At 61.6% G+C, this 54230-nt stretch carries 58 protein-coding genes (2 of these 58 cut by a window edge); 25 read left to right on the forward strand and 33 right to left on the reverse strand.

Features of this window, described 5'->3' with window-relative positions; translation table 11 throughout:
* Together lpdA and P2081_RS12670 are read left to right on the forward strand one after the other, a co-directional pair.
* Positions 1-1381 carry the 3' portion of a dihydrolipoyl dehydrogenase gene (gene lpdA / locus P2081_RS12665; protein WP_278923237.1) on the forward strand. The gene continues 14 nt to the left of window position 1, outside the view, so 1381 of the gene's 1395 nt are visible here — the last part of the coding sequence; the start codon falls outside the window, past its left edge; it ends in the stop codon at positions 1379-1381.
* Between the two features lie 137 nt (positions 1382-1518).
* Positions 1519-1827 (forward strand): EthD family reductase, encoded by a 309-nt coding sequence (locus tag P2081_RS12670; protein WP_278923238.1) that lies wholly within the window; start codon positions 1519-1521, stop codon positions 1825-1827.
* Positions 1828-1886: 59 nt separating this feature from the next.
* Here the strand turns inward: P2081_RS12670 and P2081_RS12675 are convergent, their stop codons facing one another.
* The 5 genes from P2081_RS12675 to P2081_RS12695 are packed head-to-tail and all read right to left on the reverse strand — an operon-like array spanning position 1887 to position 5023.
* Positions 1887-2117: a hypothetical protein gene (locus tag P2081_RS12675; RefSeq protein WP_278923239.1), complete on the reverse strand. Its 231-nt coding sequence runs from the start codon at positions 2115-2117 to the stop codon at positions 1887-1889.
* A 3-nt stretch (positions 2118-2120) separates the two neighbouring features.
* A complete protein-coding gene (locus P2081_RS12680) occupies positions 2121-2726 on the reverse strand; it encodes a pyridoxamine 5'-phosphate oxidase family protein (protein ID WP_278923240.1) in 606 nt (201 codons plus the stop codon).
* Positions 2713-3453 carry a lysophospholipid acyltransferase family protein gene (locus P2081_RS12685; RefSeq protein WP_278923241.1) on the reverse strand — a complete coding sequence of 247 codons (741 nt, stop codon included), beginning with the start codon at positions 3451-3453 and terminating at the stop codon, positions 2713-2715. The genes P2081_RS12680 and P2081_RS12685 overlap by 14 nt, the downstream gene beginning before the upstream one ends.
* Positions 3450-4349 carry a cell division protein FtsX gene (locus tag P2081_RS12690; protein ID WP_278923242.1) on the reverse strand — a complete coding sequence of 300 codons (900 nt, stop codon included), beginning with the start codon at positions 4347-4349 and terminating at the stop codon, positions 3450-3452. Before P2081_RS12690 ends, P2081_RS12685 begins: the two co-directional genes overlap by 4 nt.
* The gene (locus P2081_RS12695) at positions 4346-5023 is read right to left on the reverse strand and encodes a cell division ATP-binding protein FtsE (RefSeq protein WP_278923243.1); all 678 of its coding nucleotides are present in this window, start codon (positions 5021-5023) and stop codon (positions 4346-4348) included. The genes P2081_RS12690 and P2081_RS12695 overlap by 4 nt, the downstream gene beginning before the upstream one ends.
* Positions 5024-5225: 202 nt before the next feature.
* On the opposite strand from P2081_RS12695, the gene P2081_RS12700 reads away from it, so the two are divergent.
* A complete protein-coding gene (locus P2081_RS12700) occupies positions 5226-6239 on the forward strand; it encodes a zinc-ribbon domain-containing protein (RefSeq protein ID WP_278923244.1) in 1014 nt (337 codons plus the stop codon).
* A 171-nt stretch (positions 6240-6410) separates the two neighbouring features.
* On the opposite strand, the gene P2081_RS12705 is transcribed toward P2081_RS12700, so the two are convergent.
* The 4 genes from P2081_RS12705 to argH form a co-directional block, all read right to left on the reverse strand.
* A complete protein-coding gene (locus P2081_RS12705) occupies positions 6411-9092 on the reverse strand; it encodes a TIGR02302 family protein (protein WP_313790348.1) in 2682 nt (893 codons plus the stop codon).
* A gap of 66 nt (positions 9093-9158) precedes the next feature.
* Positions 9159-10424, reverse strand: coding sequence for a diaminopimelate decarboxylase (gene lysA, locus P2081_RS12710; RefSeq protein WP_278923246.1), 1266 nt, complete (start codon positions 10422-10424; stop codon positions 9159-9161).
* A gap of 571 nt (positions 10425-10995) precedes the next feature.
* Positions 10996-11184 (reverse strand): hypothetical protein, encoded by a 189-nt coding sequence (locus P2081_RS12715; RefSeq protein ID WP_232403172.1) that lies wholly within the window; start codon positions 11182-11184, stop codon positions 10996-10998.
* A 102-nt stretch (positions 11185-11286) separates the two neighbouring features.
* Positions 11287-12681 carry an argininosuccinate lyase gene (gene argH, locus P2081_RS12720; RefSeq protein WP_278923247.1) on the reverse strand — a complete coding sequence of 465 codons (1395 nt, stop codon included), beginning with the start codon at positions 12679-12681 and terminating at the stop codon, positions 11287-11289.
* A 20-nt stretch (positions 12682-12701) separates the two neighbouring features.
* Between argH and P2081_RS12725 the strand changes: the two genes are divergently transcribed.
* From P2081_RS12725 to phbB, 4 genes are all read left to right on the forward strand, one after another.
* Entirely contained in the window at positions 12702-13274 is a 573-nt protein-coding gene (locus P2081_RS12725) for a TlpA disulfide reductase family protein (protein ID WP_278923248.1), read from the forward strand.
* Positions 13275-13507: 233 nt separating this feature from the next.
* On the forward strand, positions 13508-14332 hold the full coding sequence (locus P2081_RS12730) for an EAL domain-containing protein (protein ID WP_278923249.1): 825 nt from the start codon (positions 13508-13510) through the stop codon (positions 14330-14332).
* A gap of 354 nt (positions 14333-14686) precedes the next feature.
* A complete protein-coding gene (locus P2081_RS12735; RefSeq protein WP_278923250.1) occupies positions 14687-15862 on the forward strand; it encodes an acetyl-CoA C-acetyltransferase in 1176 nt (391 codons plus the stop codon).
* A 254-nt stretch (positions 15863-16116) separates the two neighbouring features.
* Positions 16117-16839, forward strand: coding sequence for an acetoacetyl-CoA reductase (phbB, locus tag P2081_RS12740; RefSeq protein ID WP_278923251.1), 723 nt, complete (start codon positions 16117-16119; stop codon positions 16837-16839).
* A 139-nt stretch (positions 16840-16978) separates the two neighbouring features.
* Here the strand turns inward: phbB and P2081_RS12745 are convergent, their stop codons facing one another.
* Positions 16979-17134 (reverse strand): hypothetical protein, encoded by a 156-nt coding sequence (locus tag P2081_RS12745; protein ID WP_278923252.1) that lies wholly within the window; start codon positions 17132-17134, stop codon positions 16979-16981.
* Positions 17135-17248: 114 nt separating this feature from the next.
* Here P2081_RS12745 and P2081_RS12750 point away from each other — a divergent pair, with 114 nt between their 5' ends.
* On the forward strand, positions 17249-18196 hold the full coding sequence (locus P2081_RS12750) for a transcriptional regulator GcvA (RefSeq protein WP_278923356.1): 948 nt from the start codon (positions 17249-17251) through the stop codon (positions 18194-18196).
* On the forward strand, positions 18193-19047 hold the full coding sequence (gene yddG, locus P2081_RS12755) for an aromatic amino acid exporter YddG (protein WP_278923253.1): 855 nt from the start codon (positions 18193-18195) through the stop codon (positions 19045-19047). Before P2081_RS12750 ends, yddG begins: the two co-directional genes overlap by 4 nt.
* Positions 19048-19196: 149 nt before the next feature.
* On the opposite strand, the gene P2081_RS12760 is transcribed toward yddG, so the two are convergent.
* From P2081_RS12760 to P2081_RS12770, 3 genes are all read right to left on the reverse strand, one after another.
* Positions 19197-19376, reverse strand: a complete 180-nt coding sequence (locus P2081_RS12760) for a YdcH family protein (RefSeq protein WP_278923254.1) — start codon at positions 19374-19376, stop codon at positions 19197-19199.
* Between the two features lie 217 nt (positions 19377-19593).
* Positions 19594-20400: a tRNA1(Val) (adenine(37)-N6)-methyltransferase gene (locus P2081_RS12765; protein WP_278923255.1), complete on the reverse strand. Its 807-nt coding sequence runs from the start codon at positions 20398-20400 to the stop codon at positions 19594-19596.
* Complete coding sequence (locus tag P2081_RS12770; RefSeq protein ID WP_278923256.1) at positions 20397-20618, reverse strand: putative signal transducing protein; 222 nt, start codon at positions 20616-20618, stop codon at positions 20397-20399. Before P2081_RS12770 ends, P2081_RS12765 begins: the two co-directional genes overlap by 4 nt.
* A gap of 57 nt (positions 20619-20675) precedes the next feature.
* Here P2081_RS12770 and P2081_RS12775 point away from each other — a divergent pair, with 57 nt between their 5' ends.
* Entirely contained in the window at positions 20676-21674 is a 999-nt protein-coding gene (locus tag P2081_RS12775) for a polyprenyl synthetase family protein (RefSeq protein WP_278923257.1), read from the forward strand.
* Between the two features lie 10 nt (positions 21675-21684).
* On the opposite strand, the gene P2081_RS12780 is transcribed toward P2081_RS12775, so the two are convergent.
* The 4 genes from P2081_RS12780 to soxR all read right to left on the reverse strand — a co-directional run bounded on the left by P2081_RS12780 (position 21685) and on the right by soxR (position 26740).
* On the reverse strand, positions 21685-22506 hold the full coding sequence (locus tag P2081_RS12780) for a 4-(cytidine 5'-diphospho)-2-C-methyl-D-erythritol kinase (protein WP_278923258.1): 822 nt from the start codon (positions 22504-22506) through the stop codon (positions 21685-21687).
* Complete coding sequence (locus tag P2081_RS12785; RefSeq protein WP_417700430.1) at positions 22496-24256, reverse strand: tetratricopeptide repeat protein; 1761 nt, start codon at positions 24254-24256, stop codon at positions 22496-22498. The genes P2081_RS12780 and P2081_RS12785 overlap by 11 nt, the downstream gene beginning before the upstream one ends.
* Positions 24257-24437: 181 nt before the next feature.
* Complete coding sequence (locus P2081_RS12790; protein ID WP_278923259.1) at positions 24438-26087, reverse strand: electron transfer flavoprotein-ubiquinone oxidoreductase; 1650 nt, start codon at positions 26085-26087, stop codon at positions 24438-24440.
* Positions 26088-26260: 173 nt separating this feature from the next.
* Positions 26261-26740, reverse strand: coding sequence for a redox-sensitive transcriptional activator SoxR (gene soxR, locus P2081_RS12795; RefSeq protein ID WP_278923260.1), 480 nt, complete (start codon positions 26738-26740; stop codon positions 26261-26263).
* 109 nt (positions 26741-26849) lie between these two features.
* On the opposite strand from soxR, the gene P2081_RS12800 reads away from it, so the two are divergent.
* The 3 genes from P2081_RS12800 (at position 26850) to P2081_RS12810 (ending at position 29173) form a co-directional block, all read left to right on the forward strand.
* A complete protein-coding gene (locus P2081_RS12800) occupies positions 26850-27233 on the forward strand; it encodes a VOC family protein (RefSeq protein WP_278923261.1) in 384 nt (127 codons plus the stop codon).
* A gap of 260 nt (positions 27234-27493) precedes the next feature.
* Positions 27494-27964 carry a transcription elongation factor GreA gene (gene greA, locus P2081_RS12805; protein WP_278923262.1) on the forward strand — a complete coding sequence of 157 codons (471 nt, stop codon included), beginning with the start codon at positions 27494-27496 and terminating at the stop codon, positions 27962-27964.
* A 129-nt stretch (positions 27965-28093) separates the two neighbouring features.
* Positions 28094-29173, forward strand: coding sequence for a hypothetical protein (locus P2081_RS12810; protein ID WP_278923263.1), 1080 nt, complete (start codon positions 28094-28096; stop codon positions 29171-29173).
* 107 nt (positions 29174-29280) lie between these two features.
* Here the strand turns inward: P2081_RS12810 and P2081_RS12815 are convergent, their stop codons facing one another.
* From P2081_RS12815 to fdhD, 4 genes are all read right to left on the reverse strand, one after another.
* Positions 29281-30537: a molybdopterin-binding protein gene (locus P2081_RS12815; protein ID WP_278923264.1), complete on the reverse strand. Its 1257-nt coding sequence runs from the start codon at positions 30535-30537 to the stop codon at positions 29281-29283.
* A gap of 68 nt (positions 30538-30605) precedes the next feature.
* On the reverse strand, positions 30606-31097 hold the full coding sequence (mobB, locus tag P2081_RS12820; RefSeq protein ID WP_278923265.1) for a molybdopterin-guanine dinucleotide biosynthesis protein B: 492 nt from the start codon (positions 31095-31097) through the stop codon (positions 30606-30608).
* Positions 31094-31729 (reverse strand): molybdenum cofactor guanylyltransferase MobA, encoded by a 636-nt coding sequence (gene mobA, locus P2081_RS12825; protein WP_278923358.1) that lies wholly within the window; start codon positions 31727-31729, stop codon positions 31094-31096. The genes mobB and mobA overlap by 4 nt, the downstream gene beginning before the upstream one ends.
* Before the next feature lie 148 nt (positions 31730-31877).
* On the reverse strand, positions 31878-32771 hold the full coding sequence (gene fdhD, locus P2081_RS12830) for a formate dehydrogenase accessory sulfurtransferase FdhD (RefSeq protein WP_278923266.1): 894 nt from the start codon (positions 32769-32771) through the stop codon (positions 31878-31880).
* A gap of 55 nt (positions 32772-32826) precedes the next feature.
* Here fdhD and P2081_RS12835 point away from each other — a divergent pair, with 55 nt between their 5' ends.
* Positions 32827-33582, forward strand: a complete 756-nt coding sequence (locus P2081_RS12835) for an AzlC family ABC transporter permease (protein WP_278923267.1) — start codon at positions 32827-32829, stop codon at positions 33580-33582.
* Complete coding sequence (locus P2081_RS12840) at positions 33579-33911, forward strand: AzlD domain-containing protein (RefSeq protein WP_278923268.1); 333 nt, start codon at positions 33579-33581, stop codon at positions 33909-33911. Before P2081_RS12835 ends, P2081_RS12840 begins: the two co-directional genes overlap by 4 nt.
* Positions 33912-33991: 80 nt before the next feature.
* Here P2081_RS12840 and P2081_RS12845 read toward each other — a convergent pair whose 3' ends face one another.
* The 5 genes from P2081_RS12845 to P2081_RS12865 form a co-directional block, all read right to left on the reverse strand.
* Positions 33992-34645: a hypothetical protein gene (locus tag P2081_RS12845; protein ID WP_278923269.1), complete on the reverse strand. Its 654-nt coding sequence runs from the start codon at positions 34643-34645 to the stop codon at positions 33992-33994.
* Positions 34646-34654: 9 nt separating this feature from the next.
* Positions 34655-34789: an aa3-type cytochrome c oxidase subunit IV gene (locus P2081_RS12850; protein ID WP_278923270.1), complete on the reverse strand. Its 135-nt coding sequence runs from the start codon at positions 34787-34789 to the stop codon at positions 34655-34657.
* Positions 34790-35013: 224 nt separating this feature from the next.
* Positions 35014-35514 carry a DUF6173 family protein gene (locus P2081_RS12855; RefSeq protein ID WP_278923271.1) on the reverse strand — a complete coding sequence of 167 codons (501 nt, stop codon included), beginning with the start codon at positions 35512-35514 and terminating at the stop codon, positions 35014-35016.
* Positions 35515-35550: 36 nt separating this feature from the next.
* Complete coding sequence (locus P2081_RS12860) at positions 35551-36597, reverse strand: MBL fold metallo-hydrolase (RefSeq protein ID WP_278923272.1); 1047 nt, start codon at positions 36595-36597, stop codon at positions 35551-35553.
* Between the two features lies 1 nt (position 36598).
* On the reverse strand, positions 36599-38302 hold the full coding sequence (locus tag P2081_RS12865) for an acyl-CoA dehydrogenase (protein WP_278923273.1): 1704 nt from the start codon (positions 38300-38302) through the stop codon (positions 36599-36601).
* Positions 38303-38483: 181 nt separating this feature from the next.
* On the opposite strand from P2081_RS12865, the gene P2081_RS12870 reads away from it, so the two are divergent.
* The gene (locus P2081_RS12870) at positions 38484-39458 is read left to right on the forward strand and encodes an L-threonylcarbamoyladenylate synthase (RefSeq protein ID WP_278923274.1); all 975 of its coding nucleotides are present in this window, start codon (positions 38484-38486) and stop codon (positions 39456-39458) included.
* A 20-nt stretch (positions 39459-39478) separates the two neighbouring features.
* On the opposite strand, the gene P2081_RS12875 is transcribed toward P2081_RS12870, so the two are convergent.
* Entirely contained in the window at positions 39479-40036 is a 558-nt protein-coding gene (locus tag P2081_RS12875) for a YqgE/AlgH family protein (RefSeq protein WP_278923275.1), read from the reverse strand.
* A 156-nt stretch (positions 40037-40192) separates the two neighbouring features.
* Between P2081_RS12875 and P2081_RS12880 the strand changes: the two genes are divergently transcribed.
* Together P2081_RS12880 and P2081_RS12885 are read left to right on the forward strand one after the other, a co-directional pair.
* The gene (locus tag P2081_RS12880) at positions 40193-41107 is read left to right on the forward strand and encodes a protein-disulfide reductase DsbD domain-containing protein (RefSeq protein WP_278923276.1); all 915 of its coding nucleotides are present in this window, start codon (positions 40193-40195) and stop codon (positions 41105-41107) included.
* A 10-nt stretch (positions 41108-41117) separates the two neighbouring features.
* Complete coding sequence (locus P2081_RS12885; protein ID WP_278923277.1) at positions 41118-41582, forward strand: NUDIX domain-containing protein; 465 nt, start codon at positions 41118-41120, stop codon at positions 41580-41582.
* A gap of 40 nt (positions 41583-41622) precedes the next feature.
* Here the strand turns inward: P2081_RS12885 and P2081_RS12890 are convergent, their stop codons facing one another.
* The 4 genes from P2081_RS12890 to P2081_RS12905 form a co-directional block, all read right to left on the reverse strand.
* The gene (locus P2081_RS12890; RefSeq protein WP_278923278.1) at positions 41623-45027 is read right to left on the reverse strand and encodes an efflux RND transporter permease subunit; all 3405 of its coding nucleotides are present in this window, start codon (positions 45025-45027) and stop codon (positions 41623-41625) included.
* Positions 45028-45030: 3 nt separating this feature from the next.
* Positions 45031-46503 carry an efflux RND transporter periplasmic adaptor subunit gene (locus P2081_RS12895; RefSeq protein ID WP_278923279.1) on the reverse strand — a complete coding sequence of 491 codons (1473 nt, stop codon included), beginning with the start codon at positions 46501-46503 and terminating at the stop codon, positions 45031-45033.
* A gap of 116 nt (positions 46504-46619) precedes the next feature.
* The gene (moaB, locus tag P2081_RS12900; protein WP_278923280.1) at positions 46620-47162 is read right to left on the reverse strand and encodes a molybdenum cofactor biosynthesis protein B; all 543 of its coding nucleotides are present in this window, start codon (positions 47160-47162) and stop codon (positions 46620-46622) included.
* 47 nt (positions 47163-47209) lie between these two features.
* Positions 47210-48010: a uracil-DNA glycosylase gene (locus tag P2081_RS12905; RefSeq protein ID WP_278923281.1), complete on the reverse strand. Its 801-nt coding sequence runs from the start codon at positions 48008-48010 to the stop codon at positions 47210-47212.
* Between the two features lie 185 nt (positions 48011-48195).
* Here P2081_RS12905 and P2081_RS12910 point away from each other — a divergent pair, with 185 nt between their 5' ends.
* Genes P2081_RS12910 through plsY form a run of 5 tightly spaced genes read left to right on the forward strand, consistent with a single transcriptional unit; the run spans position 48196 to position 52029 of the window.
* Positions 48196-49179 carry an aspartate carbamoyltransferase catalytic subunit gene (locus P2081_RS12910; RefSeq protein WP_278923282.1) on the forward strand — a complete coding sequence of 328 codons (984 nt, stop codon included), beginning with the start codon at positions 48196-48198 and terminating at the stop codon, positions 49177-49179.
* A gap of 4 nt (positions 49180-49183) precedes the next feature.
* Entirely contained in the window at positions 49184-49720 is a 537-nt protein-coding gene (locus tag P2081_RS12915; protein WP_278923283.1) for a hypothetical protein, read from the forward strand.
* A gap of 1 nt (position 49721) precedes the next feature.
* Entirely contained in the window at positions 49722-50117 is a 396-nt protein-coding gene (locus P2081_RS12920) for a hypothetical protein (protein ID WP_278923284.1), read from the forward strand.
* Positions 50114-51424 (forward strand): dihydroorotase, encoded by a 1311-nt coding sequence (gene pyrC / locus P2081_RS12925; protein ID WP_278923285.1) that lies wholly within the window; start codon positions 50114-50116, stop codon positions 51422-51424. Before P2081_RS12920 ends, pyrC begins: the two co-directional genes overlap by 4 nt.
* Complete coding sequence (gene plsY / locus P2081_RS12930) at positions 51424-52029, forward strand: glycerol-3-phosphate 1-O-acyltransferase PlsY (protein WP_278923286.1); 606 nt, start codon at positions 51424-51426, stop codon at positions 52027-52029. Before pyrC ends, plsY begins: the two co-directional genes overlap by 1 nt.
* A gap of 100 nt (positions 52030-52129) precedes the next feature.
* Here plsY and lfb1 read toward each other — a convergent pair whose 3' ends face one another.
* Positions 52130-52492, reverse strand: coding sequence for an LIC10280 family protein (gene lfb1, locus P2081_RS12935; RefSeq protein ID WP_278923287.1), 363 nt, complete (start codon positions 52490-52492; stop codon positions 52130-52132).
* A 413-nt stretch (positions 52493-52905) separates the two neighbouring features.
* Between lfb1 and P2081_RS12940 the strand changes: the two genes are divergently transcribed.
* Complete coding sequence (locus P2081_RS12940) at positions 52906-53379, forward strand: YHS domain-containing (seleno)protein (RefSeq protein ID WP_278923288.1); 474 nt, start codon at positions 52906-52908, stop codon at positions 53377-53379.
* A gap of 87 nt (positions 53380-53466) precedes the next feature.
* Here the strand turns inward: P2081_RS12940 and P2081_RS12945 are convergent, their stop codons facing one another.
* A complete protein-coding gene (locus P2081_RS12945) occupies positions 53467-53724 on the reverse strand; it encodes a hypothetical protein (RefSeq protein ID WP_278923289.1) in 258 nt (85 codons plus the stop codon).
* A 124-nt stretch (positions 53725-53848) separates the two neighbouring features.
* Between P2081_RS12945 and P2081_RS12950 the strand changes: the two genes are divergently transcribed.
* On the forward strand, positions 53849-54230 hold the 5' portion of the coding sequence (locus P2081_RS12950) for a GbsR/MarR family transcriptional regulator (RefSeq protein ID WP_278923290.1). Its footprint extends 155 nt past the window's final position; only the first 382 of its 537 coding nucleotides appear in the window; its start codon is at positions 53849-53851; its stop codon lies beyond the right edge, outside the window.

The following is a 54230-nucleotide window of genomic DNA, read 5'->3' on the forward strand; positions in this document are numbered from 1 at the left end:
CGTCATCATCATCGGTGCAGGCCCCGGCGGCTATGTCAGCGCCATTCGCTGTGCCCAGCTCGGCCTGAAAACAGCCATCGTAGAGGGGCGCGAAACCCTTGGCGGCACCTGTCTCAATGTTGGCTGCATCCCCTCCAAGGCGCTGCTGCATGCAACGCATATGCTGCACGAAGCCGAACACAACTTTGCCGACATGGGCCTCAAGGGGAAATCCCCCTCGGTCGACTGGAACCAGATGAAATCCTATAAGGAAGACGTCATCGGCCAGAACACTGGCGGCATCGAATTTCTGATGAAAAAGAACAAGGTAGACTGGATCAAGGGCTGGGCCTCGATCCCTGCTGCGGGCCAGGTCAAGGTCGGCGATGACACCCATGAGGCCAAGAACATCGTGATAGCCTCTGGCTCGGTGCCGTCCTCCCTACCCGGGGTTGAGATCGACGAAAAAATCGTCGTCACCTCCACCGGCGCGCTGGATCTGCCCAAGGTGCCTAAAAAGATGGTCGTCATTGGCGCCGGCGTTATCGGGCTGGAACTTGGCTCGGTCTATGCCCGCCTCGGCTCAGAGGTCACCGTGGTTGAATATCTGGATGCAGTCTGCCCCGGAATGGACAAGGACGTGCAGCGCGGCTTCAAACGCATCCTGGAAAAGCAGGGCCTGACCTTCATCATGGGCGCCGCAGTACAGGGCGTTGACGCCACCAAGACCAAGGCCAAAGTGAAATACGCGCTGAAGAAAACACCTGACACCGAGGAAGTCATCGATGCCGATGTGGTCCTGGTTGCCACCGGTCGCAAACCCTATGCCGAAGGGCTTGGCCTGGATGCATTGGGCGTGAAAATGACCGAACGCGGCCAGATCGCCACAGACGCCCAGTGGCGTACCAATGTGCCTGGCGTCTTTGCCATCGGCGATGTGATCGAAGGCCCGATGCTGGCCCACAAGGCCGAGGACGAGGGCATGGCGGTTGCCGATGTGATCGCGGGCAAACATGGCCATGTAAACTACGGCGTCATCCCCGGCGTGGTCTACACCACGCCCGAGGTCGCCACTGTTGGCGCCACCGAAGACGCCCTGAAAGCCGAAGGTCGCAAGGTCAAGGTTGGCAAGTTCAACTTCATGGCCAATGCCCGCGCCAAGGCGGTACATCAGGCCGAAGGTGGCTTTGTCAAGATCATCACAGACAAGGAAACCGACCGGGTGCTGGGCGCGGCCATCATTGGCCCCGGTGCCGGCGATCTGATCCACGAGATCTGCGTAGCGATGGAATTTGGCGCCTCTGCCGAAGATATTGCCCTGACCTGCCATGCCCATCCAACCTATTCCGAAGCGGTGCGCGAGGCCGCTCTGGCCTGCGGCAATGGCGCGATCCACAGTTGATCCTGTTCAGCAGCAAGACCCAAGGGGCAGCCATCCTGGCTGCCCTTTTTATTTCCACCTGATCGTGACCGTGTTTTTGATGGAATTTGGCCCCCATTCGCGCTCTACTCTCTGTGACCCATAGGGAAGGAATACGGATGTCCGTGTCACTGCAGGTAATCTACCCAATCAGCGAAGGCACAACCTTCGATTATGGCTACTATAGCCAAACCCATATGAAACTGGTGGCAGAACACATGGGGCCACATATCGAGAAAACGCTTGTCACCAAGGGGGTTGCAGGCGGACCGGATCTTCCGCCGCCCTTCTATGCAATTGCCACCATCACCTTTGCCGACCAGGCGGCTATGGGCGCAGCGCTCAAGGGGGCTGGACCGGTAATGGCTGACCTGCCAAATTTCACCAATGTTCAGCCCCAGATGTTGATCGGTGATGTAATCGGCTGACCCTGGTCGCGTGCGTATCGCTGCCCAAGGATCAATAGCGCTGCCGGTTGCCCCGTTGATCAGCCGCCAAGGAACAGGACTGACACCGCGAAGTAAGCCAGGCTGAAGGCCGCAAACAGGATGTTTTGCCGCCAGAACCGCAGGCCAAGCGGATCCTTCAGGGTGATCCAGTCAAGAAAGCTCTCGCGGAACTGGCGCGACAGCCACACAAGCAGCAGAAAAACGGCGAGATATCCAGCCAGCCAGGCTAAAAACGCCGTGGCCTCGGGCTCTGTCGGGACCGGCTCCATCGGCTACCACATGGTCGCGGCAGCGCGCGCCCCCCAGGCTTGATCGTAGTCATGACCACCTTCCTCGCCATCGGTCTGTTCAGCGATGATTTCGCCAATACTGGGCAGGGTGGCGCTTTCATCGCCGGCGTTCCAGGTGCCTGCACGCATCAGGGCGCGGGCGCATTGGCAATAGATTTCATCGATCGATATGACAATCACCGTGGCTGGCTGCCTGCCACCGCGGTCAAATTGTGCCCGTAGATCGGCATCGGCGGTGACAGCAGCGGTGCCATTCACACGCACCACATTGTTTGACCCCGGCACCAGAAACATCAAGGAAACCCGCCCGTCACGGATAATATTGCGCAGGGAATCCAGCCGGTTGTTCCCCCGCCAATCCGGCAGCGCCAAGGTACCCGGATCAAGTTCCAGCACCACAGGGCCATCGTCGCCGCGCGGACTGTCATCCGTTCCTTCCGGACCAACCGTGGTCAACATGCACAGCCGCGACGCCATGATCCATTGACGATAAAGCGGCGTCATACGTCGCGCTACCTTGCGCAAAGACGCTGCCCCCGGCGCACCATAAAGCGCCTCTAGGTCATCAATTGTCTTAAGAAACTGCATCCGGATCAAACCCCAATTCACGCATCAACGCATCTGATTTTGCTTCCACCCGCTCTTCAAGAACAGCCATAAATTCCTTCCGATCCATGCCAGCCTCAATTGGGTCCAGAAATTCGACCACAGCAACACCAGGTTTGCGCATGATTCCGGTGCGCGGCCAGAGCACGCCCACATTGGTCGCCACTGGCACACAGGTCTGACCAAGCTGTTCATAAAGAACTCCGGTACCAATCTTGTAGTCCGCCTTGACGCCGGGGGCGACCCGCGTGCCTTGCGAATAGATGATCAACTGGCCTGCCTCTTGGTGGCCCGTCTTGACGTCCTGCACCATCTTGTCGATGGCCGCGCCGCGCTTGCCACGATCGACCGCCACACAGTCCAGCAATTTGGCATATTGGCCAATCACCGGCGTGCGCAGGATTTCCTTTTTCATGATAAACTTGGCCGTTGGCAGTGCCGTGAAAATCATCATGATATCAAGGAAAGACTGATGCTTGGCGGCGATCAGGACCTCTCCCTGTGGTGGAGTGCCGCGCACTTCGCAGCGGATGCCGACCATCAGCCGTGCGGTCCAGAAGACCCAGCGCGAATAGCTTTTACAGCAGAGCCGCGCGCCGCGTTTGCTGAAAATCGCCCAGGGCGCAAAGGCTAGTCCAAAGATCGGCATCATCAGATAGATCTGAAAAACAAAAAGAAGCGACCGCAGCCACTGGAATGCAAATCTCACGCTAAATCTCCAAGACGTTTTTTCGCGGCGCGACTGGTCGCAACAAAGGCCACCAATGCCCCCAGCGGCGGGATCAGCAGCGGTAGGCCCCAGGTCCAGCCCTGAAAGCCCAAGCCCGTCAGGAAACCGCCTTCATTCGAGGCGGCCGGCATCAGCCAGACACCAATCATCCCCAGCACCATGCCAGCCGCAGCACCACCCAGGGCGCGCAGGGTAAAGCGGCGGATAAAGGCATGGGCGATATAACTGTCCAGGGCGCCCACCAGACGCAGCACCTCGATCACCTGGGCATTGGCTGCAAGGGCCGCATTGGCCGCCAGGGTGATCATCGCCGCCGTCGCCCCCGCAATCAGCAGGATCGCAACCGTCCCCAGCCGTCGCAGCGCCCGCGCGGCATCCACCAGGGGGGCGCGCCAGCGGGTGTGATCGTCCAGCACCGCACCGGGGACTTCGGCCTGCAGGCGCAGGCGCAGCCCGGTGCCGTCATAGCCCGGATCATCTTCGATCACTTCGATCAACTGCGGCACCGGCAGGCCGTCAAGCACGAGCGAAGACCCGAACCAGGGCGCCAGCAGCGCGGCCTGTTCCGTATCGCTCAGGGCGCGGGCCGAGGCCACACCGGGGGTTTGCTGCAAAATGGTCAGCGCCGCCTCGGTCTGGGCCAGACGTTGTTCGGCGGGTGCATTGATACGCAGTGTTGCCGCCCGGGCCAGCTCATCCGCCCAGCGGGTGGCCAACCGTCCCGATGCCAGTGACAGCGCCAGGGCAAAAACCGCCAGAAAGGCCATCGCCCCGGCAACAAACAGCGTCAACTGCGCGGTGAACCCGCTTGGCGGCACAACCCGATCGGCCTGGGCATCGCCCATAATCAACTTGCGCAGGCGTCCTTCGCTCATAGATCTGCCCCCGCTTGGTGCAATTGTCTGGCTGAAATCCGCAGCACGCGGGCCTGCACCTGTTTCTTGGCGGCCCGGATCAGCGACATATCATGGGTTGCCACCAGGATGGTCTTGCCCATGCGGTTCAGCTCGACCAGCAGCTGCAGCAGGCGCTGTGACATGTCCCAATCGACGTTGCCGGTGGGTTCATCGGCGATGATCACATCCGGCGACAGAATCACCGAACGCGCCAGGGCCGCCCGCTGTCGTTCCCCACCAGACAATTCTGGCGGCAGCGCATCAGCCCGCTGCGACAGGCCAACCCAGGTCAGCAGCTCCCGCAGGTTGGCGTCTTCCTGGCTCAGATCCTTGCCCGCGACAGTCAGCGGCAGCGCAATATTTTCGATCACCGACAGATGATCGAGAAACCGGCAATCCTGATGCACCACGCCAACGCGACGGCGCAGATGCGCCATCTGGTCACGATCCAGCCCGCGCACATCCATGTTCATGGCCCGCACCCGTCCCGAGGTCGGCGTCAGCGCCCCATAGCAGAGTTTCAACAGGGTGGTCTTGCCCGCGCCCGATGGCCCTGTCAGGAAATGAAACGATCCCGGCGCCAGCTTTACCGAGACATCGCTCAGCAGTTCCCCGCCTCCGTAGTTGTAGCCAACGTTTTCCAGCTCTATCACGACGGTCCCCTGTTTGCGCCAGCCAGTTTTGCCCCAGCAGCCCGCCAGTTTCAATGGGCCATGGGGCAATGCCGCCAAACCAAGCCGCACAACGCCAGGACAAATCGCAATTCACCCTTTCGCGACAGCCCCGAACTGCCTATTGTTATTTAGAAATACTGCCGACAGTTACCCGGATGCCTCCGGGGCCAAGGAGATCTTTATGCGCCTGACCTGCCCGAATTGCGGTGCCCAGTACGAAGTGCCGGATGACGTCATTCCACCAGAAGGCCGTGATGTGCAGTGCTCTAACTGCGCCGATACCTGGTTTCAGCATCCCGTTGGTTTTGTGGCTGACACCGATCCCGGTGAGGCAGATACCACCGCTGCGGCACAAACGCCGCCCCAACCAGAATCCCAGCCAGATCCAACGCCAGTACCCGCACCGGAGCCAGAACCTGAAGCCCCGGCGGCAACGGGGGCCGAAGCCACCGATCAGCCCGCAGCCTCGCACCGCGATGCCGACGCAAAGGACGCAGCCCCCGAAGCCGAGGAACCAGCGCCCGCACCTGCGGAGCCGGAAGCCCCGCCAGCGGCAGCCACCGCTACCCCGGAAGCAGCCCCAGAGGCGGCAGATCAGGACAGCACTGCGGCGAGTGACGAAACCAAGGACGCAGCAGACCCTGCACCGAAACCGCGCAGCCTTGACCCCGCGCTAAGCGACATCCTACGCGAAGAAGCCGAGCGAGAAACCACCCTGCGCGCCGCCGATCAGGGCAAGCCGCGGCCACAACCGCTAGAGACCCAGTCCAATCTGGGGCTGGATGACCTGCCTGAAGACGGGGCGGCCCAGCGGTCCCGGCAGGCGCAGGACCGCATGGCACGTCTGCGCGGCGAAGATCCACGCCGCCTCGCTGCCGAGGCCAGCGGGTTAAAACGTGGCGTTCTGCCCGACATCGAAGAAATCAACTCAACCCTGCGCACCGCAGACACGCCAATGCCGCCGCCCGGCCCCAACGAACAATCCGCGCCACGGCGTAAATCGGGATTTACCCGCGGGTTTGCCTTGGCAATTCTTCTCGTCGTGGTGCTGGTCATGACCTATAGCAATGCATCGCAAATCGCCGAGGCCGTACCCCAGGCCGACCCCTATTTGAGCAGCTACGTCACCTGGGTGGATCAGGCGCGGCTTTGGCTTGATGCCCAGGTCAGCGCGCTGCAACAGCCACAGATCTAAGCGGCCCCTCTGCGCCGCAACCGCTGGCGACCCAGGGCTATCAAGCAGAGGCGCACTCCTCGAGTATGCCGCTCGGGAGAGGCGCCCAGTTTAGAGCGATACGTAAAATCAAATAGTCAGAGCCAGTCGCGCGACTGCAAATGAACGCGACGGGCTTTTAGCTTGGTCGGTTCAGAACTGTTCCAGCAGGCGCTCAAAATAGTTGCGTTCTTCTTCGCTGCGCTCCATCTCGCCGGCCCGGCGGCGCAGTTCTTTCAACAGATCCCAGGCGCGACGATGTCCGCTCCCTTCGCCAAACTCTGAATTGCGCTCATCTCCCAGCCCCGAGCCATTGCGGTCGCGGCCCAGGGGATCAGCCTGCGCCGAGGGGGAGGCTGCGCCCTGTCCCTGTCCGGGCTGCTGATTTTCCGCCAGGGCCTCGCCCAAGGCGCGCAGACCTTCACGCAAGGCTTCCATAGCTTCGGACTGCTGGTCGATCGCCTCGGCCAGCTCCCCCCGGCGCAGCGCCTCTTCGGCACCATCCATCGCCCGCCCGGCGCGATCCAGCGCCTCGGCTGTGGCTGCCCCATCAGAGCCCTGCCCCAGAGGCAGCCCCTCTTGTTGGCGGCGCAGCGCCTCGCGCAGCGCGCGTTGCTGCGCGGCCAGGCTATCGGCACTTGGGCTGCCCGCCTGGCCACCACTGGGGTCACTGCTGTCGCCCCCAGCCTGGCCGCTACCGTTCTGGCCCGCACGGTCGCCTGACTGGCCGTCTTGCCCCTGCTGGCCCGCGCCGTTTTCGCCGCCCTGACCGCCCTGGTGCTGTTGCCCCCGGCCCTGTCCGCCGCTGCGGCCTTCGTTCTGCTGGCTTTCACCGGTCTGGGCATTGGGGTTGAACTGTTCCTGCAAATTGCGAAAGGCCTGATCCGAAAGACCCTGCTGCTGTTGCAGCCTCTCGCCAAGATCTTCCATCGCCTGTTGCCCGTCAGAGCCACCCTGCCCCTGCTGGTTCTGGCTCATCCGCATGTTTTCCATCATCCGTTGAAACTCTTCCAGGGCCTGCTCAGCCTCGGCCATACGTCCCTGTTCCATCAGTTCCTGAATCCGGTCCATCATTGCCTGCAAATCCTGCTGGCTAAGCGTGATAGCGTTTTCCGGCGACTCGCCGCCCGCCCCGCCGTCCCGCTGGGCCTGACGCTGCAACTGGCGCATATAGTCCTGGGTTGCTTCACGCAGTTTTTGCATCAGCTGGGCAATCTCTTCGTCGCTGGCCCCGTCGCGCATTGCCTGGCTCAGGCGTTCTTTTGCCTGCTGCATCCGCGCCAGCGCATCGCCGATATCGCCCTCCTCCAGGCTCTGCGCCAGCGCCCAGAGCGCGGCAGCCGCCTCGTCCCGTTCATCTGTGCGGATCAGGGGCGGCTTGGCGGCAGTCAGCGCGGCGCGCTGCATTGCGGCCTCCAAGCGACGCAGAATAGCCCGCATCTGCAAATAGTTACCCGCCGCGCGAAACAGGGTCTGTGGGCGGTGCGACAGCGCCCGCAACAGCTGCGTCACCCGCCGCGTATTGGCGCGCGCCCAAAGAAGATCCCGCCGCTGTTCCGCCACAGCGGCCGCCAATGGATCAAAGAAACGCGGTGCCACCAGCGGCGCGCCCAGCACCGCAGACTGCGAGCTCTGGCCCGCCGCATCCTGCAGCGACAGATGAAAGGTCACCGGCAGATTGGCCCAGGGATGGGCGGCAAAATCCTCGATCAACACCTCTTCAAAGGTCTGCCGAGAGCCACTGACAGGCAGGGGCAGGTCGAGCACGAGATCTTCGGTCTTTTCGGGGTCCGCAGCCAGGCCGTGGTGACGGGGTACCGCCAGCAGATCCAAAGCGATCCGCACCTTGCCACTGGTAACACCATAATCATCCTGCGCCAGAAACCGCAGCGACAAGGCGCCCTCTTCCGTCAGCTCGGGCAGGCCCATGATTGCAATCTGCGGCGGCTGATCCGGCAACATCGCAACAGTCCAACTGCGCCCGCCTCGCCCCTGGATTTCCAACTGACCAGAGCGCTGAACCATCACTGCATGGTCCATCCTGCCAACGGTCTCTTCTGCAGCGGTTTCAGCAGGCAATGCCTCTGCGTCGGGAGCTGCCAGGCTCTGCTTCAGTTGCAATGCCCCCTCGCTGCCATAAAAGCGCAGGGTAATCCGGCTGCCCTCAGCCAGCTCCAGCCGCTCTGCCGCCTGATCATTCAGATAGAGCACCGGCAAGCCGGTATAGCGCGGCGGCTCGATCCAGCCCTCCCAGGACGGGCCCGTCGCGCCCAGATCCCCGCCGCCCGGCACCATCGCCGTCAGGCTGCCAACCCGCCAGAGCGAGCCAAAGATCAGCGCAATCACCAGCGCAATCAGCGCAACATAGCGCAGCGCAAAAGGGTCAGCCGCAGCAATCCGCAGGTTTGGTGCCGCGGGTTTGGCCGCAGCCGCCGCCTGCGCCATACGCGCCTGATGCGCCTGCCACAGCGCCGTAGCCCCCGCATCGTCCTGGCCAATCGCCTGGGTGTCCAGCAAGGCGCTGACCGGGCGCCCTGGCAGGTTGGCATCCAACCGCGCCAACGCTTCGTTCCGGTGCGGCCAGCGAAAGCGCCACAACCCAAAGGCCAGCGCCCCCAGCGCCGCCCCCGCGGAAAGCACAACCGCTATCCAGAAAAGAACTGGCGCAACAAGATCATGCAGGCCTAGCATCAGCGCCGCAATTGCCGCCATCACAACAGAGGCCAGGGGCCAAAAAGCACGCAGGGCGCGTTCGCAAAGCATACCCGCCTGCGTCAGCCGAAGCGGCCATCGCAGGGGATGCAAGCGTGGATCAGCCTTGCCGTGTCGCGCCATCAGAGCTCTGCCTCCCTTGGGCCTTGCCTTAGGTGGCGTCTCTCGCCGGGACATCTGCCCGTGCGGCTACAACCACTCTGGGATGGTATCGCGGTTTATCATTTCGTCAAAGTCCGGACGTGCGCGAATAACCGCAAATTGATCCCCATTGACCAGAACCTCCGGGATCAGCGGCCGTGAATTATATTCGCTGGCCATCACCGCGCCATAGGCCCCGGCACTGCGAAAGGCGATCAAATCCCCGGCCGCCAGTGGCGGCATGGTGCGTTCCTTGGCAAAGGTATCGCCACTTTCGCAGACCGGGCCAACAATGTCATAGGCCAGGCTTTCGATCCCCGGCGCCGGTTCATTGACCGCAACAATATCATGGTAGGCCTCATACATGGCCGGGCGGATCAGATCATTCATCGCGCCATCAATGATCAGGAACTGGCGGTCTTCGCCCGATTTAACATAGATCACACGGCTGACCATCAGGCCCGCGTTGCCGGCAATCAAGCGGCCTGGCTCGATCTCAATTTCACAGCCCAGATGCCCGAGGGTCTCCTTGATCAGCTGGCCATATTCGATCGGCAGCGGCGGTGCCTCGTTCGAGCGGGTATAGGGAATGCCCAAGCCACCGCCCAGATCCAGGCGGCGGATGTCATGGCCATCAGAGCGCAGGCTTTCGGTCAGCTCAGCCACCTTCTCATAGGCCTTGCGGAAGGGCTCCAGATCGGTCAACTGCGAGCCAATATGCACGTCAATCCCCACCACCTGCAGCCCCGGCAGACTGGCCGCATGGGCATAAACAGCGCGGGCCCGCGCAATGGGAATGCCAAATTTATTCTCGGATTTTCCGGTGGCAATCTTGGCATGGGTCTTTGCATCCACGTCCGGGTTAACCCGAATGGTGATCGGTGCCACCTGGCCCAGCTCCTGCGCGATGGCGCTGATCACCTCCATCTCCGGTTCGCTCTCGACATTGAACTGTCGAATGCCGCCGCTCAGCGCGGTGCGGATTTCCTCGGCGGTCTTGCCAACGCCGGAAAACACGATCTTGTCACCAGACACCCCAGCCGCCTTGGCGCGCAGATATTCCCCCTGGCTGACCACATCCATCCCTGCACCCGCCTGCGCCAGGGTCTTCAGGATCGCCTGATTGCTGGCCGCCTTCATGGCATAGCATACCAGATGATCCATACCTTCCAGCGCCTCGTCAAACAGGCGGAAATGGCGCAGCAGCGTCGCCGAGGAATAGACATAAAACGGCGTGCCCACAGCAGCCGCAATCTCGGCAACTGGCACATCTTCGGCGTAAAGCGCGCCGTCGCGGTAAAGAAAGTGATCCATAAAAGGCGATTAGACCAAAACAACGATCTGTGGCAAATGATTCCCGCCCCCAGCCCCGCGGGTCAAGGGCCGCTCTGCGGCGGCGCCTGGGCGCCGTTTACCCTTGAGGCGCCTCCTGAAACACAGTTGAACTGGCTCTTTGAGGGCAAGCCTGCCCCTCAAAGACCTCTCAGCAAAGAAAAACACCGCGCGTCAGCGCGGTGCTCGGCCCAACTCTGCGCGGGGCCCGTCAGGGCATCAAGTCAGCGGCGGGAGCCCCCCGCCAGACCTGGACGCCCCCTTCAAAATCGATGCGACACGCCCACCCTGCCATAGCCAGACACCCGTAGGCCGGACGCCGTCGGCGCGGCCTGCTCCGCAGCTGGGGGCTGGGCATAGGATTGCGGTAGATCACAGGCAGAAAGGCTGAGCACAGAGGCCGCCAAAAGCCCAATCAGCAAGCGAGAAGGGATCATAGGGAACGGGCCTTTTCCGGTTTCAGGTTGTCGTTCAGCGCGCCCCATCGGGGTATTCAAACCAGCCCACGGGCCAGCTGTTCAGACTGGTAAATCTGATCGGTCAAACATGTCGGTCAAAACCCGAGATAGACATTCAACGGCCCCTTGTGCAGCCCAACGGACCCACCCGCGTGCACACCGCTATTGGACACACCAACCCCCGCGTTCAATGAGGGGCGCATCGGCTCTCCGTCAACGCCGCAGGCGCTCACACTGGCACCCAAACCGGTGATTGCTATCACGTTGAGCATCCATCTGCGCATTGTCTCGCCTCCAAAACGGTCTGGCTCACCACCAGACAAAATGGTGATCATGGGCCACAAAACAAGGTGGCGCATGATCAAATTCACGTCCCCAACACCCGATCAGGCGTCAAGCATCGCCGTCCAGCGGGCCACCTGGGCGCGCACCTGCGCGGGCGCGGTGCCCCCATAGGACAGACGCGAGTTTACCGAATTCTCAACGCCAAGAACAGTAAAGACATCCTGAGTGATGGCGTCGTGGACGCCCTGCATATCCGCCAGTGTCAGATCCGGCAGGTCGCAGCCGCGACCTTCGGCAAGGGCAACCAGCGATCCGGTGATGTGGTGGGCATCACGGAACGGCAAACCCAGCACCCGCACCAGCCAGTCGGCCAGATCCGTCGCGGTCGAAAAGCCCGATCCAGCGGCCTCGGCCAGTTCAGCGCGGTTGGCGCTCATGTCTTTCACCATGCCTTCCATCGCCGCCAGCGCCAGCATCCAGTGATCGGCTGCATCAAAGACCTGTTCCTTGTCTTCCTGCATGTCCTTGGAATAGGCCAGTGGTAGCCCCTTCATCACCATCATCAGCGCTGTATTGGCACCAAAAATCCGTCCTACCTTGGCGCGGATCAGCTCGGCTGCGTCCGGGTTTTTCTTTTGCGGCATGATGGATGAACCGGTGGAAAAGCGATCCGACAAGGTGACAAAGCGAAACTGAGCTGAGGACCAGATCACCAGCTCTTCGGCAAAGCGCGACAGATGCACTGCGCAGATCGAGGCACAGGAGAGGAACTCCAGCGCGAAATCACGATCCGACACCGCATCCAGCGAATTGGCGGCCGGACGGTCAAAGCCCAGCGCAGCGGCGGTCATTTCGCGGTCAATCGGAAAGGAGGTGCCGGCCAGGGCAGCGGCGCCCAGGGGGCTTTCGTTCATGCGTTTGCGGGCGTCGCGGACGCGGGACAGATCGCGGCCAAACATTTCCACATAGGCCATCATGTGGTGGCCCCAGGTCACCGGCTGCGCCACCTGCAGGTGGGTGAAACCGGGCATTACCCAGTCGGCGCCTGCCTCAGCCTGTGTCAAAAGCGCGCGGATCAGCGCCAGCAGGCCAGTTTCCGCCGCATCCAGCTGATCGCGCACCCAGAGTTTAAAGTCGGTGGCCACCTGGTCATTGCGAGACCGCCCGGTATGCAGACGACCTGCGGGTTCACCAATCACCTCTTTCAGGCGGGCCTCGACGTTCATGTGGATGTCTTCCAGCGCGGTGGAAAACTTGAATGTGCCATTCTCGATCTCTGACAAGACCGTGAGCAGCCCTTCCCGAATTGCCTCGGCGTCGTTATCGCTTATAACGCCTGTTGCGGCCAACATCGCTGCGTGGGCCCTGGAGCCAGCAATGTCCTGGGCAGCCATTCGCTTGTCAAAACCGATCGAGGCGTTGATCGCCTCCATGATCGCGTCTGGACCAGCGGCAAAACGGCCGCCCCACATCTGGTTCGAGGCTTGATCTGTCATGGTGGAATCCCGGAGATAATATGCGTCTGTTACGTCACCTTTCCCTTTATATCGCCCTGAGCTTGGGTGCAAATGCGGCGATTGCCGCGGATGTCGCCGAACTGGAGGGCCTGCGCGCCGACAGCCTGAAACGTCTGGTGGTACACGCTGAGCCCCGTAGCGTTTCTAATGCTGCGTTCTTCCTTGAAGACGAAGGCGGCACCACAACGCTGCAGGATTATCGCGGCAAGGTGGTCTTGCTGAACTTCTGGGCCACCTGGTGCGCGCCCTGCCGCAAGGAAATGCCGCAGATCGCAGAACTGCAGGAAGAGTTCGGCGGCGAGGATTTTGAGGTTCTGACCATTGCCGCCGGGCGGAACTCCCCATCCGGGATCGTAAAGTTCTTTGATGAGAACGGCATCACCAACCTGCCCCGCCATCAAGACCCGAAACAGGCGCTGGCCCGCGAAATGGCGGTGGTTGGCCTACCAATCACCGTGCTGTTGAACCGTGAGGGCGAAGAGGTTGCGCGCCTGATCGGCGATGCAGAATGGAACTCTGACAGCGCCAAGGCCATCATTGCCGCCATGATTGCCGATCCGGGCGACAGCTAAAACAGCCGCGAAAACCACGGCCAAAATACACGACAAAAATACTGGCCTGGCCCTTTATTGGGCCAGTCGCGACAGAGACCACCCCTTTGAGCAGACAACGCGACCACCGGCAGGTCGCTAAAATTTTATATTTAAGCCTCACTTCACCCTTTTGCGCCACAGTCCCGGATAACGCATAGTTTTAGCGTAAGGCACCAGCTCCAGGAGGCAAACAGGTGGTCAGCAAACGGAAAATGAGACGGGCGAACATGGCCGAAGGCTCTGAAGATCCGCTATCCGCTGCCGTGGTCGCACGCGATCACAGTACCCTGGACATGGTGGCAGAGGCGGTCAAGCACGACCAATCCATGCTGGCCTTTCAACCGGTTATGCAGGCGATGCCACCCCATGGTGTTGCCTTTTACGAAGGCTATATCCGAGTGTTGGATGCCACGGGACGGGTGATTCCCGCCCGTGATTTCATGCATGTGGTTCATGACAAGGAAATCGGCCGCGAGCTGGACTGCCTGGCGCTGCAACATGGGCTGCGCGCCTTGATGAAATCGCCGCAAATTCGTCTCTCAATCAATATGTCTGCCCGCTCTATCGGCTATAGCCGCTGGTCCAAGGTGCTGGACACCTTCCTGAAGAAGGACAAGACAATCGGCGAACGGCTGGTGCTGGAAATCACCGAGGCCTCAGCCATGAACGCACCAGAGCTGGTGATCGATTTCATGGACCGGATGCAAAAGCACGGCATTGCCTTTGCGCTGGATAATTTTGGTGCCGACACCACTGCCATTGGCCACTTTCGCGAATTCTTCTTTGATGCGGTCAAGATCGACGGCCAATTCATTCGCGGCATCTGTGACAACCACGACAACCAGGCCGTGGTTCGCGCGCTGGTCGGCATTGCCAAGCAGTTCGACATGCTGGTGGTCGCTGAATCGGTTGAAACCCAGCAAGAGGCAGAATTCCTGATCTCTATTGGCGTCGATTGCCTGCAAGGCTTTCTCTACGGTGCGCCGACGGTTTCGCCGCCCTGGCTGGAAGAGATGAAAAAACGTAACCGCGCCTGAATGATAGCACCGCATGGTCGTACCGCGCTGCCACTGCCCAGGCTGGGTGGTTGCGCTGCGCCTTTTGCTCTGCCTGCCCAGACGATCGAAGCTGTGCGCCTGACGCTGCATTGCGGCAAACTATGCGCCGCCACCTGCTTGCCACCGTCGAACCGTCGGCGGTTTTTCTCGTTTACGACATATGCGAGTTGACACCGCCCCGGCCCCTGGGACACCCTGTCAATTGCTGCAACTGCAGCAAGACGCTATATCTCTCCCGGAGAGGGAGGTGAAAACGTAACGGCCACGTCATAGGCTGGGGCCCCCGTGCCTGCGTTTTCATCAGATATTTTGATGGCAGAGGACCATAAATAAATGACCAATGTTGTAATTGCATCCGCCGCGCGTACCGCTGTCGGCAGTTTTGGCGGTGCCTTCGCCAATACACCCGCCCATGATCTGGGCCGGGCCGTGCTCGAAGCGGTGGTGGCGCGCGCAGGTGTAGATAAGGCCGAGGTTTCTGAAACCATTCTGGGGCAGGTGCTGACCGCAGCCCAGGGCCAGAACCCGGCCCGCCAGGCCCATATCAACGCTGGCCTACCACAGGAAAGCTCTGCCTGGGGGATCAATCAGGTCTGTGGCTCTGGCCTGCGCGCTGTTGCCCTTGGCGCACAGCACATTCAGCTGGGCGATGCGGCAATTGTCTGTGCCGGTGGCCAGGAAAGCATGACACTCTCGCCCCATGCCGCCCATCTGCGGGCAGGCCATAAAATGGGCGATATGACCTATATCGACACCATGATCCGCGACGGTCTCTGGGATGCCTTCAATGGCTATCACATGGGGCAAACCGCCGAAAATGTTGCCGATAAATGGCAAATCTCGCGCGAGATGCAGGATGAATTCGCCGTCGCCAGCCAGAACAAGGCCGAAGCGGCGCAGAAGGCCGGCAAATTCGCTGATGAGATTACCGCCTTCGCCATCAAGACCCGCAAGGGCGAAACTGTCGTTGATCAGGATGAATACATCCGCCACGGCGCCACCATGGCGGCGATGCAAAAACTGCGCCCCGCCTTCGCCAAAGAGGGCTCTGTTACCGCGGCCAATGCCTCGGGGCTGAACGATGGCGCGGCGGCCACCCTGTTGATGAGCGCCGATGAAGCCGAAAAGCGCGGCATCGAGCCGCTGGCGCGAATTGCCTCTTATGCGACCGCAGGCCTGGATCCGTCGATCATGGGTGTGGGACCGATCTATGCTGCGCGCAAAGCGCTGGACAAGGCCGGCTGGACTGTAGCTGATCTGGATCTGGTCGAAGCCAACGAAGCCTTTGCCGCCCAGGCCTGCGCCGTGAACAAGGAAATGGGCTGGGATCCAGAGATCGTCAACGTCAACGGCGGCGCAATCGCCATTGGTCACCCCATCGGTGCCTCAGGGTGCCGGGTGCTGAACACGCTGCTGTATGAAATGAAACGGCGCGGTGCCAAAAAGGGGCTCGCAACCCTGTGCATCGGCGGCGGCATGGGCGTTGCCATGTGCCTGGAGCGCCCATAAGGGCTGCGGATATTGACATAGAACAGGGCGCCGATTTGGCGCCCTTTTTATTACGGGGTGTCCCAGAATGCCGCGCACGATCATGGCCCGATCACGTTTTCGACGGGCAGTTTCTTGTTTTCTGATGGGCACTTGCTGCGGGTGCGACAATTTATGCGGCAACGCAGATAAATTTACTACGCAATATTATTGCGCACCACGCAATCAAACGATAACAACATTACAAAGAGAATTTTGAACTGGAGGAACACAGAATGGCACGTACTGCACTCGTTACTGGCGGCTCTCGCGGCATTGGCGCAGCAATTTCAAAGGCTCTGCAAGACCAGGGCTGCACCGTCGCGGCCACCTATGCCGGCAATGACGAAGCGGCCGCAAAGTTCACCGAGGAAACCGGCATCAAAACCTATAAATGGAATGTTGGCTCCTATGAGGAAAGCCAGGCAGGGATCGCCAAGGTCGAGGCTGATCTTGGCCCCATTGATATTGTGGTTGCCAATGCTGGCATTACCCGCGATGCGCCGTTCCACAAGATGACCCCACAGCAGTGGCAAGAGGTCATCGACACCAACCTGACCGGCGTGTTCAACACGGTCCACCCGATCTGGCCAGGCATGCGCGAGCGTAAATTTGGCCGGGTCATTGTGATTTCTTCGATCAATGGTCAGAAGGGCCAGTTTGCCCAGGCCAACTATGCCGCGACCAAGGCCGGCGATCTGGGCATCGTCAAATCCCTGGCGCAGGAAGGCGCGCGGGCTGGCATCACCGCCAATGCGATCTGCCCTGGCTATATCGCCACGGAAATGGTCATGGCGGTGCCGGAAAAAGTGCGCGAATCGATCATCAGCCAGATCCCGACAGGTCGTCTGGGTGAACCGGAAGAAATTGCCCGCTGCGTGGCCTTCCTGGCCTCGGACGATTCGGGCTTTATCAATGGCTCCACCATCTCGGCAAACGGCGGTCAGTTTTTCGTCTGATCCCTGGCGCGCCAATTACCCCAGTCATGGCGCGGGCCAAGGCTGCACATAAAACAAGGGCCGGTCTTGTCGACCGGCCCTTTTGCATCCCGTAAGGACAAACGCGTTTTGCCCAGCGGGAAAACTCGGTGCGAAATCTCTACGCCAGACCTGCGGCCTTGCCGAGCCGTTTGCCAGCGGTCGCCGCGCGGCACAGGCCAAACAGCCAGGACACACCGGAAAACAACGCCTGGCTGCGGCTCGCATGGGCCTGTTCCATCGCCTGTTTGATCTCGCTATTTGCAGAATATCCCATCGTTTCAGCCTCCGTTCGGATCAAAATTGTCTATCTGAAACCACTATGGCCTTTTACTGAAAAACCGACAAACGAGACTTTCCAACCCTTCAGTTAAGGTTTACTTGTGTGAACATGCCAGATCGTCTGCCCCCTCTGACCGCCCTGCGTGCCTTTGATGCGGCCGCGCGTCATATGTCCTTTGCCCAGGCCGCTGCGGAGCTGAACGTGACGCCTGCGGCCCTGTCCTTTCAAATCAAATCGCTGGAAGAGCACCTGGGCGCGCCGCTGTTTCGCCGCCTCAACCGCGCGGTAGAACTAACCGAGGCAGGCCGCACCCTCGCCCCCGGTGCCGCAGAGGGGTTTCAAACCCTGTCCGCCGCCTGGATGGCCACGACGCGCTTGCAGGACAACAGCTCTCTGACCGTGACGGCCGGTCCGGCGCTGACCGCAAAATGGCTGGCGCCCCGGCTCTATGAATTTGCCCGCGCCCACCCCGAAATCGACCTGCGATTTTCCGCAACCCTGCGCAATCTGGATCTAGAGCGTGACGATGTGGATGTGGCAATCCGCTTTGGCTATGGCCAGGATGATGGGCTATATTCGGTGCCCGCGCGCAAGGAATGGCTGACGCCGGTGATGTCGCCAGAGCTGGCCGCCCAGTTTCCAACCCCCGAAAGCCTGTTGCAAGCGCCGCTGATCTTTGATGATTCCATCGATTTTTTGCAACCCCCCTGCGACTGGCCTACCTGGTTTCGCGCCTGCGGGATTGACTTCACGCCCCTGCATGGCACCCATTTTTCCAATGCAGATCACGCCATCAATGCCGCGGTTGCCGGCATGGGCGTGGCGCTGGGACGACGTCCGATGATCATTGCCGATCTACAAGAAGGTCGCCTGGTCGCCCCCTTCAAAGTGGCGATTGAAACCAAGGCGCGGTTTCGCTTTCTGTGTCTGCAGGGGGCGGAAAACCGACCTCAGATTGCGGCCTTTCGTGATTGGTTCCTGGCAGAAATCGAAAAAACCGCGCATATTTCCGATCGCTTCACCATACTCCCGGTTGAGGACATTCCTGCCCTATGACCCGTTCCAGTGCGACCGCCACGGGGTTCATCGCCGTGCTTCTCTGGGCCTTTCTGGCGCTGCTGACTGTCGGGTCTGCGCCGATGCCGCCGCTATTGCTGAATGCGATCTGTTTCACCCTTGGCGGCGCCTTGGGGCTGATCTGGACCTTTTGTTCTGGCGGATTGGGTCAGCTGCGCGCCGTTTCCTGGCGGGTCTATGCCTTTGGCTCACTTGGGCTATTTGGCTATCATGCGCTCTACTTTTCAGCCCTGCGCCTGGCGCCCGCTGCCGAAGCCGGGTTGATTGCCTATCTCTGGCCGCTGCTGATCGTGGTCTTTTCCGGCCTGCTCCCGGGGGAGCGCCTGCGGCGGGGCCATCTGATTGGTGCCACGCTTGGCTTTGTCGGGGCGGCAGTGCTGATCACCGGCGGCGCAGGCGGCTTTCAGACCGCCTTCCTACCCGGCTATCTGCTCGCCCTGCTCTGCGCCCTGTGCTGGTCCGGCTATTCCGTGCTGTCGCGGCTGGTTGGCACCGCGCCGACCAGCTCGGTTGCGGTGTTCTGCCTGCTGACCGCGCTGGCCTCCTGGGGGCTGCATTTTGCGCTTGAGGACACGATCTGGCCGCAGGCCGTGCTGGGCTGGGTCTCGGTGCTACTCTTGGGGTTGGGGCCTGTGGGGCTGGCATTCTATGTCTGGGACATCGGGGTCAAACAGGGGGATATTCAGCTCTTGGGGACCAGTTCTTATGCGGCGCCGCTTCTGTCAACCCTGATACTGGTGCTCGCCGGAGTGGCTGATGCAAGCTGGAGCCTGGCCCTGGCCGCAGTCCTGATCACCGTGGGCGCTGTGGTTGCCGCCAAAACTGTCTGAATCGTCAAGGCAGCGTGATGATTGGCCTCCATGATCGCTCTCAGGCACGGGTACCAAACTAAAAGGGCCGCCACGACTGGCAGCCCAAAATTTCAACTATCGTCCCATTTACCACTGTCTGCCCTGATGGCAACGCGCGGCACTTGGGCTTATGCGGATTCAGTTTCGTAGCTCAGCCGCTTGATTTCTTCTTTGAGTTTCAGCTTCTGCTTCTTAAGCCCGGCAATCACCAAGCCATCGATACTGGGGGATCGTTGGGCCGTCTCTACTTCCATACTAAGGTGGTCATGCTTCTTTTTCAGTTCGGTCAGATGCGAGCTGAGGCTCATGGCGTTCCTCCTTTAAAGCGAGATATGCAACCCCGAAACGACGGGGTCAAAGTGAGTGGAGCACAAGTTTTACCATCTGTCACGCTGCAGACGCATATTTTTGTCATGAAATTGTCATATCGGCCAAAGCCCGCCAAAAGCTATATTTCTATAGGCAAAAACACCAATAAATGCTGTCATTTTTACAGGCATCGATTGCAAAGTGGGTGCTCGATACTTACTTTGGCGCGGGCCAGATCAGCGGCGCACCCTCGCGCAGGATGGCTCGCACTTCGGGGCGATAGCTCTCTGCGTCGGCCGTGTGATGCAGACCCTCATGCAGGATCAACGGCGCGTGCAGCCGAAAATCAGCCCGCCCGCCCTTGCGCGCGCGCAGCAAAACCAGCTCGGCCGGGCGGCCCTGCCGCGGTGCCAGCGGCAAAATTTCAAGCGAGCCAAGGCAGGCCTGACAAGCGCTGAGCATTTCCGGCAGACGATCTGCCCGCTGGATCATGTGCAGGTATCCCTTGTAGACCAATCGCCGCGCCGCAGTTTCAATCCAGACCGACAGCGGGGTGTCGCCCCCCAGGGCGATCTGCCGCCCCGCATCCAGCGCCGGACTATGGGCGCCTGTGCGGTAGTAGGGCGGGTTGGCCAGCACGTGATCAAACTGGCGCTGGCGCAGCTCTTTCGGCAGGTTCGCCAGATTGGCCTCGACCACCTCCAGCACCTGGCCATTCTGGCGGCCATTGCGCCGCGCAAGATTGGCGTAATCGGGCTGTAGCTCTACCCCGGTCAACCCCAGGCCGGAGACCCGCGCGCCAAGGCACAACAGGGCCTGACCGCCACCGCAGCCCAGCTCTAGCACCTGCTCGCCCTCACGCGCAGGCAGGGCCGCCGCCAAAAGCACGGGGTCCACCCCGGCGCGGTAGCCCCCTCGCGGCTGCCACAGCTTGACCCGACCACCAAGGAAATCATCCAGCGACAACGCCTCATCAGCAAAACTAAGCCCTGCCACAGGCCCGGCTTTGCCCGTGCCACTCATGTCGCCTGGCCAAGCGGGATATCATTGTCCCGCATCGCACGCAGCGCCAGGTCGTAGTCCCCTTCCCGTACCATCAGACGGCGCGGGAAAATTCCAATGCCACCTTCAAGGATGCTCATATTTACGTCCATCTGAAAGCAGTCTATATCCTCACCCTCAAGAAGGGCGGATGCAAAGGCCAGGACAGTCGGATCGGTGCTGCGCAAAAGTTCTTTCATGGGGATGGATCTAAGGGCAAGGCACAGGCCTTGTCGAGCCTGAAAGCCGGGGAAGCAATGAACCAAATCACAACGCAAAAACCACATGACTTGCTTGCCGCGACCCTGAGTTCAGAAATGGACGCGGTCAACACATTGATCCAGACCAGAATGGCGTCAAAACACGCCCCCCGGATCCCCGAGGTGACCGCCCATCTGGTCGAGGCCGGCGGCAAGCGCCTGCGGCCGATGCTGACCCTCGCGGCCGCGCGGCTCTGTGGCTATGAGGGGGCGCATCATGTCAAACTGGCAGCCACCGTCGAATTCATCCACACAGCGACCCTGCTGCATGATGATGTGGTTGACGAAAGCGGCCAGCGCCGTGGCCGCCCTACCGCCAATCTGTTGTGGGATAACAAAAGCTCGGTTCTGGTTGGCGATTACCTGTTTTCGCGTAGCTTCCAGTTGATGGTGGAAACCGGCTCGCTGCGGGTCCTGGACATACTTGCCAATGCCTCTGCCACCATCGCCGAGGGCGAAGTCCTGCAAATGACCGCCGCCTCGAATCTCTCTACCGATGAAGCGGTCTATCTGCAGGTGGTGCGGGGCAAGACCGCCGCGCTTTTTTCCGCCGCAACCGAGGTCGGCGGCGTGATCGCCGAGGCCCCTGCCGATCAGATCAAGGCGCTCTATGACTATGGCGATGCCCTGGGCATTGCCTTTCAAATTGCCGATGACCTGCTGGATTATCAAGGCGACAGCAATGCAACCGGCAAGAATGTCGGCGACGATTTTCGCGAACGCAAACTGACCCTGCCGGTGATCAAGGCGGTGGCCCAGGCCACAGAGGAAGAGCGCCGGTTCTGGCAGCGCACCATCGAAAAGGGTCAGCAGGCCGAGGGCGATCTGGAACAGGCCCTTGCCTTGATGGCAAAATACGGCACCCTAGAGGCCACCCGTCAGGATGCGCTGCATTGGGCGGAAACCGCCACCAAGGCCCTGACCGCGCTGCCGGATCATCCCATTCGTAAAATGCTGCATGATCTGGCCGATTATGTCGTGTCACGCCTGAACTAGCCTGGTTGCGTCAGGTCAGGCTGACAGCCCGGATCCACCAGTCGGGGTGCTCGGTGCCGATCTGATAGGCGGCCTTATGGGCCGCCTTTTTGCTGGCATAAAGCGCAAAGCAGGTGGCACCGGACCCGGACATGCGGGCAAGCAGTGCGCCAGAGCTGGCGCCCAGATCCCCCAGCACCCGATCAATTTCAGGGGCAACGCGCCGGGCCGCTGGCTCCAGATCGTTGCGCTGTTCTGCCAGCCAGGCAGCGCAGTCCGATGGGCTGGAAAAGGTGGGGATCGTCGCTGGCATTGACGGATTGTCGCGGCTTTGCAGTCCCGAAAACACCGCCCCTGTCGGAACATGGCAGCCGGGATTGACCAAAAGCGCCTGCAGCTCTGGCAGATCAACTTTGGTGATCTCCTCGCCAATGCCATGCATACGGGCGGCCCGTGCAAGGCCGCAGACTGGCACATCCGCCCCCAGTGACAGCGCCAAGCCAGGCGGGATCAGCCGCCCCTGCGCCGCCAATGCCCGCAGCAGGGCGGCTGCATCGCAGGACCCGCCGCCGATGCCTGCCCCATGCGGCAACTCTTTTTTCAGATGAATATGCCCCTGCCAGCCCATACCAAGCGCGGCCTGCCAGACAAGATTACGCTGATCATTCGGCACGCCTTCGGCAAAGGGACCAGACAGGCTAAGTGCCATCTGCGCGGCCGGTTCCAGTTGCAGATGGTCACCCAGATCGGCAAAGACCACCAGAGAATCCAGCAGATGATAACCATCGGCGCGCTGGCCAGTAACATGCAGGGTCAGGTTGATCTTTGCCGGGGCAAAGATATCAGCCTTCATTGGCGACCTGCAAAGGGGCTGCACCTTCTTGCTCAAGCACTTGATCCAGACCGATTTCCAACTTGCTGCGGATCCGGTCGGGGTCAGCCTCGCCATCCCCCTTGCCACTGCGAATGAAGGAGAGGGCGCGCTTCCACTGGAATTCGGCTTCGCGCTGGCGGCCCACAGCCCAGTAGACATCGCCCAGGTGATCATTGACCACTGGATCCACCGGCATCAGCTCGACCGCGCGTTCCATATGCGCAACGGCCTCTTCATACCGGCCAAGCCGATAGAACACCCAGCCCAGGCTGTCGACGATATAGCCCGAATCCGGGCGCGCCGCGACGGCCTGTTCGATCATGCCCAGGGCTTCCTCCAGCTTGTCATCTTTTTCGATCAACGAATAGCCAAGGTAGTTCAGCACCTGCGGGCTATCGGGGCGCAGCGCCAGCGACGCGCGGAAATCGGCCTCGGCCTTGGGCCATTGCTTTAGCCGTTCGTGGGCAATGCCACGCGCGTAATACAGGAACCAGCGACTGCCGGCATCCTCGGCCAGATAGGACAGGGCAGTGTCATAGGCCGCGACAGCGCCGATATAGTCCTCTTGCTGGCGCAGCAAATCGCCCAGGCTGATCGAGATCTGCGGCAGGGTGGGGAAATCCTGCACCAGCTGTTCCAGCACCTCGGCGGCGGCATCCGGTTTGGCGGCCCGGCGCATTGCCTCGGCGCGACCCATTTCAGCGGCGTAGTATTCGGGATGGGTGTTTGGCACCTGTTTGTAGGTGGCAATCGACAGCTCATAGCGGCCCAGCTGATCCAGCAAATCAGCACTGAGCAGGATCGCATCAATATGCTGCGGGCTAAGCGCTGCCGCCACACGGGCATACATCAGGACAAAATCGCTGGCGGCTTCACCGCTCATCACGGCGGCCAGGGTAAAGAACACCTCGGCGATGCCATCACGGGCGGTACTGGCAATCGAAAAACCCAGCGCTTCGCCAGCGGCAAGCCGGGCGCGAATGTCATCCAGGGCCGGGTCCGTGGCACTGCCAAAGCTGGCCTCCAGCGTGGCCAGCGCCTGTTCGTTTTCACCCAGCTGAGACAGGATTTCGATCCGGGCCAGCGCCGCGCGGCGCGACAGCCGCGCCAGCTGGCCGTCATTGGCTGCAAACAGCGCCTCTGCGCCGTCGTAATTGCCAGCCGAAGCCAGTGCCAGTGCCTTGTGGTAAAGGGCAAATGGGCGCAGGGCCTCTTCCTCGGCGATGCGATCAAACACCGCCAGCGCCTTATCAACAGAGCCAACCCCCATATGCGCCCAGGCTTCGACCAGCCCATCCACCAGCGGGTGGATTTGTCGGCCCTCGTCGTCGCTTTCCAGTATGGTCTGGAAATCCTCAGCCAGGGCAAAGCCGCCAACCATGACGATATTGGCCGCCTGGCTGCTCGCGCCACTTTGCCAAAGCCGCTCGGCCACCGGGATTGCCTGTTTCATCTGGCCCTGGGCCAGATGGGCAAAGACCACGTTTTCCATCAGCAGCGGATTGGACGGATCCCGTACCAATGCACGGGTATAATAGTCTGCTGCCGCGGAAAAATCGCTTTCATAGGTGGCCGCCCGGCCCGCCAGATAGGACCCGGCCAGCCCCTCGGCCACTGCGGGTTGCGTCGCCAGCGCCCCTGTGGCGGCCAATGCGGCCAGAGAAACGAAGGGGCGGAAACAGAACGTTGGGGTCAATACAGGCAGGTTGCGAAGAAATGATACCGGCACCTGGGGGCCTCCTATGCGTGTGCGCGTCGCTTGGAGAGAAAGCGTAGTGCGGCAGACCCTGACACGCAATGGGGCGACCCGAAGGCCGCCCCAATTTTGCGTGATTTCCGCCGTTTTGCCGCATTACAGGCTATTCGTCGCTGATTTGGCGCACAGAGGCACCCATCGCGGCCCTGTGGCGTTACATATTAGGATAGTTCGGGCCATCGCCGCCCTGGGGTGTGGTCCAGGTGATGTTCTGGCTTGGGTCTTTGATATCGCAGGTCTTGCAGTGCACGCAGTTCTGGAAGTTGACCACAAACTCCGGCTTGCCATCCTTTTCGACCACCTCGTAAACGCCCGCCGGACAGTAGCGCTGTGCCGGCTCGTTGAATTTTGGCAGGTTGGTCGAGATCGGCAGGCTTGGATCTGCCAGATGCAGATGGCAGGGCTGGCTTTCTTCGTGATTGGTTGCGGCAAAGGACACATTGGTCAGCCGGTCAAACGACAGCACACCATCGGGCTTGGGGTAGGCAATCTCTTTGTGCTTAGAGGCTTCCTCGGTTGCTTCGGCATCGTTTTTGCCATGCTTGAGCGTACCAAAAAGCGACAGGCCCAGGATGTTGTTGGTCCACATGTCCAGACCACCCAGCATCAGCGAGGCCATCAGCCCCCATTTGGACCACATCGGCTTGACGTTGCGCACCATCTTGAGATCCTTGCCGATGGCGCCATCGCGCACGGCGGTCTCGTAGTCGGGCAGCTCATCACCGGAACGATCGGCCTTGATCGCCGCGTAGGCGGCCTCGGCTGCGGCTTTGCCTGACAGCATGGCGTTGTGGTTGCCCTTGATGCGCGGCACGTTGACCATGCCGGCAGAACAGCCCAGCAGCGCCACGCCAGGCGCAACCAGCTTGGGCATCGACTGATAGCCGCCTTCAGTGATCGCACGCGCACCATAGGCGACGCGCTTACCGCCCTTCAGCAGATCCGCAACCATGGGGTGATGCTTGAAGCGCTGGAATTCCATGTAGGGGTACAGATGTGGGTTCTTGTAGTTCAGGTGCACCACAAAACCGACGTAAACTTGGTTGTTGTCCAGGTGATAGATGAAAGAGCCACCACCAGCATTGGAGTTCAGCGGCCAGCCCATGGTGTGGGTGACGGTGCCTTCCTTGTGCTTGGCGGGATCAATTTCCCAGATCTCTTTCATGCCAACGCCGTATTTCTGCACGTCCTTGCCCGCGCCAAGATCATATTTGGCAATGACCTCTTTCGATAGCGACCCGCGCACACCTTCGCCAAGGAAGACATATTTGCCATGCAGTTCCATGCCTGGCTCGGTGTTGGGACCGTAAGAGCCATCCTGTTCCAGACCAAAGACCCCGGCAACCACGCCTTTGACTTCGCCCTTGTCACCGTAGACCAGCTCGGAACAGGACATGCCGGGGAAGATTTCAACGCCCAGCTCTTCGGCCTGCTCGGCCATCCAGCGGCAGACATTGCCCATCGAGACAATATAATTGCCGTGGTTGTTCATAAGCGGCGGCATCGGGAAGTTGGGCACGCGGATTTGGCCTGCTTCACCCAGCATGTAGAAGTTGTCTTCTTTTACCGGCACGTTCAGCGGCGCGCCTTTTTCTTTCCAGTCCGGGATCAGCGCATCCAGACCGCAGGGGTCCAGCACTGCACCAGACAGGATATGCGCCCCCACTTCAGAGCCCTTTTCCAGCACCACGACCTCTAGGTCGCTGTCCAGCTGTTTCAGGCGGATCGCGGCTGAAAGACCAGCGGGGCCAGCCCCTACGATCACCACGTCATATTCCATCGTTTCGCGTTCGATCTCGGCCATAGAGGTGCTCCTTGGCTATTGTATTCGCTACCGGTCCCATCGCTGGGGGCGAGCTGTGCGTAATTTTCTTTCGCGGTTGCTTAGCGTTTGGCAACATACCAGGTCAATCCAAACTCTGCGTTAGTTGCATCAGATCCGCGCTTTGCCGCAGGGGCAAAGGCATTTTCCGCCGCTCAGGCCCCTTTTTCCGGCGTCGCGCGCGGCTCTGGGCTGTCCCCCATCAAATATCGCGGCCCCTTTCCCTTGTGGGCGGCCTGATCCTGCGGATTGTAAAGCGCACATTTGGGTAAAGACAGGCAGCCGCACCCAATGCAGCCATCCAGATTGTCGCGCAGCTTTTGCAGCGTGTCGATTCGTGCATCCAGATGGGCCCGAAACCCGGTTGAAATACGCGCCCAATCCTGTGGCGTCGGGGTGCGCCCGCCCGGTAGGTCCTTTAGCAGCCCGCCGATTTCCGGCAGCGAAAACCCAAACTTCTGGGCAATCATGATGAAACTTAGACGGCGAATATCGGCGCGATGAAACCGCCGCTGACCTCCGGCATTGCGCCAGGGTTCCAACAGGCCCTGCGCCTCGTAATAGCGAATCGCTGAAACCGCCAGGCCAGTGCGTTCGGACAGATAGCCAATGGCCACCCCTGCTGATTTTGCCATTTCTCGGAGACCTCTCATGTTCTGAAATAGTGCTTGAGCTAAAGTTAGGTTTAGGAATTACCGTAAGGCGACTCAGGTCAAAACGCTACTGAATTTAAGGAGAAAGCCGATGAGCGCCGTTTTGGAACATGCCAATATTACCGTCACCGATCCCAAGACCACGGCCCAATGGATGCAAGCAGTCTTTGGCTGGCACATCCGCTGGTCTGGGGCGGCCAAGGAGGATGGCTTTACCATCCATATAGGCGGCGATGACAGCTATCTCGCGCTCTATACCCCGGCGACGCAGCCCAGCGCCGGGCCACGCAGCTATGGTATGCGCGGCGGGCTGAATCACTTGGCGGTAACAGTCAGCGACCTGGACGCCACCGAAAAGGCGGTGATCGCCGCCGGTTTCACCCCACAGAACCATGCCGACTACGAGCCGGGGCGGCGGTTCTACTTTCGCGATCAGGACGAAATTGAATACGAAGTGGTGCAATACGATGATTGATCTCTTGTGGCAGGCCCAACTGCCCCGCCTGCCAGATCACGGCATCTTTCCGCGCAGTCCAGGCCCAAAAACCGCAAAATCGACCGATTGAGCAGATTTGCCTGTGGACAGCCCATTGCCACCTCTTGAAATCTGCGCCCGGATTAGGTCAGGTAACTGCTAACACCAAGCTCGGCCCCGCTGCACTCTGTGGCGGGGCTCTGCCTTTGGTAAAAGCAACAACAGCTAGTGCGCTAGCCTAAATGACCTGGACCCAAGATATGGAAAAGATCCCAATGACCTCTGCGGGTCACACCGCACTCGAAGCTGAACTCAAGAACCTGAAATCGGTCGAGCGACCCAATATCATCAAGGCAATCGCAGAAGCCCGCGAACTGGGCGACCTTTCGGAAAACGCCGAATACCATTCGGCGCGCGAAAAGCAGTCCTTCATCGAAGGTCGCGTCAAAGAGCTTGAGGGCATCCTCAGCCTTGCCGATGTCATTGATCCGGCCAAGCTTTCCGGCTCTGTCAAGTTTGGCGCCAAGGTCACCCTGGTCGATGAAGACACCGACGAAGAAAAAACCTGGCAGATCGTCGGCGAACATGAGGCCAACGTGGAGGCAGGTTTGCTGAACATCAAATCCCCCATTGCCCGCGCCCTGATCGGCAAAGACGAAGGCGACAGCGTCGAGGTCCGCACACCGGGCGGCGTACGCGGGTACGAAATTCTGGCCATTGCCTACGGCTGACACGTCAACTGACTGATACACGCGCTGGCAGCCCGCACCTAGTGTCTTGCCAGCGCCCGCAAAACCACTAGCCTTGTTTCTGCAAACCCTGATTTCAACTGACCCAACCTCCGCATTGCGAGCTCGCACATGACTGCCCAGGATGCCTCAAAACGCCCCTCTCCCTTTGCCGGGCACGGCGCTGACACTGGCCTTTCAGGTCCAAACTCTGCGGGCAAGGGGCTACCGGGATCGCTGCTATCAGGCAACGACCAGGACAGCAGCGGCCTGGGCGGCGCCGAAGTGGTGGCGATTCTGCTGTCGGTGTTCTGGCTCTTGCTGGTGCTTGCGCTTTACCTGCTGGCACCTGCGGACCAGGGCCTGGCCCACTGGACGCCAACCCTGTTGACAGCGCTGGCAGTGGCCCTGCCACTGGTGCTGATCTGGGTCACCGCCTCTGGTCTGCGCTCGGCCCGGCAGATGCGCAGCGAATGCCAGCGCCTGCAGGCCGCCATCGACGGCCTGCGCCACAGCTATCTCAGCCATGCACAGCTGTCGGATGCCACCGACAACCCGACCGTCAACCAAAAACTGGCAGAAATCGCCGAAACCGCGCGCAAGACGGAAACCGCGCTGGCCACCTTCCAAAGCAGCCGCACTGCCGCTGCACGCCCCGCCGTCCCGCCAGAGGCCACGCGTCTCGCCACCGAGGATCAGGGCAGTCTGGCACTTGGCACCTCGGCCGAAGACATGGCCCTGCCACTGCCGACAGGGCAATTCATCCGGGCCCTGAATTTCCCCGAAACCGCCGAGGACCAGGAGGGCTTTGCCGCCCTGCGCGCCGCGCTCAAGGATCGCAAGGCCGCCCAGGTGGTGCAGGCGGCGCAGGATGTGCTGACCCTGCTCAGCCAGGATGGCATCTATATGGATGACCTGCGCCCCGACATGGCCCGCCCCGAAATCTGGCGGCAGTTTGCCCAGGGCACCAGAGGCCGCGCCGTGGCCGCACTTGGTGGGGTGCGCGACCGGACCTCTTTGGCGCTGACCTCGGCGCGGATGAAACAGGATCCGATCTTCCGCGATGCGGCGCATCACTTCCTGCGCCGGTTTGATCGCATGTTCGCCGAGTTTGAAGCCCGCGCCAGCGATAGCGAAATCACCTCGCTTGGCGATACCCGCACCGCCCGCGCCTTTATGCTGGTGGGCCGGGTTGCAGGCACCTTCGACTAAAACGTATCGCGTGTTTTAGATGCTCAAGACCTGCCCCACTTTTAAGCAACATGCTCTCAGGGCAGCGGCGCATGGTACACCTCAACGCGCCCCAAGCAGGACCAGGCTCAAAGCGTGAAACTGCCATAGGGGATAAAGCGCACGCGGTCGCCCGGCTGGATATCGGCAGCGGCGTCGCCCAGCTCGACCAGCCCCTCGGCCCAGCTCAGCCCTGAAATCCGGCCCGAACCTTCGGATTTGAACACCTCGACCCGCCCGTCGCGCACGCGGGCGCGCAGGTATTCGCGCCGTCCCGGCTTTTTGCGCTTGGCGAAACCGGCAGGCAGATCAAATCCCTGCGGACTGTGCCAGCCGCTGCCCGCCATCAGGCCAATCGCCGGGCGGGCAAAAATCAGGGTGCAAACCAGCGCCGCCACCGGGTTTCCCGGCAGGCCAAAGACCGGGACCCCATCCCACATGGCCAGCGCCAGCGGGCGGCCCGGTTTCAGCGCGATGCGCCATTCCTGCAGCGCGCCGCTTTCGCGCAGCAGCGCCGAAACATGATCTTCATCGCCCGCCGAGGCACCGCCGCTGGTCAGAATGACATCCACCTCGGCGCGGGCGCTGTCAAACCGGGCGCGCAGGGCGTCGCGGTCATCGGGCACCCGCCCCAGATCCACCGGCCTCGCCCCCATCTGGCCCAGCAGGGCCAGCAACATGGGACGATTGGCATCATAGATCTGCCCCGGTGCGGCCGCGTCCCCCGCCTCGCGCAGTTCATCCCCGGTCGACAGCACCCCAACGCGCAGTGGCAGATAGACCACAAGATCCGAGAGACCGGCCGCAGCGGCCAGGGCCAGATCCGCCGGGGTGACCACCCGGCCCGCTGGCAGGATCACATCACCTGCCGCCACATCTTCGCCCGCCTTGCGGGTATTAGCCCCAAGTTTCAGCGGGCCGCGAAAGGCGATTTCACCCGTCCCAAGGGTCACGTCTTCCTCCAGAATGACCGTCTCCACCCCCGCAGGCAGGGCCGCGCCGGTCAGGATGCGGATCGCCTGCCCCGCAGGTACTGCGCCGCGATAGGCCAGCCCGGCAGCCGCCCGCCCAGGTACCAGCGGCATCACATGGGCTCCTTCAGGCACCGCACCGGCAAAACCATAGCCATCAACCGCCGTATTGGGCTGCGGCGGGTTGGCACGCTGCGCGATCACATCCGCAGCCAGCACCCGCCCGACCGCAGCAGAGAGCGGCACGGCCTCTTGTCCGACCACCGCCCGCAGCCGCGCCCGCAAGAGCGATAGCGCCTCGTCGACCGGCGTCCAGTCGACCCCGGCGGGCAGGGAAAAACAATCATTGCGCAGCGGCGGTGGTTTCAGGGTCATCAGGTGGCTCGCAGTCTATCGGCATTGCTATGCGCCGGGCTATAGGGGTGGGTATGGGCGGGCAAAACTCAGAGCGCCAGGTCTGCGGCGATGAAATCCGCAATACCGCTGGTGTCATCCAGATTGAACACCACCCGGTCGCTTTCCAGCGGCACATCACTGGCCAAGGCCCGGATCGTGCCATCCCCCGGCGCAATCAAGGGCTGCCCCGCCGCCGCACGGTGGGCTTCTATCTTGGGATGAGGCGCGCGTTTGTAGCCCTCGACCAACACCAGATCAACCGGCGATATCCGCGCCAAAAGCTCTTGCAGCGTCGGCTCCTTTGCCCCGCGCAATTCCTGCATCACGGCAACCCGGTGGGCCGAGGCCAGCACCACCTCCGAGGCGCCGGCCATGCGGTGCCGGTGGCTGTCGGTGCCGGGCTGGTCGACATCGGTGCTGTGATGCGCGTGTTTGATGGTGGAGACCTTGAGACCGCGATCGGTGAACTCGCTCACCAGCCGTTCCATCAGCCCGGTCTTGCCGCAGTTCTTCCAACCGGTAACACCGTAGAGTTTCATTGCAGCAGCTCCTCGGCCCGGATCAGATCCGCAGGCGTGTTTACGTTGAAAAAGGGATCAAAGGGGGTGGCGTCAAACAGCGCTTCGCGCCCCCCGTGCTGGTCCGTCCAGATCACCACCTTGCGCAGCCCATCCTGCAGCGCCGCGCGCAGATCATCGCGCAGGGCAACCGGCCAGAGGCCAAAGGTCGGGTGGCGGTTCACCTTGCTGCGGCCGCCCGATTTCAGCTCTTCCCCGGTGCGCGGCGTTGTCGCCAGCACCAGCGGATGTGTCTGGCCCTGCGAGGCTGCAAGCAGCCGTGCCACCAGATCTGTCGGAAAAAACGGCGTATCGGCAGCGGCGGTGACGATGGCTTCTGCCCCCTGCCCGGCGGCCCAGTCAAGCCCGGCCAGCACCCCCGCAAGAGGGCCGGCAAAGCCTTCGATACTGTCGGCCACCACGGGCAGACCCAAATCAGCAAAGCGCACCGCATCGCCATTGGCGTTCAGAGCCATCCCAGCGACCTGCGGTGCCAGCCGATCGCGCACCCGCGCCAGCAGGCTTTGGCCGCCGATCTGCAACAGCCCCTTGTCGCCGCCGCCCATCCGGGTGGCAAGCCCGCCTGCGAGGATCACGCCCAGGGGTTTGGTCATCATCAATTCTCCGACCCGTTAGAAAGTCTTACCATCAGCAACTCTTGGCTCTGGACCAAAGGTCCCCCACTAGCCACCCAGCATAGCGCGTCGCCCCTCATGGGTGGGCGCTGTGCTTGCGCGCGCGGACTGCCCATTCCTTCGTGCCTCATTCCGCGCTTTTCCGGCGATGTTTCTTTGCCTCAACCGGCGCATCGCGCGGATCCATGTCGCGCTCCAACCGTTCGTCGCCGGACAGACAGGTGAACCGCTGGCCCCGCATACGGCCAATCAGGGTCAGCCCCACCTGCTGGGCGATCTCGACGCCCCAGGCGGTAAAGCCCGAGCGCGAGGCCAGCACCGGGATACCCATCATCGCGGTCTTAATCACCATTTCGGATGTCATCCGACCGGTGGTATACATGATCTTGTCTGCCGCTTCGACGCCTTCGGACAGCATCCAACCGGCGATCTTGTCCACCGCGTTATGGCGGCCCACATCCTCCATATAGACCAGCGGACGATCCTGCTGGCACAGCACGGTGCCATGGATCGCCCCGGCCTCCAGGTACAATGACGGCGTGCGGTTGATCTTATGCGCCAGCGCATAAAGCCAGGAGGATTTTACCGGGGTAGCGGGCAATTGCACGCCCTCCAGCCCCTCCATCATATCGCCAAAGACGGTGCCCACCGCGCAGCCCGACGTGCGGGTCTTTTTCTGCAGCTTTTCCTCATAGCTGGTCTCGGATGCGGTGCGCACCACCACGGTCTCCAGCTCTTCGTCATAATCGACGCGCAGGATGTCTTCGTCCGGCGACAGCATCCCCTGATTGCGCAGAAAGCCAAGCGCCAGATATTCCGGGTAGTCGCCAATGGTCATGGCGGTGACAATTTCCTGCCGATTCAGATAGATGGTCAGCGGTCGTTCTTCGACCACCGACAGCGAGACAGGTTCTCCGTGTTCATTGCGGCCAGTGACCGCGCGGGTCAGACCTGCCGCGCCGGGATCGGGCGCGATCAGATAGTCTGCCAAAACCTCAGCCAGGTCAGAAGTATTTCCCAATTGCAGAGCCTCGCAAAGCTGCCTACCAAGTTCATATTGAACTTAGGATGGGCGCATGGCTTTCACCACCACGAAATCGGCTTTTTGGAAAGGCATGCGGGACAGCGCGCCCTTTCTTCTGGTCTCGGGTCCTTTTGGCCTGCTGTTTGGGGTTCTCGCCGGGGAGGCGGGACTAAATGTCGCTGACGCCCTGGCCTTTTCACTGGCGGTTTTTGCTGGGTCTGCCCAGTTCACCGCGCTGCAACTGCTGCAAGAGAACACGCCGATAATGATCGTGCTGATCTCGGCCTTGGCGGTCAACCTGCGGGTGGCGATGTATTCCGCCTCGCTCACGCCCTATCTGGGCGATGCGCCCCTTTGGCAGCGGGCCTGCGCCGCCTATCTGGTGGTGGATCAGTCCTATGCGCTCTCGGTGGTGAAATTCGAAACCGAACCCGAAATGACCGTGCCCCAGCGCATGGCCTATTTCTTTGGCACCAATGGATTGGTGGCACCGGGGTGGATGATTGCCACCCTGACTGGGGCGCTGGTGGGGGCCCAGATCCCCGCAAGCTGGGGGTTGGATTTTGTCCTGCCGCTGGCCTTTCTGGCGATGATTGGCCCGATGCTGCGCACCCCGGCGCATCTGGTGGCCTGCTTTACCGCCATCGTGGTCTCGCTGCCGGCCACCTTGATGCCCTATAACCTGGGGCTGATTGTCGCCGGGCTAGCAGGCATGATGGCAGGCGCCCAGGCCGAGCTGTGGTTTGAACGCAGGCTGGCAGGCCAGGCTGACCCCCAGCAGGCCAACAAACAGGAGACCCCGTCATGAATGGATTCACCCCGGGCGAGCTGTGGTTTGTCATCATCGGGCTAGCCCTTGGCAGCTTTGGCCTGCGCTTTGCCTTTATCGGCTTCATGGGCGGGCGGCCCATGCCGGAGTGGCTGATGCGGCATCTGCGCTATACGGCGGTGGCGATCATTCCCGCCCTTGTGGCGCCCCTTGTGGTCTGGCCCTCAACCACCGGCGGTGCGCCCAGCCTGCCGCATCTGGCGGTGGCAGCGCTGACCTTTGTTGTGGGCTATCTGACCCGCAATGTGCTCTGGGCTCTGCTGAGCGGCGTCAGTGGCTTTTTGCTGCTGTTCTATCTGGCGGCCTAGGACGGCACAAAAAACGGCTGAACGGGTTACCGTTCAGCCGCTCTCGATCTTCACAATGGTCCGCAGATACCTGATGCAGATTACTGGCTCAGGGTCACGTTCCCTTCGGCCAGGGCCTTTTGCAGGTCCGGATCGTCATCTTCGTAGTATTTTGTGGTGACAACACCGGGCATGGCCGCAAACTGTTCAGACAGTTTCACCGGATAGAAGGTCACCTTCATATCCTCAAACCCGGGCAGCTGGCGCAGAATGGACGCGGTGGAATTGGCGCAATAGGCCCCCGCCACCCGGCCATTGCTGACCGCCAGTTCATAGGCCCGCTGCGCCTGGGCTGGTGTAACTTCCAGCCGCTGCATCACCACATGGTGGGTGCTGCGCGCATGGGCACCGCGATAGGCCAGAACCACAGGTGGCGTGATGCCAAACAGGACATCATTTCGTTCCGGCACCACATCGGCATAAAAGGATCCGGCGGGATCAAAGATCACCCGCTCGGAGGCATTGATCATCAGTGATGTATGCCCCCCGGCCCCGGTGCGGTTGTTCACCATGGTGAACAACGTCAGCGCCGGCGGGCCGTTATGCACATAGCTGGCCGCCGCCAGGGTTGCCGCATCGGCATTGGGTTTCTTTTGCTCCGAACAGCCCGCAACGGCAACGCAGCCCACCAAAAGGGCCGCCCGCAGCGCAACACGGCCCGGTGCCCGGTGCCACAGCACAGAAGCTGATGTCATCTGCAATAATCAGGTCGCAAAGACAGCAAGGAACAGCGCCAGCAGCACCAGAAAGATGCCAAAGCGCGTGGTGAATGTAATGAAGCCTTGGTAGGTCTGCTCTTGTACTTTGCAGTCCATGGTGCCGTGTTTGTGTTCAGCCATGACAGATCTTCCTATTCGTCTATGTTTTCTGCTGGATACTGGATTTCAAATCGCCTGTCACCACGTCATTGGCGCGCAGGGGCGTGAAAACCCTGGCCTGCGGCCTGCAGGCCGCGGCTTTTGACCGCCAGCCGCCTCTTGGGACGGCCCTATCCAGACCACCGCGCTCGAATCGTCCCCTTGGCAACACCGCAGGCAACACCAAAGCGCGGGCGGTCTTTTGATCAGACAGGTGCCGCCGGACCGGTCGCCACGGGCAGCTCTGCGACAGCAGGCTCTGCGTCCAGGTCGCTGGCGAGACGAAAGCCGATGCGATTGGCCGGCACTTCCTTGCGCGGCTTTGGCAGCGCCCGCAGCATCACGTTCATCTGGCTGACATGTTGCACCAACTGGGTCTTGGCGCCGCTGGCTTCGCTGCCATAGAAGGTGATGATATCGGGGTCATAATAGCCCATACCTTCGATGCGCAGCACCCCGGCGTCGCCACCGACAAAGCCCATGGCAATCTCATGCTCGGCATCCAGCTGTTTCTCAAAGTTCTGGATATAGAGGATCAGCCGTTCATAGGCCCAGCGTGCCTCGCTTTTGGCGGCGTCTTTTTGCTGCAGCTTTTCTGGCACCGCGCCCAATCCCTGGCAGGCCTCTGGGTCGGTATGGACCTCGTGCACGCAGGGCAGCACCGCCGCCTCGACCGCCTCGGCGCTGGTTGAAATCTTGTTGTCCATGGCGCGTTACTCCCCTTATCCGGGGTTGCCCCCGATTTATTCCTTGCTCTGGTACAGCCAGGCACCATCGTCCCGTTTAACACGGCTGACGCGCCCGGTGTGATACAGATGATTGACATGGGCCACCGCCTCGACCAGTGCAAGCCCATACTCGCCTTCGCCAATCTTACGCTTGAACAGCGGTGCAAAACAATCGGCTGCCGTCTTGGGGCTGTCCAGGTAGTCAACCAGACGATCCAGCCCGCCATGATGGTTGTCGATCAACTGTCGCATCCGCAGCGGCAACCGGGTAAAAGGCAGCTTGTGCCCGCCCAGCGCCAGATGATCGGCCCGCGCCAGCGGCGCCAGCCGCTCGCAGGCTTCCAGCCATTCGCCCAAAGGGTCGGCCATGGGTTCGGTGGCATAGACGCCGATATTGGGGCTGATAGAGGCCAGAATCTGATCGCCGCTGATCACCAGATTGTCATCCCGGCTCCAGAAGGTGACATGTTCCGGCGCATGGCCATTGCCCATGTGCACATCCCAGTCACGCCCGCCCATGCGAAAGACATCGCCCTGCTGCACGCGGGTAAAGCCGAGCGGCAGGGGATAGACCATATCGGCAAAGTTAAAGGGCCGGTCGGCCACCCGTTTGTCGTAAATTTCAGGAGCCATGCCAGCGCTGCGATAATAGGCCAGGGTTTCTTCGGGCCAGGTTTCCTGCACATCCAGCGTCAACATCCGGGCAAACAGCCAGGCGGTGCGGCTTGTAACCAGCTCGGCCCCGTGTTCCGACTGGAACCAGCCGGCAAGCCCGATGTGATCCGGGTGGTGATGGGTGCCCACCACCCGGCTGATCGGCTTGCCCTTCAAGGGGCCTGCCATCAGGCTTTCCCAGATTTCGCGGCTTTGGCGGGTGTTGAACCCGGTGTCTATTACCGTCCAGCTGTCGCCCTCGTCCAGGGCATAGATATTTACATGGTCCAGCTTCATCGGCAGCGGTTGGCGCAGCCATAGAACGCCTTCGGCCACTTCGATCACCTCGCCCAGGGCGGGTGGTTCTGTCCAGGGCGTGCGCGGGCCAACTTCGGGAACACTTGCCATATCAGCCTGCCAATTCTTCAAGGTTAAGCGCAAAGGTGCCGGCGGCGCCTTCCTGCACATGGGTCAACAGACCCAGATGCTCTGGCAGCATCCGCTTGATGTAGAAGCGGGCCAGTTTTTCCCGTGGGCCGCCCTTACCGGCAATCGCCGCTGTCAGGTGGTAATGCCCGCCCAGCACCCGCGCAAAGGCGCGCAGGTACGGCACCGCCCCGGCAAAGCGATCCTGCAGGTCATCCTGCTCCACCAGCCATTCGGTGGTTTCGCGCAGGGATTCGCAGGCCTGCCATAGCGCTTCGCCCATATTGGGGTGTGTGGCACGGGCCCCTTCGGCCTGGGCCTCGATCTCGTCGATGATCCGGTAGGCCATATCGCCGCCATCCATCATCTTGCGCGCCACCAGATCCATTGCCTGGATGCCATTGGTGCCCTCATAGATCGAGGTCACCCGCACATCCCGCAGGAACTGCGCCGCGCCGGTTTCTTCGATAAAGCCCATGCCGCCATGCACCTGAACCCCCATATCTGCAACGCGAATACCAGTATCGGTGCCAAAGGCCTTGGCAATAGGGGTAAGGAAGGCGGCCCGCGCCTTCCAGTCGGCGGCCCCGGTGGCGCTGTGCATATCGGTGGCATGGGCGCAGGCCAGCAGGATGGCGCGGGCGGCATAGGTATCGGCCTTCATCTCCATCAGCATCCGGCGCACATCAGCGTGATCCGCAATCACCCCCGAGGCAGATTTGCCTTGTTTGCGTTCCAGCGCATATTCCAGCGCCTGCTGCGTAGCGGCCTCGGCGATGCCAGCCCCCTGGCCCCCAACGCCAAGGCGCGCATTGTTCATCATGGTGAACATCGCCGCCATGCCGCCGTGTTCAGGCCCCACCAGCCAGCCCTTGGCACCGTCAAACTGCATTACGCAGGTCGGGCTACCGTGCAGACCCATCTTGTGTTCCAGGCTGACCACGCCCAGCGTATTGGCCGCCCCCAAAGAGCCATCTGCTTCCGGTAGGAATTTTGGCACCAGGAACAGCGAAATTCCCTTGGTCCCGGCCGCGCCATCGGGCAGCCGCGCCAACACCAGGTGGCAGATGTTTTCCGCAAAGTCATTATCCCCCCAGGAGATAAAGATCTTCTGGCCCGTCACCGCATAAGAGCCATCGCCATTTGGTTCCGCCCTAGAGCTGAGCGCCCCCACATCGGATCCCGCCTGCGGTTCCGTCAGGTTCATGGTGCCGGTCCATTCGCCGGAAATCAGCTTGGGCAGGTAAAGCGCCTTCAAATCATCGCTGGCGTGATGTTCCAGCGCTTCGATCTGACCCTGGCTCATCAAGGGGGCCAGTTGCAGCGACAGGCAGGCAGCGCTCATCATCTCGTTCACGGCGCTTGTCAGGGTCATCGGCAGCCCCATGCCGCCATGTTCGGGGGCCGCGCTCATGCCGATCCAGCCGCCCTCGGCGATGGCGCGAAACCCCGCGCCAAACCCCGGAGATGTCTGCACCGTTTTATCTTTCAGTACGGCTGGCTGCAGGTCGCCCCCGCGTTGCAATGGCGCCATCACCTCGTCGCACAGCTTGCCCGCCTCGCCAAGGATTGCCGAAACCACGTCTGCGCTGGCCTCGCTGAACCGCTCGGTCTGGGCGATCTGGTCAAAACCGATCACGGTGTTCAGCAGGAATTCATACTCGGATACGGGGGCACGGAAGGTCATGGGCGTCCTCTTGTCGGCCGGATACTCTCGTCGGCCTGAATTTATCGACCAAAATGGCCGTTCACGGGTAATACCGGGTGCAAGGCTTGGCATTGCCACAGCCGCCCGGTATGTCTGTTTAGCTGTTCGATTACCTAACTGCAGCCACTTTGCAATCAACCAAAACGCCGCGTCACCAAAAATGCCAGAAAACACTGCCCCCAAAGCAACCGAAATACTGCCTGCGACAGCGGCTGGCCTGACCCGTGCTGCAGATCTGTTGCGCGCTGGTGAATTGGTCTCTTTCCCAACAGAAACAGTCTATGGGCTGGGGGCAGATGCCCGGCAGGGCAATGCGGTTGCGGCGATTTATGCCGCCAAGGGACGTCCCAGTTTCAATCCGCTGATTGCCCATGTGGCCTCGGCCAAGGCTGCAAAACGTCACGTCATCTGGAACGCCTGGGCGGAAACCCTCGCCCGCGCCTTCTGGCCGGGACCGCTGACCCTGGTGCTGCCGCTGGCGCCGGATCACGGGATCTCTGATCTGGTCACTGCCGGGCTGGATACACTGGCGGTACGTGTTCCGGCCCATCCCACCGCACAGAGGCTACTATCAGAACTGGATGGTCCGCTGGCCGCACCCTCGGCCAACCCTTCGGGACGCATCAGCCCTACCACTGCCGATCATGTCATGGCCGGTCTCTCCGGGCGGATCGCCGCCGTGGTCGCGGATGGCGCCTGCGGCGTTGGGCTGGAATCCACCATCCTGGGCCTGGCCGGTGACGCGCCCGTTCTGCTGCGCCCGGGTGGTCTGGCCGCCGAGGATATCGAGGCAGCTCTGGGCCGGCCCCTGGCCACACGCGACCTGCACGATCCCCTGACAGCGCCCGGGCAGTTGTTGTCACACTACGCGCCACAAGAGCGCGTGCGGCTGAACGCCTCAGCCCCGCGCGCGGGCGAATGCTACCTCGGTTTTGGCCGCTACAGCGGCGCCCGCGCCCACGATCTGTCGCTGTCGCCAACGGGTGACCTGGTCGAGGCCGCCGCAAATCTCTTTGGACACCTGCATCAGCTGGATACCCTGGGGCAGCCCATCGCCGTAGCCCCCATTCCGGAGACCGGGCTGGGGGCGGCCATCAATGACAGGTTGCGCCGCGCCGCGGCCCCCCGCGACTGATGACCTGACGCGGGCCCGTCTCAGGCGGTGCCCGCACTGGCCGAAAGCGTCAGCGGGTCGATCCCCAGAGACCCCAGCGCCGCGCCCCATTTCTCGCCATCCTCGGTGTCAAAAATCAGCGCATCCGTGCTCTCGGTGGTCAGCCAGCCATTGGCGATGATCTCGGCCTCCAGCTGCCCCGGCCCCCAGCCGGCATAGCCCAGCATGATCAACAGCTGCTTTGGCCCGTTGCCCTGGGCAATATCTTCCAGCACATCCAGCGTTGCGGTCATCCCATATCTGGGCGGCACCCGCAGCGATTTTATCCGCGACTCGTACTCCTGCGAGTGCAGTACAAAGCCACGCTGGGTCTCCACCGGACCGCCAAACCGGATCGCCTGGGCACCCTGTTCGGCATCGGTAACCGGAATTTCCAATTGGGTCAGAAGATTGTTCAGCTTCACATCGGGGGCCACCTTGTTGATGATCAGCCCCATCGCCCCCTCATCACTATGGGAACACAGGAAGATCACCGAATGTTCAAACCGTGGATCACCTATGCCCGGCATTGCTATCAAGAGTTTCCCGGTAAGATCCATGCTCCGCCCTTTCTTATATTCCAAAATAGCGCCACACCAGCATGCCGCCCGGGCGCGCCGGGTGCAAGGGGCAGCGGGATATCACCCCGCCGCCCGCGTTCATGGGTGACCGGATCGTGACTTGGCTTTTTGTCGCCAAAGGCCCATCTATACCGCATGACAAAACCGCATCGCCCAAGCCCATCGCCCGCCCCTGATCTGGCCCGCCCTGAACAGCCCTACCGCCGTTCCTGGGCGCAGCTTCTGGTGCCCTCCCTTGCCTTGCTGGCGCTTTTGGGTGGGGTGGGTCTGACACCGCAGCCCGCGACGGCCCAAAGCGCGCCGACAAGCGACACCACGCATCTGGTGCAGATAGAGGTGCTGGATGGAGGGCTTACAGCGGATGGCCGCTATACCGGCGCTCTGCGCCTGACCCTGCGCGAGGGCTGGAAAACCTATTGGCGCAGCCCTGGCGAGGCCGGAATCCCGCCGCGCTTTACCTGGCGTGGGTCGCGCAATATCGGCGAAATGTCGATGACCTGGCCCGCACCGCAGGTGTTTTCCACCTCTGGCTACCAGACCATCGGCTATCACGACCAGCTGGTGCTGCCGATTGAAATCACCCCAGAACATGCAGGCCGCCCCGTACGGCTGAAAGGGCGGATGGAACTGGGGATCTGCAAGGATGTCTGTGTGCCATCCGAACTCAACTTTGATCATCAGCTGGATGCCAAGGCCGGGCGCAATACCGCCATTGTTGCCGCGCTTGCCAGTCGCCCCTATTCCGCCCGCGAAGCCGGGGTTGTGGCGGCGACGTGTCAGCTAAAGCCCTCGAAATACGGGATCCAAGTTGAGGCCCGGATTACCATGCCCAGCGCTGGCGGGACAGAAGTTGCGGTGATCGAACCAGGCTCTGCGCATCTCTATTCCGGGGGTACCCAGACCCGGCGCAGCGGCAAGACCCTGATCGCCACGGCAGAGCTGATGGCGGCAAAAACCGGCACCCTGCCTGCGGTGGATCGCTCGCGCCTGCGCATTACCGTATTAGGATCAAAACATGCCGTAGATATTACCGGCTGCACCGCAGGATGACCAAGACAGCATGACCAATACAGGCGCTCCCCCTCCGCTTGCGATGCCCGTCGCGCCGCAAATACCGATTCTGGGTGCCATTGCAGTGGTCTACCACCAGGGCCGGGTGCTGCTGATCCAGCGTAAAAACCCGCCCAATGCCGGTGCCTGGGGCTTTCCCGGTGGCCATGTAGAACTGGGCGAAACCGCACTCGCGGCTGCCCGGCGCGAACTGGCCGAAGAAACCGGCATCCATGCCCGTCCGCTGGAATATCTCACCAATATTGATGTCATGCTGCACGATGCGCAGGGGCAGGTAGAAAAGCAATATCTGCTGACGGCCGTGCTCTGCGCCTATGAAAGCGGCACGGCGCAGGCTGCGGATGATGCGCTCGACGCCCGCTGGCTCGCCGTGGACAGTATCGAACAGCAGGGCTTGGCGCTGATTGAACAGGTCGCCGCAGTTGCCCGTCTGGCCCGCGCCAGATCTCTTTAACCCCACTGGCCTTGGGCCGCGTCTGGCTGGCGCGCAGGCCCTATACTTGACGACGCAGGCGCATCCCATAGCCCAGCGCCGCAATCAGATAGGCCAGCACTGTCAGCACCGCGATGCCGCCAAGGGCCAGCAACAGCGCAGCCCGTAGCGGATCAAACGCCGCCAGGCCCGGCAGCAGATCCCGCAGGAGCGGCAGTATTGTTCCCCGAGCCATGGTCCAGCCCAGCGTCGCCGCCAGCCAGCCCACCTGAACAAAGCCGACAGCAAGCATCAACCAGTGCAGCCCCGCCTGCCTGCCGCCACGCAAAGCCCGGCGCAGCGCCGTCAGGGGGCGCACCGCATCCTGCTGAATTGCAACCAGGGCAGGCACCACCAACAGAACCAGGAACATGCCAAAGCCCAAGCCAAAGACCAGAGTGATCACCGTCGGCTTCAGGAACTGTGCCTGCTGCGAGCTTTCATACATCAAAGGCGCCAGCCCCAGCACCGTTGTCAAAGTCGTCAACATCACCGGCCGCAACCGGTCCGCCGCCCCGTCAACGATTGACGGCACCAAGCCGCGGGTTTCGGCGTATTCGTCGATGGTGGTGACCAGAACGATGGAATCATTGATGATAATCCCGGTCATGCCCAGCAGGCCAATCACGGTGAACATGCTTAACGGGACATCCCAGACGTAGTGGCCCCAGATGGTGCCCACCAAGCCAAAGGGGATGATCGCCATCACCACCAGCGGCCGGGTCCAGCTGGCAAAGATCCAGGCCAGCACCAGATAGATCCCCGCCAGACACAGAATCAGCCCGGTGCCGGCATCGCTAAGAAAATCGCTTTCCTGCTCGCTCAGCCCGCTGAGCCGCCATTCCACCTGCAGACGGCTGGCGATATCGGGCAGAATTTCTTCCTCCAGTGCCTTGGTGATCTCGGCGGCACGGGTCGGGTCGTCTTCGGAAATATCACCGGTGACGCTAATCACCCGAATGCCATTTTCCCGCCGCACCGTGGAAAACCCGGTGCGCTGCGTCACCGAGACGATATCGGCCAGCGGCACATAGATTCCACTGGGGGTGCGCATCAATGTGCGTTCCAGAAAATCCGCCGACAGCTCATCGCGGGGCAGTTCGACTCGTATTTCGGCACTGCGCGGCCCTTCTGGATAGGTCGCCGCCTCGATCCCGTTCAACCGCGCCCGCAGCGCCCGGCCCAGACTGTCGATGGTAAAGTTCAACGCCTGGCCCTGCGGCGTCAGCTCCAGCACCACCTCTTCCTTGTCATAGGCAAGGTTGTCTTCAACCGCCGAGACCTCCGGATAGCGCAGCAGGGCGGTCTTCAGATCCTGTGATGCGCGCTTGAGCACCTGCACATCAGCGCCGTAGAACTGCACATCCAACGCATCGCCCCCCGGCCCAGACCGCCAGCTACGGAAGGAGACCGTTTCCACCAGCGGGTGATGCACCACCTCTTCCTGCAACGCCGCCACATAGGCAAAGCTGGAATACTCGGGGCGCAGATCCGCGTCGATCAGTTCAATCGAGAGGCCCCCCAGAAGATCTGTATCCTTCGCCTCAACCCCGGACAGGCCGCGCCCCGCATTGCCGCCGACCTCGGCAATGACAAAATTCACCGGATCAACGCCTCCGTAGCGGCTGGCAAACGCAGCGCCCGTGGCCGCCGCCGCGCGCTGCATTTCCTGCATCATTGCAACGGTATCGGCACGGGTTGCCCCCTCGACCATGGCAAAGTTGCCGGTGACCGAACCACGCTCTGGCGCGTTAAAGAACCGCCACTGCACCTCGTTGCTGATGAACAGCGCCATCTGGCTGGCCAGAATGGTCACCGCGCCGGCCAGCACCACATAGCGCGCGCGCACCACCAGGGCCATCAGCCGACGGAACAGATGATCGCGCACCCAGCGAAAGCCGCGATTGACGATCCGGTTGGGCCAGTCGTACCAATGTTGCTTTTGCGCATGGGTCAGCGCATGCGCCATGTGATGCGGCAGGATCAAGAAGCATTCTGCCAATGACGCCGCCAGAACCGCAATCACCGTAAAGGGAATATCGCGGATCAGATCGCCAAAACGGCCGCCAATCGCCGTCAGCCCAAAGAACGCGATGATGGTGGTCAGCGTCGCGGCGAAGACGGGCATGGCCATGCGCCGGGCGGCGTTTTCTGCCGCCTGCATCGGATCTTCACCCAGACGGCGCACGCGAAAATCGGCGTGTTCGCCCACCACGATGGCATCATCCACCACAATCCCAAGCGTGATGATCAGACCAAACAGGCTGATCATGTTGATGGTGATGCCCGCAGCATACATCAGCGCCACGGCGGCAAACATCGCCGCCGGAATGCCCGCGGCCACCCAAAAGGCAATACGGCTGTTCAGGAACAGGAACAGCAGCGCCACCACCAGCGCCAGCCCCATCAAGCCATTGTCGATCAGAATATCCAATCTGTCGGAAATCCGTTCTGCGCGAGTGCGGATCAGCTCTGCCGTGACCCCCTGCGGAAGGGTGCGTTGCAGCGCATCCACCACCTGTTGCACCTTGGCCTGAATAGCGATGGCATTGCCCATGTCGGCGCGGTCCACCCGGATCGACATCGCGGGATTGTCACCGACAAAATAGGATCGCTTGCGATCCACCCCTTCGCGGGTGATCTGTGCCAGATCGCCGATGGTCAGCACCGATCCATCAGCATTGTTGCGCAGCACGATGCCCGCTATTTCTTCGGGGCTACGCTTTTCGCGACCGGTGCGCACCCGCGTATTGGCCCCCGTAACATCACCCGCCGGGTCAGCATCAACCTCGGCGGCGATGGCATCGGCGATCTCGCTCATGGAGATGTCATGGGTGATCAGGCTGGACGAAGGCACCTCGACCAGGGTGCGGGGCGCGGCCAGGCCGCGAATGGTTGTCCGGGTAACGCCGACCTCAAACAGCCGCACCACCAGTTCATCCGCAAAGAGCCCCAGCTGACCCGCCGCAAGCGGCCCCGAGATCACCACATCTGTCACCCGGTCACGCCAGGCACCACGCCGCACCGTGGGGTCGTCGGCATCCTCGGGCAGGGTGGTGATGGCATCCACCGCCGATTGCACATCATCCGCCGCCCGCGCCATATCCCAGCCCGGTTCAAAATCCAGCAGGATAGAGGCAGATCCCTCGCGCGAGGTCGCGGTGCTTTCCTCGACGCCATCCACCGCCAGAAGCGCCGGTTCCAGCGCCTGCACAATGGCACCATCCACATCTTCTGGGCCGGCCCCTTCCCAGGTGACACCGACGGTGACATTTTCAACAATTACATCGGGGAAAAACTGCGCCCGCATATTGGGGATGGCGGCTGCCCCCAGCAGCAACAGCACCACCAGAAACAGATTGGCCGCAGTGCGGTGGCGGGTGAAATAGCTTAGCAGGCCGCCAGCAGGGCGCGACAGATCACGCATGGATCAGCCCCCCATCCGCGATTCGATCCTGTTGACCAGCGCGCTTGGCACCTGCTCCTTGGCCAGTGCCGCCAGCATCCGTTGCTTATCGGCAGCGGGCAGCTGGTCGCTGCCTTCAATGGCCAGAACAAGCGCGGCGCGGCGTTCATCAGACAGCTTGATCATGTCCGGCGCCTGACGGGGCGCCTGGGTGGTTTCAAGCGCCGCCCCCTGACGCAGGGGCCGCACCCGAATGCCGGCCCCCAAGAGCGGCGTGCGCCCGACCACCACCTGACGCCCGGCAAGGCCCGCGCCCTGGATCAACACATCGTCGCCCTGGCGGCGCAGCAATTCAACCGGCAGCGCTTCCAGTCGCTCATCGGGCCCCAGCACCAGGACGGTGCCATCTGCCCCCAGCGCCGAAGAGGGCACCCGCGCCACCGCCGCGATGGGCGGTTCGCTAACCTTCACAGTGACAAAATCCCCCGGCTTGAAACCCGGCGCATTGGCCAGGCTGGCATAGAGCAGACGCCCGGTCTGCCCATCCCCCGCCGCGCCACTGGCGCGTGACAATTGGCCCACGGCCTCTAGCCCCGCTCCCGCCGCATCCAGCGTGACGCGCACCGGGGCCTGCAACAGCGCACCTTCTGCGTCCAGCAGCCGGGCATATTGCAGGGTAGAAACCCGAAAAGAGACCTCCAACAGATCCGCATCTACCAGCTCTGCCAATTTTTCATTCACCGTGACCAGCCGCCCCTCGACCAGTGTGACCGCCTGCAAAATAGCGTCGAAACCCGCCCGCAGGGTGGTGTCTGCCAGATCGCGTTGAGCCGTCTCCAGGGCGATCTGGGCGCGCGCCACACGAGTGGCAGCCTGATCAACGCGCGCCTCGGCCTGACTGACGGCCTGGCGACGCGAAATCACCGTCTGACGGGCCTGAACTGCGGTCAGTTCGGCGGCCTCTACTGCGGCTGTGGTGCCGACACCGCGGTCTTGCAGATCCAGCTGCCGCTGGTGGGCGCGCGCACGCAGCTGTGCCTGGTCCTGGGTGGCTTCCAGCTCATCATTGGCGAGGATCAGGTCACGCCCCGCATCCCGTTCCTCGGCGCGCGCATCCAGCATATCGGTCTTGGCCTGATCCAGTGCCGCCTGCGCATCCGAGGGATCGATCTGTATCAGCACCTCACCGGCGCGCACCCGCCCCCCTTCGACAAAGCGTTCTGACAGTTGGATGACCCGCCCGCCCTGGGCGCTACGCAGTTCCAGGCGGCGGCGGCTGTCGATGCGGCCAAAAGCGGTCAGCTCGGGGGTGACCTCTTGCAGGTCTGCCGTCACCAGATTCACCGCAAAGATCCGTTCCCGCGCCGGGGGGGTATGCGGCTCGGCGCCCATGCGCTGTTGCACCGCAGAGACCACCATCTGCCCGGCATAAAGCACCAAGGCCGCCGTCACCGCCGTCAGAAACAACCCCATCAAACTATGCCGCAAAAAGCGCATGCCTATTTCCCCTTGGTGGCGGCAGATCACTCTGGCTACCGTTTTCATTCTACCTGATCGGACGCTTACCGTATCGCTGGCCACATGAGGTGCCTATGACCAAACGCAGCAGCGCGCTACTTCCGTCGTTGGGTTTCGCTCAAACGGGGCATTATTTCCACAAAATTGCAGGGCCGGTGGCGATAATCCAACTGAAACGCCAAAATTTCATCCCAACCATCCTTGCAGGCACCGGGGCTGCCCGGCAGCGCAAACAGGTAGGTCCCGCCCGCGACACCACCCGTCGCACGCGACTGCACCGCAGAGGTGCCGATCTTTTTCATAGACACAATGGTAAAGACCGTGCCGAAGGCCTCGATCTCTTTTTCATAGACATCCCTGTGCGCCTCTACCGTGACATCGCGACCGGTCAATCCGGTGCCACCGGTGGAGATTACCACATCGACACCGGGATCGGCGATCCAGGCGCGCAGCTGGGCGGCGATTTCGCTGCGTTCATCGGCCAGGATCTTGCGATCCGCCAACAGATGCCCCGCCGCCTGCAGACGATCCACCAGCACCTGACCAGAACGGTCCTCGGCCAGGCTGCGACTGTCCGAGACGGTCAGGATGGCTATGCGGACCGGAATAAAGTCCAGGGTTTCGTCGATACGTGACATCTCGGCCCTCTTGTGTGTTGCGACACGCGCCATGCGATGCGCAGCGGCTAGCCCTGTTCAGCACTGGCCAGACGCGCCTTCAGTTCCAATAGATCTGCCCAGGCGCTGGATTTCAACGCCGGTTGGCCCAGCAGGGCGGTTGGGTGCTGCATCGGCAGCACCATCTTGCCCCAGGCCTGCCCCCACTGCCCCCGCAGCCGCGAGATGCCGCGTTTGCCCAGAACGGCCTGACAGCTGGTATTGCCCATCAGCAGCAGAATCTCCGGCTGCGCCAATTCGACATGACGCTGCAGAAACGGCACCATCATCGCAACCTCATCACCAGAGGGATCCCGCCCCTGCGGTGGCCGCCAGGGCAGCACATTGGCCAGATAGACCGTCTTGTCGCGCCCCAGATCGATGGCGGCCAGCATCCGGTCCAGCAAATCGCCCGCCGGACCCGCAAAGGGTCGGCCGGCGCGGTCTTCTTCGCGATCGGGGGCCTCGGCAATGATCATCACCCGCGCGCCGGGCTGGCCATCGGCAAAGACCAGATTGCGGGCGCCGCGCTTCAAATCGCAGTGAGGGAAATCCGCCAGCGCCACCCGCAGCGCCGCCAGGTCCGGCGCGGCCCGGGCGCAGCTGCGCGCCACCGCAACCGGGTCTACCGGTTTGGGCTTAGGCGGCAGCGGCGGCGGGCTGCCGGGCTTTTGTGCCTCACCTGCACGGCCGGTGATTGGGGCCTTGGCGGCCGGGGCGGCCAGCTCATAGCGGTTAACGGGCGTCTCGCACAGCGCCTCGGTGGCGCCAAGCTCCACCTGCCACTCCAACAGCGCTTTTGCGCTCCAATAATCTATTGCCGATTCCATGGCCCAAGCTACCCCGCCAAGCGAGTAAGCGGAACACCCCTAATGCAGGCAGGTGCAGCCGCAGTGACGCAGCCGGACCTGCGGTGATTTGGCCGGGGGCAGCCACAATCAAACCCGCCTATCGACCTTGCCCCAAAAGGCCTTGCTGCCTATAAGGTGCGACAAACAGAGCGGAGCCTGCCCAGATGTCTTCCCCCACCTCTCCCCCCCTCTCTCCTACCGGTTTTGGCCACCGCCATCTTTTGGGGATCGAGCCGCTCAAACCGCATGAGATCACCGCAATTCTGGATCTCGCCGACAGCTATGTCGATCTGAACCGCCGCCCCGAGAAACACTCGGACGCCTTGGCGGGTCTCACCCAGATCAACATGTTCTTTGAAAACTCCACCCGCACCCAGGCGAGCTTTGAGATTGCCGGCAAACGTCTGGGCGCGGATGTGATGAATATGGCGATGCAGGCCTCGTCGATCAAAAAGGGCGAGACCCTGATTGATACCGCGATGACGCTGAACGCCATGCACCCCGATCTGCTGGTGGTGCGCCATCCCCATTCCGGCGCGGTGGACCTGCTGGCGCAAAAGGTCAACTGCGCGGTGCTGAACGCCGGCGACGGACGCCACGAGCACCCAACCCAGGCGCTGCTGGATGCCCTGACGATACGGCGCGCCAAGGGCCGCCTGCACCGGCTCAATATCGCCATCTGCGGCGATGTCGCCCATAGCCGTGTGGCGCGCTCTAACCTGATCCTGCTGGGCAAGATGGAAAACCGCATCCGCCTGATTGGCCCGCCAACCCTGGTGCCTGGCCAGTTCGCTGAATTTGGCGCTGAAATCTACGACGACATGCGCGAAGGTCTGAAAGACGTCGATGTGGTAATGATGCTGCGCCTGCAAAAAGAGCGGATGGACGGCGGGTTCATCCCATCAGAACGCGAATATTTCCACCGCTACGGGCTGGACGCCGAAAAACTGTCGCATGCCAAACCCGATGCCATTGTCATGCATCCCGGCCCGATGAACCGCGGTGTTGAAATTGACGGCACCCTGGCGGATGACATCAACCGCTCGGTCATTCAGGAACAGGTGGAAATGGGCGTTGCCGTCCGCATGGCCGCAATGGATCTTTTGGCCCAGAACCTGCGCGCCGAGCGCAGCGCCACCGCCGACTGACGCCATGCAGACTGCGCTGCATATCCCCGCCTCCGAGCGCGGCGTGATCCGGGTCTTCGACCTGCAGATGCCCCCCGAACAGGCCCGGTTTCTGCGCGAACCCGGTGCGCTGGCGCAGGTTCTGGGGATTGCTGAAATTGACCTGACGCATGTGGAAATCTTCCCGGTCTCTGATCTCGAAGAGCTTGGCCTGCCCGGATATCTGACCCAGGGCTGCGGCGTGCCGCAGGCCGAGGTCGCACCGGATCTGGCGGCGCTGCGGGCGCTGTCCGGCTATGTGCTGCTGCTGCGCTCGCGGGCTTTTGGCGGCACGGCCACCCGGCTGACCCCGGCAGATCAAATCCGCCTTGTGGCCTGCTATGGCGAACCGGAAACCCAATGGAGCGCCCCGCCGATGCCCCCGCCCGACAGCAGCAAGCCCTATTCTGCCGCCAAACCACCGCCGCGGGCCGCCCGCGATCAGGCCCGGCGCATTGGGGCCAGCTTCTTTGCCGTGGTGATGGGCCTGATTGTGCTGATCCTCTATGTTCTGGTGTTCTGAAATGAATGTGATCGAATTCAACCCCAACCGCAGCGCCTATGTCACCGCCCATGCCTGGATGGCCGCAATTGCCATGGTGGCCGGAATGGTGATCCTCTGGGCCGTTGGCAATCCCCATGTCTGGACCGGAGCCATCGGCGGGCTTGGCGCCATCGGCCTGCGGGGCTGGTATATGATGAGCGAGGAACTGGCGGTTACCTGGCGGGTTGAGAACAGGGTGCTGACTGGCCCTGCCGAACGCCGGGTGCCGCTGGATCAGATCGAAACGATCAAGACCATGGGATCCTATGTGCAGGTCATCACCAAGGGCGGTGACAAGCACCTGATCAAATATCAATCGTCGCCCAGCACCACCGTCGCTGCCCTACATCACGCCATCGAAAGGCCCGTTGCATGACCCTTCTTTTTATCAACGCCCGCCTGATTGATCCCGAAGCCGGCACCGACAGCCTTGGCGCGCTGCTGGTTCAGGACGGTACCATTACCGAAGTCCTGCCTGCGGGCACGGAGCCCGGGCAACTGTTTCGTGCGCGAAACATTGACACCAACAGTGTCGAAATCATCGACTGTGATGGCAAATGCCTTGCGCCCGGCATTGTTGATATCGGCGTCAAGGTCTGCGAACCGGGCGAACGCCACAAGGAAAGCTACAAGACCGCGGGCCTCGCGGCGGCGGCTGGCGGGGTCACCACCATCGTCACCCGCCCCGATACCGCCCCCGCCATCGACAGCCCGGAAACGCTGGAGTTTGTCACCCGCCGCGCCCAGGCGGATGCCCCGGTGCATGTGCTGCCCATGGCGGCGCTGACCAAGGGGCGCGACGGGCGCGAGATGACCGAAATCGGTTTTCTGATGGATGCCGGCGCGGTGGCCTTTTCCGATTGCGACCATGTGGTGAGCAACACCAAGGTGTTTTCGCGCGCGCTGACCTATGCGCGCTCTTGCGGGGCGCTGGTGATTGCCCATCCGCAGGAACCGCTGCTCAGCGCCGGGGCTGCGGCCACCTCGGGCAAATTCGCGGCGCTGCGCGGGCTGCCTGCGGTGTCGCCGATGGCAGAACGTATGGGGCTTGATCGTGACATTGCGCTGCTGGAAATGACCGGGGCCAAATACCATGCCGACCAGATCACCACCGCCCGCGCCCTGCCTGCGCTGGAACGGGCCAAGGCAAACGGGCTGGACATCACCGCCGGCACCTCGATCCACCATCTGACCCTGAACGAGCTGGACGTGGCGGACTATCGCACCTTTTTCAAGGTAAAGCCGCCCCTGCGCAGCGAGGACGACCGGCTGGCGGTAGCCGAAGCGGTGCGCACCGGGCTGATCGACACGATTTCCTCGATGCATACGCCGCAGGACGAAGAAAGCAAGCGCCTGCCCTTTGAAGAGGCGGCGGCAGGGGCCGTGGCGCTGGAGACATTGCTTCCGGCTGCGATGCGGCTCTATCATGCGGATCTTTTGGACCTGCCCACCCTGTTCCGGGCCCTTGCCCTGAACCCGGCCAAACGGCTTGGCCTGGCCTCTGGGCGGCTGGCGGCCGGGGCTCCGGCCGATCTGGTGCTGTTTGATCCGGACATGCCCTTTGTGATGGATCGGTTCCAGTTGAAGTCAAAATCGCAAAATACCCCCTATGATGGCCAGCGCATGCAGGGCAGGGTGCTGGCAACCTATGTCACCGGTGCGCCGGTATACCGGAGAGACTGATGCCCCTGATTGAAAGTGCCGCCGCCATCCTGATGCTCTGGGCCGTGATTGGCTATCTCTTGGGGTCGATCCCCTTTGGGCTGGTGCTGACGCGCGCCATGGGGCTGGGCAATCTGCGCGAGATCGGTTCGGGCAATATCGGCACCACCAACGTGCTGCGCACCGGCAGCAAGGCCGCCGCGGCAGCGACATTGATCCTGGATGGCGGCAAGGGCGCGGCGGCGGTGCTATTGGCCCGTGCTTTGGCCGGCGAGGATGCGGCGCAGCTGGCCGGGCTGATGGCCTTTGTCGGACATTGTTTCCCAGTCTGGCTAAAATTCAAGGGTGGCAAAGGAGTCGCAACTTTTCTCGGGTTGATGCTTGCCCTGGCCTGGCCGGTGGGCATTGCCTGCTGCCTGAGCTGGGTTGCGGCCGCGGCGGTCAGCCGGATTTCATCGCTCAGTGCCTTGGTCGCCGCACTGGCTGCCCCGATCTGGGCCTACCTGTTGCACTATCAATCCAGCATGGCACTGGCAGTCCTGCTGGCGGTGATCGTCTTTTGGCGCCATAGCGCCAATATCACCCGGCTGCGCACAGGCATGGAACCCCGCATTGGTCAAAAGTGACTGCCCCCTGCGGCCCGCCCCCTGAAACGGTCAGAGGCCGCTCGCAGAAAACCGACGCGCATCGGCCCCGGCAGGCGCGGGGGTCACTGGCCTGTGGACGTCACGGGATAAGCCGCTCCAGACCACGGCCATTGGCCCAGGTACCGTGCAACTCGCCACTGGGCATGCGCAGATAAACCACCGGGTATTTCTGCCCCCAATCAATCCAGATCACATCGCCGTTGCGACTGCCCTTGCCCGTATAGCGCTGATTGGCCACCTGCCATTCCACAACCAGCGCCTCGGCAGTGCCGCTTATCTGCACCCTGCCGCTGTAGGCGCTGCCATCGGGATTGCGCCCCTCGGCGCGGTAGCTGCCTGTAACGCTTTGGGCGCGCGCCAAATCGGGCCAAGACAGCAGAGAGAGCGTCAAGAGCGCGGACAGGCCGCCCATAACACTGCGTCGGGTAGATAGATGTGCCATGCTTCGTTCTCCTGTTTGGATAAGTCTTCGTCTGCAAGCATTGGTTTTGCCCGCCCTACTGCCGGGAATTGGGATCCTTCCCGCGCCGCACCTACTACGGTATCGGTCACGCAAAATATCGTCCGGTCATACTGTAATAAGTAATATTTTCAGCAACTTCCCTTGCGCCAGCGACCGCACAATTTTGCACCTCATCACATCGTGATCGGTAATTGTGTGCATTATTGCACATCCCCTTTGGGCAAGCGCGCAATCAAAAACAGTTTGATTGAACGTGAACAGGGCCTGCGCCACATCGGGGTGGTGACAGCCAGACTGCAAAGCCCACAGCGGACTGGTCAGCACGGATAGTGATGAAACATCGGTCCCGGGCAGGATGACAGCCCCGGCACGATATGGAAAGGAAAAGACCCATGAACACATTCAAAACTCTGCTGGGCGGCGTGGCGCTTTCGGTTGCAATGGCCACTTCTGCCCTGGCCGCTGGCGTCGAGATCAACGCCTCTTCGACCGGGCTTGCGCTGCAGGGCTATGACCCCGTCGCCTATTTCACCGACGGTGCCCCAACAAAGGGCAGCTACAAAATCACAACTGTATTTGACGACGCAACATACCGCTTTGCCTCGGAAGAGCACAAAGCCCAGTTTGAGGCCAACCCCGAAGCCTATCTGCCCGCCTATGGCGGCTACTGCGCCTTTGGCACCGCCATGGGGTTCAAGTTCGATGGCGACCCAACATATTGGAAAATCGTCGACAACACGCTGTATCTGAACCTGTCCAAGGACATTCAGACCCGTTGGGAAGGCAATATCCCAGGCTTTGTTGAAGATGCTGATGGCCATTGGGAAAACATCGCGGATGTAGAGCCCGCAGCGCTGCAGCAGTAAGCCAGCCTCAGCTTCTTCCTGAGCTGCTGTGAATTCAACAACCGGCGGAGCCAGCAGGTTTCGCCGGTTGTTACTATTGGTATTAGCCTACCGCTTCGCTAGCTCTTCAATAGCCTCAGCCGTGCGCTTGGTGTTGTGATATACTCCCAGAAAGAGATACATCATCCCCCCCATGAAAATGGCGTAGATGGACCCCATCACCAGGATGCCCAGGGCTGGCAATAGGCCGCCGTTTGGCGCAGGGGCCAGAAAGGCAGCGGCGGTGCCGACCAGGACACCGATACAGAGCAGGATAACAAAGACCCCAACCAGTTTTTCAAATAGTCCAATAAATGTATCGCGCATTTTATCCTCCCAGTTTCAAAGGCCACATTTGTCGCGCCTCTGCTGTGTCCTGACAAGGAAATTATCTTGACACCGACTCATTTTCATGAGTTTCTGTCATTACAGAAATTACAGGATATTCGAAATGAACCTCACCCCCGCCATGCAGAACTTTATCCTCCACTGGGGGGAGATGGGCTCCAAATGGGGGGTCAACCGCTCGGTGGCGCAGATCCATGCGCTGCTGCATATCTCCCCCGATGCCATGACGGCGGATGACATTTGCGAGACGCTGAACCTGGCGCGGTCAAACGTCTCTAACGGGTTGAAAGAACTGCAATCCCAGGGGCTGGTCAAAGCCTCGCGGCAATTGGGCGACCGGCGGGATCACTTTACCTCGATCCGCGACATGTTTGATCTGGTTGATGCGGTGATTGCCGCCCGGCGTGAACGTGAATTTGCCCCGACCCTGCGGGCGCTGGACGCGGTGATGCAAGAGGCCGAAACCGATAAGACCCCCGCCGTGG

The organism is Pseudophaeobacter profundi, from assembly GCF_029697505.1.
GTDB classification, from domain to species: domain Bacteria; phylum Pseudomonadota; class Alphaproteobacteria; order Rhodobacterales; family Rhodobacteraceae; genus Pseudophaeobacter; species Pseudophaeobacter profundi.

Excerpts from the sequence above, each read along its gene's own strand:
- P2081_RS12670 (WP_278923238.1), top strand. The coding sequence starts at position 1,519 with ATGTCCGTGTCACTGCAGGTAATCTACCCAATCAGCGAAGGCACAACC.
- P2081_RS12675 (WP_278923239.1), bottom strand. The coding sequence starts at position 2,117 with ATGGAGCCGGTCCCGACAGAGCCCGAGGCCACGGCGTTTTTAGCCTGG.
- P2081_RS12680 (WP_278923240.1), bottom strand. The coding sequence starts at position 2,726 with ATGCAGTTTCTTAAGACAATTGATGACCTAGAGGCGCTTTATGGTGCG.
- P2081_RS12690 (WP_278923242.1), bottom strand. The coding sequence starts at position 4,349 with ATGAGCGAAGGACGCCTGCGCAAGTTGATTATGGGCGATGCCCAGGCC.
- P2081_RS12700 (WP_278923244.1), top strand. The coding sequence starts at position 5,226 with ATGCGCCTGACCTGCCCGAATTGCGGTGCCCAGTACGAAGTGCCGGAT.
- P2081_RS12705 (WP_313790348.1), bottom strand. The coding sequence starts at position 9,092 with ATGGCGCGACACGGCAAGGCTGATCCACGCTTGCATCCCCTGCGATGG.
- lysA (WP_278923246.1), bottom strand. The coding sequence starts at position 10,424 with ATGGATCACTTTCTTTACCGCGACGGCGCGCTTTACGCCGAAGATGTG.
- P2081_RS12715 (WP_232403172.1), bottom strand. The coding sequence starts at position 11,184 with ATGCGCAGATGGATGCTCAACGTGATAGCAATCACCGGTTTGGGTGCC.
- argH (WP_278923247.1), bottom strand. The coding sequence starts at position 12,681 with ATGACAGATCAAGCCTCGAACCAGATGTGGGGCGGCCGTTTTGCCGCT.
- P2081_RS12725 (WP_278923248.1), top strand. The coding sequence starts at position 12,702 with ATGCGTCTGTTACGTCACCTTTCCCTTTATATCGCCCTGAGCTTGGGT.
- P2081_RS12730 (WP_278923249.1), top strand. The coding sequence starts at position 13,508 with ATGAGACGGGCGAACATGGCCGAAGGCTCTGAAGATCCGCTATCCGCT.
- P2081_RS12735 (WP_278923250.1), top strand. The coding sequence starts at position 14,687 with ATGACCAATGTTGTAATTGCATCCGCCGCGCGTACCGCTGTCGGCAGT.
- phbB (WP_278923251.1), top strand. The coding sequence starts at position 16,117 with ATGGCACGTACTGCACTCGTTACTGGCGGCTCTCGCGGCATTGGCGCA.
- P2081_RS12745 (WP_278923252.1), bottom strand. The coding sequence starts at position 17,134 with ATGGGATATTCTGCAAATAGCGAGATCAAACAGGCGATGGAACAGGCC.
- P2081_RS12750 (WP_278923356.1), top strand. The coding sequence starts at position 17,249 with ATGCCAGATCGTCTGCCCCCTCTGACCGCCCTGCGTGCCTTTGATGCG.
- yddG (WP_278923253.1), top strand. The coding sequence starts at position 18,193 with ATGACCCGTTCCAGTGCGACCGCCACGGGGTTCATCGCCGTGCTTCTC.
- P2081_RS12760 (WP_278923254.1), bottom strand. The coding sequence starts at position 19,376 with ATGAGCCTCAGCTCGCATCTGACCGAACTGAAAAAGAAGCATGACCAC.
- P2081_RS12765 (WP_278923255.1), bottom strand. The coding sequence starts at position 20,400 with ATGAGTGGCACGGGCAAAGCCGGGCCTGTGGCAGGGCTTAGTTTTGCT.
- P2081_RS12770 (WP_278923256.1), bottom strand. The coding sequence starts at position 20,618 with ATGAAAGAACTTTTGCGCAGCACCGATCCGACTGTCCTGGCCTTTGCA.
- P2081_RS12775 (WP_278923257.1), top strand. The coding sequence starts at position 20,676 with ATGAACCAAATCACAACGCAAAAACCACATGACTTGCTTGCCGCGACC.
- P2081_RS12780 (WP_278923258.1), bottom strand. The coding sequence starts at position 22,506 with ATGAAGGCTGATATCTTTGCCCCGGCAAAGATCAACCTGACCCTGCAT.
- P2081_RS12790 (WP_278923259.1), bottom strand. The coding sequence starts at position 26,087 with ATGGCCGAGATCGAACGCGAAACGATGGAATATGACGTGGTGATCGTA.
- soxR (WP_278923260.1), bottom strand. The coding sequence starts at position 26,740 with ATGGCAAAATCAGCAGGGGTGGCCATTGGCTATCTGTCCGAACGCACT.
- P2081_RS12800 (WP_278923261.1), top strand. The coding sequence starts at position 26,850 with ATGAGCGCCGTTTTGGAACATGCCAATATTACCGTCACCGATCCCAAG.
- greA (WP_278923262.1), top strand. The coding sequence starts at position 27,494 with ATGGAAAAGATCCCAATGACCTCTGCGGGTCACACCGCACTCGAAGCT.
- P2081_RS12810 (WP_278923263.1), top strand. The coding sequence starts at position 28,094 with ATGACTGCCCAGGATGCCTCAAAACGCCCCTCTCCCTTTGCCGGGCAC.
- P2081_RS12815 (WP_278923264.1), bottom strand. The coding sequence starts at position 30,537 with ATGACCCTGAAACCACCGCCGCTGCGCAATGATTGTTTTTCCCTGCCC.
- mobB (WP_278923265.1), bottom strand. The coding sequence starts at position 31,097 with ATGAAACTCTACGGTGTTACCGGTTGGAAGAACTGCGGCAAGACCGGG.
- mobA (WP_278923358.1), bottom strand. The coding sequence starts at position 31,729 with ATGACCAAACCCCTGGGCGTGATCCTCGCAGGCGGGCTTGCCACCCGG.
- P2081_RS12835 (WP_278923267.1), top strand. The coding sequence starts at position 32,827 with ATGGCTTTCACCACCACGAAATCGGCTTTTTGGAAAGGCATGCGGGAC.
- P2081_RS12840 (WP_278923268.1), top strand. The coding sequence starts at position 33,579 with ATGAATGGATTCACCCCGGGCGAGCTGTGGTTTGTCATCATCGGGCTA.
- P2081_RS12845 (WP_278923269.1), bottom strand. The coding sequence starts at position 34,645 with ATGACATCAGCTTCTGTGCTGTGGCACCGGGCACCGGGCCGTGTTGCG.
- P2081_RS12850 (WP_278923270.1), bottom strand. The coding sequence starts at position 34,789 with ATGGCTGAACACAAACACGGCACCATGGACTGCAAAGTACAAGAGCAG.
- P2081_RS12855 (WP_278923271.1), bottom strand. The coding sequence starts at position 35,514 with ATGGACAACAAGATTTCAACCAGCGCCGAGGCGGTCGAGGCGGCGGTG.
- P2081_RS12860 (WP_278923272.1), bottom strand. The coding sequence starts at position 36,597 with ATGGCAAGTGTTCCCGAAGTTGGCCCGCGCACGCCCTGGACAGAACCA.
- P2081_RS12865 (WP_278923273.1), bottom strand. The coding sequence starts at position 38,302 with ATGACCTTCCGTGCCCCCGTATCCGAGTATGAATTCCTGCTGAACACC.
- P2081_RS12870 (WP_278923274.1), top strand. The coding sequence starts at position 38,484 with ATGCCAGAAAACACTGCCCCCAAAGCAACCGAAATACTGCCTGCGACA.
- P2081_RS12875 (WP_278923275.1), bottom strand. The coding sequence starts at position 40,036 with ATGGATCTTACCGGGAAACTCTTGATAGCAATGCCGGGCATAGGTGAT.
- P2081_RS12880 (WP_278923276.1), top strand. The coding sequence starts at position 40,193 with ATGACAAAACCGCATCGCCCAAGCCCATCGCCCGCCCCTGATCTGGCC.
- P2081_RS12885 (WP_278923277.1), top strand. The coding sequence starts at position 41,118 with ATGACCAATACAGGCGCTCCCCCTCCGCTTGCGATGCCCGTCGCGCCG.
- P2081_RS12890 (WP_278923278.1), bottom strand. The coding sequence starts at position 45,027 with ATGCGTGATCTGTCGCGCCCTGCTGGCGGCCTGCTAAGCTATTTCACC.
- P2081_RS12895 (WP_278923279.1), bottom strand. The coding sequence starts at position 46,503 with ATGCGCTTTTTGCGGCATAGTTTGATGGGGTTGTTTCTGACGGCGGTG.
- moaB (WP_278923280.1), bottom strand. The coding sequence starts at position 47,162 with ATGTCACGTATCGACGAAACCCTGGACTTTATTCCGGTCCGCATAGCC.
- P2081_RS12905 (WP_278923281.1), bottom strand. The coding sequence starts at position 48,010 with ATGGAATCGGCAATAGATTATTGGAGCGCAAAAGCGCTGTTGGAGTGG.
- P2081_RS12910 (WP_278923282.1), top strand. The coding sequence starts at position 48,196 with ATGTCTTCCCCCACCTCTCCCCCCCTCTCTCCTACCGGTTTTGGCCAC.
- P2081_RS12915 (WP_278923283.1), top strand. The coding sequence starts at position 49,184 with ATGCAGACTGCGCTGCATATCCCCGCCTCCGAGCGCGGCGTGATCCGG.
- P2081_RS12920 (WP_278923284.1), top strand. The coding sequence starts at position 49,722 with ATGAATGTGATCGAATTCAACCCCAACCGCAGCGCCTATGTCACCGCC.
- pyrC (WP_278923285.1), top strand. The coding sequence starts at position 50,114 with ATGACCCTTCTTTTTATCAACGCCCGCCTGATTGATCCCGAAGCCGGC.
- plsY (WP_278923286.1), top strand. The coding sequence starts at position 51,424 with ATGCCCCTGATTGAAAGTGCCGCCGCCATCCTGATGCTCTGGGCCGTG.
- lfb1 (WP_278923287.1), bottom strand. The coding sequence starts at position 52,492 with ATGGCACATCTATCTACCCGACGCAGTGTTATGGGCGGCCTGTCCGCG.
- P2081_RS12940 (WP_278923288.1), top strand. The coding sequence starts at position 52,906 with ATGAACACATTCAAAACTCTGCTGGGCGGCGTGGCGCTTTCGGTTGCA.
- P2081_RS12945 (WP_278923289.1), bottom strand. The coding sequence starts at position 53,724 with ATGCGCGATACATTTATTGGACTATTTGAAAAACTGGTTGGGGTCTTT.